Annotated in this window: 40 protein-coding genes and 2 pseudogenes; 31 read left to right on the forward strand and 11 right to left on the reverse strand. The window is 58.9% G+C overall.

The features are described 5' to 3' along the window. The coding region (locus tag MSKU9_RS18875; protein WP_141259404.1) for an IS3 family transposase at positions 1-291 on the reverse strand (291 nt) is incomplete at its 3' end. Between the two features lie 739 nt (positions 292-1,030). On the opposite strand from MSKU9_RS18875, the gene MSKU9_RS00455 reads away from it, so the two are divergent. Then, positions 1,031-1,468, forward strand: a complete 438-nt coding sequence (locus MSKU9_RS00455; protein ID WP_162515693.1) for a MarR family winged helix-turn-helix transcriptional regulator — start codon at positions 1,031-1,033, stop codon at positions 1,466-1,468. Next, the gene (locus tag MSKU9_RS00460) at positions 1,468-1,881 is read left to right on the forward strand and encodes an acyl-CoA thioesterase (RefSeq protein ID WP_162515694.1); all 414 of its coding nucleotides are present in this window, start codon (positions 1,468-1,470) and stop codon (positions 1,879-1,881) included. The genes MSKU9_RS00455 and MSKU9_RS00460 overlap by 1 nt, the downstream gene beginning before the upstream one ends. 48 nt (positions 1,882-1,929) lie before the next feature. On the opposite strand, the gene MSKU9_RS00465 is transcribed toward MSKU9_RS00460, so the two are convergent. From MSKU9_RS00465 to MSKU9_RS00480, 4 genes are all read right to left on the reverse strand, one after another. Beyond that, positions 1,930-2,403, reverse strand: coding sequence for a MarR family winged helix-turn-helix transcriptional regulator (locus MSKU9_RS00465; protein ID WP_162515695.1), 474 nt, complete (start codon positions 2,401-2,403; stop codon positions 1,930-1,932). Between the two features lie 103 nt (positions 2,404-2,506). Further along, a complete protein-coding gene (locus MSKU9_RS00470; protein ID WP_141259408.1) occupies positions 2,507-3,679 on the reverse strand; it encodes a pyridoxal phosphate-dependent aminotransferase in 1,173 nt (390 codons plus the stop codon). An 81-nt stretch (positions 3,680-3,760) separates the two neighbouring features. After that, positions 3,761-5,062 (reverse strand): NAD(P)/FAD-dependent oxidoreductase, encoded by a 1,302-nt coding sequence (locus tag MSKU9_RS00475; protein ID WP_141259409.1) that lies wholly within the window; start codon positions 5,060-5,062, stop codon positions 3,761-3,763. After that, positions 5,062-5,550, reverse strand: coding sequence for a DUF3830 family protein (locus tag MSKU9_RS00480; protein ID WP_141259410.1), 489 nt, complete (start codon positions 5,548-5,550; stop codon positions 5,062-5,064). The genes MSKU9_RS00475 and MSKU9_RS00480 overlap by 1 nt, the downstream gene beginning before the upstream one ends. Positions 5,551-5,925: 375 nt before the next feature. On the opposite strand from MSKU9_RS00480, the gene MSKU9_RS00485 reads away from it, so the two are divergent. The 11 genes from MSKU9_RS00485 (at position 5,926) to MSKU9_RS00535 (ending at position 24,377) form a co-directional block, all read left to right on the forward strand. Further along, on the forward strand, positions 5,926-8,094 hold the full coding sequence (locus MSKU9_RS00485) for an indolepyruvate ferredoxin oxidoreductase subunit alpha (RefSeq protein WP_141259411.1): 2,169 nt from the start codon (positions 5,926-5,928) through the stop codon (positions 8,092-8,094). 48 nt (positions 8,095-8,142) lie between these two features. Beyond that, on the forward strand, positions 8,143-9,699 hold the full coding sequence (locus MSKU9_RS00490) for an indolepyruvate oxidoreductase subunit beta family protein (protein ID WP_141259412.1): 1,557 nt from the start codon (positions 8,143-8,145) through the stop codon (positions 9,697-9,699). A 12-nt stretch (positions 9,700-9,711) separates the two neighbouring features. After that, positions 9,712-10,485 carry a cyclase family protein gene (locus tag MSKU9_RS00495; protein WP_141259413.1) on the forward strand — a complete coding sequence of 258 codons (774 nt, stop codon included), beginning with the start codon at positions 9,712-9,714 and terminating at the stop codon, positions 10,483-10,485. 95 nt (positions 10,486-10,580) lie between these two features. Further along, positions 10,581-12,890 carry an oxidoreductase gene (locus MSKU9_RS00500; RefSeq protein ID WP_141259414.1) on the forward strand — a complete coding sequence of 770 codons (2,310 nt, stop codon included), beginning with the start codon at positions 10,581-10,583 and terminating at the stop codon, positions 12,888-12,890. 134 nt (positions 12,891-13,024) lie between these two features. Continuing rightward, the gene (locus tag MSKU9_RS00505; protein ID WP_141259415.1) at positions 13,025-13,780 is read left to right on the forward strand and encodes an SDR family NAD(P)-dependent oxidoreductase; all 756 of its coding nucleotides are present in this window, start codon (positions 13,025-13,027) and stop codon (positions 13,778-13,780) included. A 58-nt stretch (positions 13,781-13,838) separates the two neighbouring features. Further along, on the forward strand, positions 13,839-14,255 hold the full coding sequence (locus MSKU9_RS00510) for a RidA family protein (protein WP_193557598.1): 417 nt from the start codon (positions 13,839-13,841) through the stop codon (positions 14,253-14,255). A gap of 189 nt (positions 14,256-14,444) precedes the next feature. Continuing rightward, entirely contained in the window at positions 14,445-15,800 is a 1,356-nt protein-coding gene (locus MSKU9_RS00515) for an oxidoreductase (RefSeq protein ID WP_227002282.1), read from the forward strand. A 91-nt stretch (positions 15,801-15,891) separates the two neighbouring features. Then, complete coding sequence (locus MSKU9_RS00520) at positions 15,892-17,193, forward strand: MFS transporter (protein WP_162515696.1); 1,302 nt, start codon at positions 15,892-15,894, stop codon at positions 17,191-17,193. An 82-nt stretch (positions 17,194-17,275) separates the two neighbouring features. Then, entirely contained in the window at positions 17,276-18,352 is a 1,077-nt protein-coding gene (locus MSKU9_RS00525; protein ID WP_227002283.1) for a proline racemase family protein, read from the forward strand. A 721-nt stretch (positions 18,353-19,073) separates the two neighbouring features. Further along, the gene (locus tag MSKU9_RS00530) at positions 19,074-21,410 is read left to right on the forward strand and encodes a TonB-dependent receptor plug domain-containing protein (RefSeq protein ID WP_162515698.1); all 2,337 of its coding nucleotides are present in this window, start codon (positions 19,074-19,076) and stop codon (positions 21,408-21,410) included. A gap of 192 nt (positions 21,411-21,602) precedes the next feature. Beyond that, positions 21,603-24,377 carry a beta-glucosidase gene (locus MSKU9_RS00535; protein ID WP_162515699.1) on the forward strand — a complete coding sequence of 925 codons (2,775 nt, stop codon included), beginning with the start codon at positions 21,603-21,605 and terminating at the stop codon, positions 24,375-24,377. A 235-nt stretch (positions 24,378-24,612) separates the two neighbouring features. Here the strand turns inward: MSKU9_RS00535 and MSKU9_RS00540 are convergent, their stop codons facing one another. Next, a complete protein-coding gene (locus MSKU9_RS00540) occupies positions 24,613-26,103 on the reverse strand; it encodes a carbohydrate porin (RefSeq protein ID WP_141259422.1) in 1,491 nt (496 codons plus the stop codon). A gap of 11 nt (positions 26,104-26,114) precedes the next feature. Next, positions 26,115-27,458 carry a GntT/GntP/DsdX family permease gene (locus tag MSKU9_RS00545; protein WP_141259423.1) on the reverse strand — a complete coding sequence of 448 codons (1,344 nt, stop codon included), beginning with the start codon at positions 27,456-27,458 and terminating at the stop codon, positions 26,115-26,117. 590 nt (positions 27,459-28,048) lie between these two features. On the opposite strand from MSKU9_RS00545, the gene MSKU9_RS00555 reads away from it, so the two are divergent. Further along, complete coding sequence (locus tag MSKU9_RS00555) at positions 28,049-28,855, forward strand: SDR family oxidoreductase (protein WP_141259424.1); 807 nt, start codon at positions 28,049-28,051, stop codon at positions 28,853-28,855. A 63-nt stretch (positions 28,856-28,918) separates the two neighbouring features. Here MSKU9_RS00555 and MSKU9_RS00560 read toward each other — a convergent pair whose 3' ends face one another. Together MSKU9_RS00560 and MSKU9_RS00565 are read right to left on the reverse strand one after the other, a co-directional pair. Then, positions 28,919-30,037 carry an L-idonate 5-dehydrogenase gene (locus MSKU9_RS00560; RefSeq protein WP_141259425.1) on the reverse strand — a complete coding sequence of 373 codons (1,119 nt, stop codon included), beginning with the start codon at positions 30,035-30,037 and terminating at the stop codon, positions 28,919-28,921. 294 nt (positions 30,038-30,331) lie between these two features. Then, entirely contained in the window at positions 30,332-30,547 is a 216-nt protein-coding gene (locus MSKU9_RS00565) for a hypothetical protein (protein ID WP_141259426.1), read from the reverse strand. Between the two features lie 231 nt (positions 30,548-30,778). On the opposite strand from MSKU9_RS00565, the gene MSKU9_RS00570 reads away from it, so the two are divergent. The 11 genes from MSKU9_RS00570 (at position 30,779) to fdhD (ending at position 41,133) form a co-directional block, all read left to right on the forward strand. Next, positions 30,779-31,348 (forward strand): gluconokinase, encoded by a 570-nt coding sequence (locus tag MSKU9_RS00570; protein WP_162853788.1) that lies wholly within the window; start codon positions 30,779-30,781, stop codon positions 31,346-31,348. Between the two features lie 343 nt (positions 31,349-31,691). Further along, on the forward strand, positions 31,692-31,892 hold the full coding sequence (locus MSKU9_RS00580) for a transposase (RefSeq protein ID WP_141259444.1): 201 nt from the start codon (positions 31,692-31,694) through the stop codon (positions 31,890-31,892). Positions 31,893-32,377: 485 nt separating this feature from the next. Further along, positions 32,378-33,811 (forward strand): cytochrome ubiquinol oxidase subunit I, encoded by a 1,434-nt coding sequence (locus MSKU9_RS00585; protein ID WP_141259427.1) that lies wholly within the window; start codon positions 32,378-32,380, stop codon positions 33,809-33,811. A gap of 3 nt (positions 33,812-33,814) precedes the next feature. Further along, entirely contained in the window at positions 33,815-34,834 is a 1,020-nt protein-coding gene (gene cydB / locus MSKU9_RS00590) for a cytochrome d ubiquinol oxidase subunit II (protein ID WP_141259428.1), read from the forward strand. 191 nt (positions 34,835-35,025) lie between these two features. Next, positions 35,026-35,538: a nitrate reductase associated protein gene (locus MSKU9_RS00600; RefSeq protein WP_141259430.1), complete on the forward strand. Its 513-nt coding sequence runs from the start codon at positions 35,026-35,028 to the stop codon at positions 35,536-35,538. 23 nt (positions 35,539-35,561) lie between these two features. Next, on the forward strand, positions 35,562-37,865 hold the full coding sequence (locus MSKU9_RS00605; RefSeq protein WP_141259431.1) for an FdhF/YdeP family oxidoreductase: 2,304 nt from the start codon (positions 35,562-35,564) through the stop codon (positions 37,863-37,865). A gap of 14 nt (positions 37,866-37,879) precedes the next feature. Beyond that, a complete protein-coding gene (gene moaA, locus MSKU9_RS00610; RefSeq protein WP_141259432.1) occupies positions 37,880-38,965 on the forward strand; it encodes a GTP 3',8-cyclase MoaA in 1,086 nt (361 codons plus the stop codon). Positions 38,966-39,010: 45 nt separating this feature from the next. Then, positions 39,011-39,640, forward strand: a complete 630-nt coding sequence (locus tag MSKU9_RS00615) for an NTP transferase domain-containing protein (RefSeq protein ID WP_193557599.1) — start codon at positions 39,011-39,013, stop codon at positions 39,638-39,640. Next, positions 39,628-39,870: a MoaD/ThiS family protein gene (locus MSKU9_RS00620; protein WP_141259434.1), complete on the forward strand. Its 243-nt coding sequence runs from the start codon at positions 39,628-39,630 to the stop codon at positions 39,868-39,870. Before MSKU9_RS00615 ends, MSKU9_RS00620 begins: the two co-directional genes overlap by 13 nt. Continuing rightward, positions 39,867-40,289, forward strand: a complete 423-nt coding sequence (locus MSKU9_RS00625; protein WP_141259435.1) for a molybdenum cofactor biosynthesis protein MoaE — start codon at positions 39,867-39,869, stop codon at positions 40,287-40,289. The genes MSKU9_RS00620 and MSKU9_RS00625 overlap by 4 nt, the downstream gene beginning before the upstream one ends. Positions 40,290-40,329: 40 nt before the next feature. Beyond that, entirely contained in the window at positions 40,330-41,133 is an 804-nt protein-coding gene (fdhD, locus tag MSKU9_RS00630; RefSeq protein WP_141259436.1) for a formate dehydrogenase accessory sulfurtransferase FdhD, read from the forward strand. 404 nt (positions 41,134-41,537) lie between these two features. Here fdhD and MSKU9_RS00640 read toward each other — a convergent pair. Next, positions 41,538-42,520: pseudogene (locus MSKU9_RS00640) on the reverse strand (IS481 family transposase). A gap of 226 nt (positions 42,521-42,746) precedes the next feature. Here MSKU9_RS00640 and MSKU9_RS00645 point away from each other — a divergent pair. The 5 genes from MSKU9_RS00645 (at position 42,747) to MSKU9_RS00660 (ending at position 50,093) form a co-directional block, all read left to right on the forward strand. Next, on the forward strand, positions 42,747-43,796 hold the full coding sequence (locus MSKU9_RS00645) for a PAS domain-containing protein (protein WP_141259437.1): 1,050 nt from the start codon (positions 42,747-42,749) through the stop codon (positions 43,794-43,796). 229 nt (positions 43,797-44,025) lie between these two features. Next, entirely contained in the window at positions 44,026-44,160 is a 135-nt protein-coding gene (locus MSKU9_RS18700) for a hypothetical protein (RefSeq protein ID WP_264371828.1), read from the forward strand. 212 nt (positions 44,161-44,372) lie between these two features. Then, positions 44,373-45,593 carry an efflux RND transporter periplasmic adaptor subunit gene (locus MSKU9_RS00650; protein WP_141259438.1) on the forward strand — a complete coding sequence of 407 codons (1,221 nt, stop codon included), beginning with the start codon at positions 44,373-44,375 and terminating at the stop codon, positions 45,591-45,593. Beyond that, positions 45,571-48,675: an efflux RND transporter permease subunit gene (locus MSKU9_RS00655; RefSeq protein ID WP_141259439.1), complete on the forward strand. Its 3,105-nt coding sequence runs from the start codon at positions 45,571-45,573 to the stop codon at positions 48,673-48,675. Before MSKU9_RS00650 ends, MSKU9_RS00655 begins: the two co-directional genes overlap by 23 nt. Continuing rightward, positions 48,672-50,093 carry an efflux transporter outer membrane subunit gene (locus tag MSKU9_RS00660; protein ID WP_141259440.1) on the forward strand — a complete coding sequence of 474 codons (1,422 nt, stop codon included), beginning with the start codon at positions 48,672-48,674 and terminating at the stop codon, positions 50,091-50,093. The genes MSKU9_RS00655 and MSKU9_RS00660 overlap by 4 nt, the downstream gene beginning before the upstream one ends. A gap of 64 nt (positions 50,094-50,157) precedes the next feature. Here MSKU9_RS00660 and MSKU9_RS00665 read toward each other — a convergent pair whose 3' ends face one another. Continuing rightward, positions 50,158-50,844: a TetR/AcrR family transcriptional regulator gene (locus MSKU9_RS00665; RefSeq protein WP_141259441.1), complete on the reverse strand. Its 687-nt coding sequence runs from the start codon at positions 50,842-50,844 to the stop codon at positions 50,158-50,160. 339 nt (positions 50,845-51,183) lie between these two features. On the opposite strand from MSKU9_RS00665, the pseudogene MSKU9_RS00670 reads away from it, so the two are divergent. Next, positions 51,184-52,483, forward strand: a pseudogene (locus MSKU9_RS00670) (transposase). The last annotated feature ends 229 nt before the right edge of the window (positions 52,484-52,712 follow it).

The raw sequence follows: 52,712 nt of genomic DNA on the forward strand, positions 1-52,712 counted from the left end.
GTGGTGGCTGTCGGTCATGACCTTGTGGCGACGGGTGCGCACGGGCCGGATTCCGTTGTCCTTCATCAGTCGGCCAATGCGCCGTTCCCCGACGTCAAGCCCGGCTTCCCTGAGTTCCAGGGTCATGCGGGGCCGTCCGCAGGAGGCGTTGCTCAGGGCATAATGTTCACGGATATGCGCCATTATCTTCAGATCGGTGCGCTGGCGTTGACAGGCCGGTCGGGATGCCCCGCCGGTAACCGCGTGCCAAGACCCGTAAAACCTGGCAGAGCCTCTCGATTGGCCACTCATGCCGATGCCCCTGTATGAAGGCGAACCTCATGGTTTCCGGTTCGCGAAGAACCGGGTAGCTTCTTTCAGGATTTCCCTCTCCTCCCGCAGAATCCGGTTCTCCAGACGAAGACGTTCATTCTCGCGGGCCAGATCAGCCTGAGGCCCGGATGCCGGCTCGGCCGGACGGTATTCCACGATTCATTTATCCAGATCGGCTGCCATGCGCGTGCGTGACAGCCCACTGCTCAACGCAATCCTCACGGCCTCGCGTTTGAAATCTTCCGTATGCTTCATGGTCTCGTCGGTCTCTTGATACGGGCCTGAAACGCCCAGATGACCGGCACAAAACCGTTACGAGTCCCCCGGCATATGGCGCCAAGGGTGTGAAGATGTGGTCAGATGTCAATGAAGACTGTTATTCTGGTTGGACCGGTTCCTATTGAAAATCAATAATATAAACAGGTAGATGTCTGCGTAATGCATTCAGCGCAACGGGCTGACCAACACAAAGTCGTCAGAAAGCCGCATTTAAAGCGTGATTGCTTGCCAGAGCAATCTTGTCTTTGTAAAAAAGAAAAACATGCCTTAGAAGCTTTGATCTAAAATATTATGATATAACATCGATTTATGATAATCCGCATCATACGGTATGGAACAGACAATGCCTGTGCAATCATCGCTCGCAGCAAACTCCGCCAAGCATAAGGAGGACACGAAACAATCAGTCGACAAGATGGCACTGAGGGTCTGGATCCGGATGTTTGCCTGCACCCAGCTGGTTGAAAAGCGCGTGCGCAAGCTTTTGCGGAAAAAGTATAATACTACCCTGCCGCGCTTTGATGTTCTTGCCCAGCTTGATTCCAGCAACGGAACGCTCTCGATGGGCGATCTGTCCCAGCGCCTGATGGTCACCACGGGCAACGTGACCGGACTGATCGACCTGATGGAACAGGAAGGGCTGGTTGAACGTCACCCTCATCCCACCGACCGGCGCAGCACGCTGGTGCAGATGACCGCGCTGGGTGAACAGCTCTGTTCAACCGCCATGCCTGCTCATCAGGAATGGATACAGGAAATGCTGAAAGGCATGACCGAGGATGAACTGTCCCAGCTTCACCAGTTGCTGGGCAAGACCAAGGCTGCCATTGCGGCAAGGGAAGAGCAATGGGAAAAGAAACGGACAAGAGCAGGATAATGACGGAACAGGTCGCGCAGGCACATAACGAGACACCGGCCAATGAAATGTCGGCGGAACTGGCGCTGCGGGTCATGACCATGCCAGCCGACCTGAACGGGGCGGGCAGCATATTCGGTGGCTGGATCATGGCGCGTCTTGACCAGGCGGCCGGTCTTGCCGGCGGCAGCGCCAGTTCGGGAAACGTGACGACGGTCGCGGTCAAGGAACTGCTGTTCCTCCACCCCGTGTATCCGCATCAGGATGTAAAGGTCTATGCCCGGCTGCTCAGGACGGGGCGTACGTCCATGCATTTCCATCTGGAAATGTGGGCGGCGGATCTGGGCAAGGCGGAAGCTATCCAGTGTGCTACGGCTACATTCGTGATGGTGGCCGTGGATGCAAAGGGAAAGCCTAGGGAAATTTCAAAATAATACAGACGCGGTATATTTATGCATGCCCATTCCTGAACGGGATGGTTTCTACTCTATCCCAAGTCTGTCCAGATTTTTGATGATATGGCGCAGGGTTTTTACAAACGCCTGCAGCTGTTCCTGGTTCAGGCCCTCCATGGCCCGGATGGTCTGACGGGCCACGACGGGCGTCAGCCTGTCAAGCAGCTTACGACCTTCCGGGGTCAGGGTGACAATGGTCACGCGGTTGTCATCAGGGGAAAGGAAGGTCGTCACAAGCTGCATCTGCGCCATGCGCTCGATCAGTCGCCCGACCGTATTGCGCTTGATCAGCGAATGCTGCGCCAAGCCGGAAATACTGATGTTTTCCTGCGCGCGCAGGACAGTCAGTATGCGATAGATACTTTTATTGACGCCGTTTTTTACAAGAACGGTTTCCACATCTTCGTGATACTGAAAATCCGCATGCGCGATCAGATAGAAAGGGGATCCGAACAGGTCGAAGTCATGCGCGGCGGGATCTAGTATGACGTTCTTGTTCACGGGCAGCTCTGTATCGGGTTTATGAGAACAGGCTGAACATAGTCGTTAATGCGGCGCACGTCACGTTCAACCTGTCATGCGGCGAAATGCCGGATCGGCGCTTTCAGCTGGCTAGCGTGTTGAAGAAATGCCGCATGCGTTCCAGCGCCGTGGTCAGGCGGTCAGCGCTTTCCGCGCCAAAGCACACGCGCAGGTGGCCTTCGCCTGCAGGGCCATAGAAACTGCCAGCTTCCACCACCACGCCTTCGCGTTCCAGCAGGGCATCGGCAATATCCTGCGCCCGGCGTCCGGTGCCTGAAATGTCAGGGAATGCATAGATCGCGCCCTGCGGCAGCGGACAGGTGACGCCGGGACACTGGTTCAGCGCATGGACCACCTGGTCACGGCGCCTGCGGTCTTCGGCCAGCATGCCCTGCAGCGGGCCTTTATCACCCGTCACGGCGGCAAGGGCGCCATACTGGATGAAGGTGTTCACATGCGTCACCTCGTTGGACGTGACCGTCAGCAGCCCTGCCATCAGGTCCGTCGGGCCGCATGCATAGCCCAGTCGCCATCCGTCCATGGCATAGGCCTTGGTGAAGGCAAAGAGGGTAATCGTGCGCTCCGCCATGCCGGGCAGTGAGGCAATGCTGGTATGACTGGCATCATCAAACAGGATCTGCTCGTACACTTCATCGGAAATGACCAGCAGGTCATGGCGGATGGCCAGATCGGCCAATGCCGACAGTTCCTCGCGGCTGTAGACGCGGCCGGTTGGATTGCACGGATTAACCAGAATGATCGCTCTGGTGCGCGGCGTAATGTGCGGCGCGATCATGTCGGGATTGATGCTGTAGCCATTCGCCCGGTCCAGTGGTGCGCGCACCACTACGCCACCTGCCAGTTCGATCTTGCCGATATGCTGCGGATAGAAGGGTTCCAGCAGGATGACTTCATCCCCCGGATTGATGGTGGCGAACAGGGCGGCAAAGGAAGCCTGCGTCAGGCCGTTGGTAACCAGCACCTGATCGGGGGTAACATCAATTGCGTTTTCCCGCTGCAGCTTGCTGGCCAGCGCCGTGCGCAGTTCGGCATTGCCCCGCAGATCGCTGTAGTGAACGTGCCCGGCATGCAGGGCATCCACCACCGCTTCCTTGATATGGGTAGGGGTGTCATGAACCGGCTGCCCCAGTTCAAGATGGATCAGATCGCGCGTGCCTGCCATCGCCATCGCCTTGGAAAACATTCCATAATTCTTGGGCGATGATTCGGTAATACGTTTTGCCAGTCGGCTCATGATCAGGTTCCGTCAGAAAGTTCGGAATGCGCGGTACGTTCATCACGTCCCGCGCTGCCAGTTTTGTAAAAATCCGCGCGTCTATGCCGCGGGTCGTTTTATCATCTGCGTGACGCGCGCACGCAGGCGCGCGGCGGTCATGATCAGGCGTGGCACATGGCGCAGCAGCATGAATCCCGGCACCGCCCGGGGGCGACTGGTCGGCAGGCGCGGCAGGTCCCGCCCGGCGGAAAGAATCCAGTTGGCTGCGTCACCACCCGCCAGCGTGTTGATGGCCAGGCCGCGTCCGTTGCACGCCTGAATGGCCAGCAGCCCTTCATCCAGGATCGGCATGCGCGGCACGCAGTCACTGCGCAGCCATGCGGTGCCCGTCCAGGCGAATTCCAGCGGCAGCCGTTCCCAGCCGGGAATGGCCTTTTGCAGCCGGTCGTTAATGCTGTCTTCAATCCGTGCCCAGTCGAAATGCTCGGGCGCGGGTGCTGCCGTAATCAGGTGGCCTTCGGTGTCAAAACGGATGGAAAAGACATCGGTGGCAAGATCGGTCAGGGCGTGGCGCTGGGGCAGAATGACTTTCCGCAGGGCAGGGGAGACGGGCGCGGTGGCCACCTCCAGCACCGGCAGGGGAAGCACCGCATGACGCAGCGCGCGGTGTAGGAACTGGTTGCCGCCATTTGCCGCCAGAATGACGTTGCGCGCCACGAATTCCCCGCCGGGGAAACTTACCAGCCAGCGCGCAGCCCCATGACCCGTATCCCGCGTGACGGAGGTTACGCGGCAACTGTTGAAGACCCGGCCGCCTTCTTCCATAATGCGCCGGGCCAGTTCATCGGCATAGGCCGCAGGGTTCACGCCCCCGCCACTGCGGTCGAGGACGGCCCCGGCATATCCCTGGCATCCGGTCAGTTGTGCTGTCTGTTTCGCATCCAGCAGGGACATGTCCTGCCGCCATGGCTGCCAGTCCGCCACTGTCTGGCGTTCACGTTGGCCATTACCGAAAAACGGCGCGAGAAACCCGTTGGGCATGGCGCCGCAGGCAAGATTCTGCTCCCGGATCAGGGTAAATGTTTCGCGCGGGGAGGCGGCGACCGCTTCCAGCAGGCGGCTGCCGTCCTCCTTGCCCAGACGTTTCATGATGGAAGCGGGCGTATTGCGCACAAGCTGGCCGGTAATGATACCGGCACTGGCGCGCGTGGCCAGCCCCAGGGCCGTTCCCGCGTTGAGAACAGCCACGTCATGCCCGTTGCGGGCCAGATGGAACGCGGTGGACAGACCGGCAATGCCGCCACCGATCACAACGGTTTCAGCCTGCTGGCAGCCACGTCCGTGCGGAATATCCAGTGTGGCGCTGCCCTGCCACAGCGGCCGCTCTGCTGAGGGGGCCATCAGTTCTGGCTCGTGGCTTCAAAGGTCAGGCTGCAACTGCCATTCCTGCGGATGACGCAGCACCCTTCCCGAAGGGCTGCCAGATCTTCCGGCACCACGCGGGCGCAGACGGACCCCATGATCCAGCCCATGGGCATGAGCATTCGCCCGCCCGGACCGTAAAAAATGCCGATATCAAAAAAATCGGCGTCCGGTGCGCCCTTCCATGTACCCTTTGGCGCGAATACCGTAGCGATTTCGCCCATATCGGGAAAACTGGTGGCGTTTTCCGGCGGCAGGTCGAATGCCGCGCCCTGTGGCAGGCTGTCACCCACGACGGGGCATGAAATTTCCGGCCCCGTCCACATGGCATGGATTGCGCCATGGTTACCGCCCTGCTGCGCGATACGCCACAGCATTTCAGCGTGACGGGGTGCTTCCTTGTCCAGTAACTGGAACCGTGCGGCCAGTGCTGATTTTTCTTCTTTAACAGTAATGAAACGGGTCATGTCAGGGCATATCCATTAACCAAGGTTAATATAATATTATAACCAAAATCACATGATGTCGATCGTTTTTTGTGGCATCCGGACGGAAAGACTGGCAGGATCATGAATGGATGCGGCATGCGCAAAACAGACGGGGACAGGTACATGTACCATCATGTCGTTCCCAGGCTTCAGCCGGTTTCTGTCGGGACAGGGAATATAATCGGCACCTGGCAGGCCATGAAATTGTTTTTTTACCGTAACATTTACTGTCGGAAGTGACGGGCGTGCGCCCGGGGGGATGCAAATTCATTGCGATATCGAACAGTAAATGGTTGAAGCAAAAATATCTTATGTGCTAACTATTTTTCATATCTGAATGAGGAGCGGGACATCATGGCAGAGCGGTCGTTTGCGCTTGAAGTGCAGGATCTGCGCATTGGTGCCGGAGAAACCTTCCGGGGTGAGGGGATACTCGCCATAACCAAGGCCCTGTTGCAGTCGGGCGTGGGTTATGTGGCGGGCTACCAGGGCGCGCCCATTTCCCACCTGATGGATGTGCTGTCGGACGCGCAGGACCTGCTGGCGGAACTGGACGTACATTTTGAATCAAGTGCCAGCGAGGCAACGGCCGCAGCCACGCTGGCCGCTTCCGTCATGTATCCCATCCGTGGCGCGGTGACATGGAAATCCACCGCAGGTACGAATGTGGCATCGGATGCGCTTTCCAACCTGTCTTCGGGCGGGGTGAAGGGGGGCGCGCTCATCATCATCGGTGAGGATTATGGTGAGGGCTCCTCGATCATGCAGGAGCGTTCGTATGCTTTCGCCATGAAATCCCAGATGTGGCTTCTCGATCCCCGCCCTTCGCTGCCCTGTATCGTCGATATGGTGGAGAAGGGGTTCGAACTATCCGAAGCCTCCAGCACCCCGGTCATGCTCCAGGTCCGGATCAGAAGCTGCCACCTGCACGGCACATTTGTAGCCAGGGATAACAGGCGGCCCACAATGACGCTGGATGAAGCGACACGCAGCCCCCAGCGTGACCTTTCGCGCATCGTGCTGCCGCCCGCGGCCTACGTCCAGGAAGCCGAAAAGCTGGAACAGCGCTGGCCAGCCGCCGTGCAGTACATCAGGGAGCACAGGCTTAACGAATTTTTTGACCAGCCGGATGCGGATGTCGGGCTGATCCTGCTGGGTGGCCTGTACAACAATACGCTGCGTGCCCTGATGCGGCTGGGTCTGGCCGATCTGTATGGCAAGACTGACATCCCGCTTTACGTCATGAACGTTGCCTATCCGGTCATTGATGACGAGGTCGTGGAATTCTGTCGCGGCAAGAAAAGCGTTCTGGTCATCGAGGAAGGCCAGCCCGACTATATTGAGCAGGCCATCGGCCGGATCCTGCACCGCGCCCGGATCGACTGCACCCTGCATGGCAAGGACATGCTGCCCATGGGGGGCGAATATACCGTGGGCGTGCTGACCGACGGGCTGCGCAACCTGTTCGTGGCGGATGCGCCCGATCTGCTTGACGGTATGGCACGGGCCACCAACCAGCCTCCCATCACCTGCGCCCCGCAGATCGCAGCGCTGAAAGACAGCGTGCCCGCCCGTCCCGCCGGATTTTGCACCGGCTGCCCGGAGCGGCCGATCTTTGCCGCCATGAAACTGGTGGAAAAGGAACTGGGGCCACATCACATCGCGTCTGATATCGGCTGCCATCTTTTTTCCATCCTGCCGCCCTTCAACCTTGGCGCCACGACCATGGGTTACGGACTGGCGCCGGCTTCCGCCTCGGCCTTCAGCGGGGACAGCCGTCGCAAGGGGCGCGAGCGTAAACGCACGATTGCCGTAATGGGCGACGGCGGCTTCTGGCATAACGGGCTGACCAGCGGTATCGGGAACGCGGTTTTCAATAAAAACGATGATGTCACCATCATTGTCGATAATTATTATTCCGCCGCCACGGGTGGCCAGGATATCCCGTCCTCGCGCTCGACCCCCGCCAGTCGTTCCACCCACCATCCGATTTCCAGGGCGATCGAGGGGGTGGGCGTAAAATGGGTGCGGGAAATCGATCATACTTACGATGTCGGCCGGATGCGCGAGGTGCTGAGCGAAGCCCTGACCACGCGCGAAAGCGGGCCGAAGGTGATCGTGGCGTCTTCGGAATGCATGCTCAATCGTCAGCGGCGCGAAAAGCCGCTGAAGCGCAAGGCGCTGAAGGACGGCAAGCGGGTGGTCACCCAGCGTTTTGGCGTGGATGAGGACGTCTGCACTGGCGATCATGAATGCATCAGGCTGTCCGGCTGTCCGTCCCTGTCGGTCAAGCCATCGGGGGACCCGCTGAAAGAGGACCCGGTCGCCAGCATCGACCAGAGCTGTGTCGCCTGCGGCAACTGTGGCGAGGTGGCGGATGCCGCCGTTCTGTGCCCCTCCTTTTATCGTGCGGATGCAGTGGTCAATGCGGCACGGTCGGAGCGGTGGAAACACCGCATCCGTTCGGCACTCATTGCGTCCGTCCAGCAATGGCGCGAAGCGCGCCGTCCGGTATTCAGCTGACGTCCGGCCATCGCCCCATCTGGTAGCTGTACAGGATCAACATTTTTCATGACCGTTCTTTCACGAAAAAACTCCGTGGCCGTTGCGACAAAACCGATTTCAATAGCCGTCTGCGCCATGGGCGGTCAGGGCGGCGGCGTTCTGGTCAGCTGGATTGTCTCCCTCGCGGAACAGTGCGGCTGGATCGCCCAGTCAACATCGGTTCCCGGCGTGGCCCAGCGCACCGGGGCAACCATTTATTACATCGAGATCGCACCGGCCGACCCGGCGGGACGGATGCCCGTTCTGGCCCTGCTGCCCACGCCGGGCGAAGTGGACATCGTTATGGGGGCCGAGCTGATGGAAGGCGGTCGGGCCATGCTGCGCGGCCTGGTCACGCCGGAGCGCACGACCCTGCTCGTTTCCACACACCGCAGCTACGCGGTGGAAGAACGCATCAACCCCGGCGACGGGCGCATAGACCCCGCGCCGGTGTATGACGCCGCGGCCTTTGCCGCAAAAAAAGTCATCGCCTTTGATATGGAGCAGGTGGCGAAGGAGGCGCGCAGCGTCATTTCCGCCGTCATGCTGGGGGCGCTGGCGGCCAGTAATGTCCTTCCATTTCCCCGCAAGGCGTTCGAGGATGCAATCCGCAATGGCGGGATCGGGGTCAAGCCAAGCTTGGCCGCCTTTGACCGTGGCTTTGCGCGCACCACCGGCAATACGCCTGAACCGGCCCGCCCCGTTGCGGTGAAGCAGGCGGTGGCCCCGTTCAGCCCGTCTGGCGTAGCGGATTTCGATGCGCTGCTGCACGCGGCGGCCGGGCTGCCTTCCGGTGCCGCCACCATGCTTGATGCCGGACTGCGGCGCGTGGCGGATTTTCAGGACATTGCGTATGCAGCCGCCTATCTGGCGCTTGTGCGTGAGTTTGCGCTGAAGGAACGCGCGCAGGGCGTGCCCGCGCTGACGATCGAAGCCGCGCGCCATATTGCCAACGCCATGGCCTATGACGACGTGATCCGGGTGGCAGACCTCAAGACCCGCCGGACCCGCTTTTCCCGCATCGCGGCGGAAATGGGTGTAGCCGCCGGTCAGCCGCTTGCCATTACCGAATTCATGCATCCGCGCGTTGAAGAAGTGCTGGGCCTGCTGCCATCCGGCCTTGCCCTGGTGCTGGAAAAAACCGGGTTGGGCAGACTGCTCATGGGGCGGTTCCTGCGCAGGGGCTGGCGGGTGCGGACCGACCGGCTGCGCTGGTTCGTGCTGCTGTCCATTACTGCCGAACTCTATCGCCTGCGCCCTGTTTCGCTGCGCCACAAACGCGAAATGCGCCATCGGGACGAATGGCTCGACCTGACCCGCGCCGCGCTGGAACAGGATTACGATTTCGGTGTCGAGGTGCTGCGCTGCAGGCGCCTGGTCAAGGGCTACAGCGATACCCACGTCCGTGGCCTGTCAAAGTTCGATCGGGTCATGACGGCGGTTGGCGTCATGGTCGACAGGCCGCTGCCGCAGGGCAAGGCGGCGGTATGGACCCGGCTTCTGCGTGAAGCCGCCCTGAAAGACCCGGAAGGCACGGCGCTGGAGGCCGCACTGGCCCGCTTCCAGCGCGGCGCCATGGCATAGGAGAGTACGATCATGTCACTTTTGCCCGAACTGGCTGCCGACCTTGCAAGCGGCAGCATAGAGGTGGTGGATCTTACCCACACGCTGAGCGAGGATTTCCCCACGCTGGTCCTGCCCGAGCCCTTTGGCCAGACACTGCCGTTTTCCAGCGAGGTCATTTCCCGCTACGATGAAAACGGCATTGCGTGGTACTGGCGTAACTTTACCGTCGGGGAACATACCGGCACGCATTTTGACGCCCCGGCCCACTGGATCAGTGGCCGGAACCTGCCGGACAATACCGTCGATACCATGCCTGCCCGCGACTTCGTAGCACCGGTCAATGTCATAGACTGCGCTGCCGCCGCCGCGGAAAATCCCGATTTCCTGCTGACATGCGAACACATCCGTCAGTGGGAGGAAGAACACGGCACGATCGAACCCGGTACCTGGGTTTTCATGCGCACGGACTGGGGCAGGAGAAGCCCGGAGGATTACACCAACCGCAAGGAGGACGGCGCGCATACGCCCGGGCCATCCGCCGAATGCATCCGTTTCCTGATTGAGGAGCGGGACATTTTTGGATTTGGCACGGAAACGATCGGCACCGACTGTGGCCAAGCCCATCTGCTTGAGCCGCAATACCCCGCCCATACCCTGCTGCATGGCGCGGGCAAATATGGGCTGCAATGCCTGACCGGGCTGGACCGGCTTCCTGCGCGTGGTGCGATTGTCATGGCGGCGCCGCTGAAACTGCGTGACGGATCGGGCAGCCCGCTGCGGGTCTTCGCCCTTGTAACGCGATAATATATATTAAAATATCAACTGCATTTCCGAAGTATTGTATAACTGATTTGTGTAATATATAATACTTCGGGCCTGCCAAAAAAAGGAATGTCTGGATGGACATCGTTTCAATCGGTGGCGGGCCTGCCGGTCTGTACGCTGCAATCCTGCTCAAGCGCGATCTCCCACAGGCGCGGGTCAGGGTTTTCGAGCGGAATGCTCCGGCCGACACGTTCGGTTTTGGCGTGGTATTCAGTGACCAGACCCTTGATATCTTCGCGCAGGCTGATCTGCCGTCCTATGAAATGATCCGCCGTGAGTTCTCGTACTGGGATGATCTGGACATAGCGGTCAGGGGGCGGACATTCCGGGTGCCGGGCAATGGCTTCTGCGGCTGTTCGCGCCGCACGCTGCTGCAGCTGCTGTACCGGCGGGCGGAAGAACTGGGCGTCGAACTGGCCTTCCGTACCGAAGTATCGCCCGAGGAATTCCTCGAAGCGGATCTTATCCTGGCGGCCGATGGCATCAACAGCGCGATCCGCGAAAAGAACATCGCCCATTTCCAGCCCGCTATCGACCTGCGTTCCAACCGTTTTGTCTGGCTGGGCAGCACGCGCGCGCTGGACGCCTTCACCTTCTTTTTCCGCGAACATGAGGGCGGCGTATTCGTGGCGCACTGCTACCAGTACGAGCGCGAACGCAGTACCTGGGTCATTGAGGTGGACGAGGAAACCTTTGCCCGGTGCGGGCTGGGAGACATGACCGAGGCCGAATATGTCGCGTATCTGGAAGGCGTCTTTGCCGAGGAACTGGACGGCCACGGGCTGATCGCCAACCGGTCCATATGGCGCCGGTTCCCCGCCATCCGGTGTAAAAACTGGTCAAAGGACAATATCGTCCTGATGGGTGACGCCAAGTCAACGGCCCATTATTCGATCGGTTCGGGCACGAAACTTGCCATGGAGGATGCCATTGCCCTGCATGCCGCCGTCATGGCGACCGGCACTATTGGCGATGCGCTGGCAAAATATGATGCCGAACGGCGTGATGAAGTCGAACGCCTCCAGCATGCGGCGGAAGTCTCGCTGACATGGTTTGAGCACCTTAACCGCTACTGGCCCATGAGCGAGATCCGCTTCGCCTTCTCCCTCATGACGCGTTCAAAAGCCATTACATGGGATAACCTTGCCCTGCGCGCCCCGGATTTCGTGGCGCAGGTGCAGAAGGATTTCGAGACGGACTGCACGGCATCCGGCCATGCCACCAGGGCAGGGGTCGTGCCCGCGTTCCAGCCGTTCCGGCTGCGTGATATGGACATTCCCAACCGCCTGGTGGTGTCGCCCATGTCCACGTACCGCGCCCGTGACGGCGTGCCGGGAGAATGGCATCTGGTGCATTACGGGCAGTTCGCCGCCAGCGGGGCGGGGCTGGTCTACACGGAAATGACCGATGTCTGCCCCGATGGCCGGATCACCCCGGGCTGCACCGGTCTTTATACCGACGCGCAGGAAAGCGCCTGGCGCCGGATTGTCGATTTTGTCCATGCCGAAGGTGACAGCCGGATCTGCCTGCAGCTGGGACATGCGGGCCGCAAGGGCGCGACCCGTGTCATGTGGGAAGGCATGGACCAGCCGCTGGCCGAAGGGGGCTGGGATCTGATTTCCGCGTCACCTCTGCCCTATCATCCACACAGCGCGGTGCCCCGCGCCATGACGCGTGATGACATGGACGCGATTACGGCGGACTACGTTGCCGCGACCCGGCGGGCCGTGAACTGCGGCTTTGACATGATCGAGGTGCATTGTGCCCACGGATACCTGCTGGCCAGTTTTCTTTCGCCCCTGACCAACATCCGGGACGACGAATATGGCGGCAGCATCGAAAACCGCATGCGCTATCCGCTGGAGGTGGTGCGGGCCGTGCGGGCGGCCTGGCCTGCCGAACGTCCCATGGCGGTCCGTATTTCAGCAACTGACTGGCAGGAAGGCGGCATCTCGATGGGCGATGTCGTGACGGCGGCGCGACTGTTCGCGCAGGCGGGTTGTGACCTGATCGATGTGTCCACCGGGCAGACCACGCCTGATGCCCGGCCCGTGTTCGGCCGGATGTTCCAGGTGCCGTTTGCCGAGCAGATCCGGGCGGAAACCAGGTTGCCCGTCATGTGCGTGGGCAATATTTCCACCGTTGACCAGGCCAATACCATCCTTGCAGCCGGTCGTGCGGATCTGGTTGCGCTGGGTCGTCCCATGCTGGTTGATACCGCCCTCATCCTGCGCGCGGCGGCCCGTTATGGCGCACCCATGCCACGTCTGTGCCCCGGCAACCTGCCCGGACTGCATGCGCTGGAACGTAACGAAGGCCGCAATTTTGCCGAGGAGCAGGCGTTGCGTATCCGGGCGCGGCCCCGCCGGCATGCAGTGACCTGATAGGGTCACCAGCCCCGCAGGCAGCTGCCTGCGGGGGAGGCCCATAAAGCGGTTGCAGATATACTTCATATCAATGTATCTTAAATATAAGATAATAATGCGGTCCACCCGACCGACAGGGGAATGAAATCTTGATGCGTGCAAGGCATGTGCTGGTTACAGGCGGTTCAAGGGGCATAGGCCGGGAAATTGCCCGTAAAATGACGCAGGGCGGCGATATCGTGACCGTTCTTGGCCGCTCGGAAGCGCAGCTTGAGGCGGTGGTCGATGCGGGTGATGCACATCATTACGTCGTGTCTGACATTACGTGCGAAAAGGAACTGGATGACGCCTTTCACAGGGCCGTTGCACAAGCGGGGGCGATCAATGTCCTTGTCAACAACGCCGGTGGATCGTCCAGCGCCCGTTTTGCCGATATGGCCATGGATACGTTCGTGCAGGCATTCCGGCTGAACGTGCTGGGGGCGGCGCGGCTGTGTCAGCTTGTGCTGCCATCCATGGTGGAAAGACGGGACGGACGCATCGTCAATGTTGCCTCCACGGCAGCACTGCGCGGGTATGCCTATGTTTCCCCCTATGTCACCGCCAAGCATGCCCTGCTGGGCCTGACCCGTTCGCTGGCGCTTGAATACGCGCGTCACGGCATAACCGTGAATGCCGTCTGTCCGGGCTTTACGGAAAGTGATCTGGTGCGTGACAGCGTGGAGCGCATCGTCAGGAAGAGTGGTCGCCCGGCGGAGGACATCCGCACTGAATTCGCCCGTTTTAATCCCCGTGGCTGCCTGAACAGCGTGGAGGAAGTGGCCGTGGCGGCTGCCTTCCTGTGCGGGCGCGAAGCAGGTGCCATCAACGGCATTGCACTGCCCGTGGCCGGGGGAGAGGTGGGGTAGGCCCGTTCCCGACCGTTCCGGCCAGGACTTTTTCTATTTCATGCAGGTGGAAACAAACATGGATTCATGTCTTACAAAAAAAACGGATCACAGGATACTGCTGCCGGACGGCTGGCCCGCGCCACGCGGGTATTCCCATGCCATTGCCGCCTCCGGGCGGCTGCTGGTGCTGGGTGGCCAGATCGGAATAACCCCGCAGGGCGACATGCGCGACGGGTTCGTGGCACAGTGCGAACAGGCGCTGCAGAACATCTGCTGCCTGCTGGAAACGGCAGGGGCCATGCCAGAACATCTGGTGCGCATGACATGGTTCGTTACGGACATAGCCGTCTACAATGCCAGCCTGCGTCCGCTGGGGGCTGTGTACCGGCAGACGATGGGACGGCATTACCCGGTCATGAGTCTGGTGCAGGTTGGTCGTCTGGTTGAGCCCGGGGCCATTGTGGAAATCGAGGCGACTGCCGTCATTCCGTAACAGGGAACAGGTCATGGCAACGGGCACGTCTACGCAAATTGTTACGAACACGACATTATAACGAATGTTGAGGTTCTTCGGGCATGAATGGGATCAGGAAAGACAGAGGGCAGGATGTGGAAACCATCGGACCGAATTCAGTGGCAGTCCCATGCGCCGGCTGCTTCCGCCGGCGCGGCGGATTCCCCATTGTTCAGACCTGTTACGGTCAACAGGTTCGCCCTGAAAACCAGAAGCTGGTACCCCGCCGTCGTAAGCTGGCGGGCCAGTGAGGACGGTCATGTCACCCCATCCACCCTTGCATGGTACAGGCGCATCGCCATGGGCCGTCCCGGCGCGATCGTGGTGGAAGCAGCAGGGATCAGGGATATTCCCAGTGGCCCGCTTCTTCGCCTGTCGCATGACAGATACGTGGCGGGCATGGCGGAACTGGTTGCGACCATTCGGCAGGCCAGCAGGGGCGAGACAAAGGTTTTCGTCCAGCTTATCGATTTCCTGAACATACGCCGCAGGCCGGAGCCAGATCGTTTCCTGACGCGTTTTCTGGTCATAACCGACCGCCACCGGACACTGCTGGGCGAGACGGACGACGCGATCATCCGCGACCGCCTGAAAAACATGAGCCGCGCCGAGCTGGAGACCATTCTTGACCCACGTGAACGCGAAGCCCTGGATTACGGGGCGCGGGAGCGGATAACGGATGTGCATCTACCGTGGATAAAGGATCTGCCCGATGTCCTGCCCGACCTGTTCGCCAACGCGGCCCTGCGGGCGCGTGATGCCGGTTTTGACGGGGTGGAACTGCATTATGCCCATGCCTATACCATGGCCTCGTTCCTGTCGGCGCTGAACACGCGTGGAGACGGGTGGGGCCAGACGCGCGAAGGGCGCGTAAGGCTGGCGGAAGCCGTACTGGACAGCGTGCGCGGCAGGGTCGCTCCGGACTATACGGTCGGCTGCCGCCTGCTGGCCGAAGAATGCATTGCGGGTGGCGGCACGGTAGAAGATGCCGCCTGGTTTTCAGGACGGCTGGCGGCGCGCGGGCTTGATTTTCTCTCGCTCTCCCGTGGGGGGAAGTTTGAAGACGCGCTCCAGCCGCGGGTAGGTGAGGCGGCCTATCCCTATACCGGCCCAAGCGGATATGAATGCATTCCACACGCGATTTCAGATTCCTTCGGGCCGTTTGGCCGTAATGCAAAGGCATCGCGCTTCATCCGCGCGCAGCTCCGTGGCGCCGGTTTCGACACGCCCGTCATCTGTGCCGGCGGGGTTCATACCGTGGATATGGCGGAAACGATGCTGGCAGACGGCACATGCGATGTGGTTGCAAGCGCGCGGCAGTTCATGGCGGACCCGGACTGGTTGCTCAAGGCGCGAGAGGGGCGTGCTGACAGCATGCGCGTCTGTAAATACACCAATTACTGTGAAGGACTGGACCAGAAGCACAAGGCCGTGACCTGCCGGTTATGGGACCGCACCGCCCTGGATAGCCTGGACACGCGGCTTTGCGCTGATGGGAGGCGGCGGCTTGAGGCACCTGCATGACCCGATAAGCAGCACTGCAGCCTGTCATCCCGTCTTGTTCCTGACGGGTTTCTTCCCGGATATAACTGCCCTCATACCTGGAGTATTCAGTGTGGAACGTGGACTGTTGCGGCACTTCAAGGTCATTTTGCCAATACTGGCGTCATCTATTGGCAATGCGCTGCAATTTTATGATTTCTTTTTGTACGGGCTGGCGTCCGCGCTGGTCTTTGGTCCGTCCTTTTTCCCCCTGAGCAACCCCATACTCAGCACCAGCGGTGCCTTTGTGGGCTATGCAGTGGGCTTTGTGTCACGGCCTCTGGGCGGAATCGTGTTCGGTTCGGTCGGAGACCGGTATGGCCGCAAGACCACGCTGACATGGACGCTGTCACTGATGGGGGGGGCGACATTCCTGATCGGTCTGCTGCCAACCTACCAGCAGGCGGGCATCATCGCCCCCATTGCCCTGATTACGTTACGCCTGATCCAGGGATTTGCCGCCGGAGGGGAATGGAGTGGCGGGATCCTTATGGCGACTGAAAACGCTCCCCCGAAGCAGCAGGGGTTTTATGGCGCGTGGAGCCAGGCAGGGGTCGGGGTAGGGTTCATACTCTCGTCGGGGCTGTTTTTCCTTTTCCGCGCCATCAGCGGTGATCAGTTCCTGACCTGGGGATGGCGCCTGCCATTTCTGGTCAGCATCGTGGTTGTCGTGCTGGGTGTCGTGATCCGGCTGAAGGTGGGCGATACGGCCGAATTTGCCCGGGTTGCCGAAAAAAACGGCGTCCAGACCCCCATGACGGAAGTGATCCGCAGTTACAAGACGTCGGTTCTGGCTGCGTCCACCCTGATCCTGTCCGAGATGATCTATGTCCTCATGACCACAACCGTCTCGCTCTCTTATGGCGCGTGGCTGCATGTGAATGAAAGTATCCTGATTGCGTCGGTTTTTGTCTCTATGACTGCTGATACGGTCATGATGGTCATATTCGGGCGGCTGGCCGACCTGCTGGGCGCACCGGTTGTTTACGGGCTTGGCATCCTGTGTTCTGCCATTTCCATATACCCGTTTTTCATGTCGGTCGGTACTGGCAACCCCTATGTCATCATGGCGGCCTTTGTCATTACAAACGGCATTTTCCATGCCGCCATGATTGGTACCCAGCCCGGCCTGCTGACGGCGCTGTTTCCGGTTCAGGTACGCTCTTCCGGTCTGGCGCTGGGGCAGTCCATCGCGTCGGTTATCGTGGGGTTCATTCCCCTGATCTCTACGGCCATCCTGTACAGGACCGGCTCCTTTAATGGCGTGATTGTCATATTTTATGCCGTGTCCATCATCTCGTTCTGCGGGCTGGTTCTGACATGCCGAAAAATGTCCACCTTTTCCGTGGGAACGGTGAAGCAGACTTCCTGCTGACGAAGCCGCGCGCTTTTTGTGACCCCGGTGAATATTTCCTTTTCCTCTCTTCTGCCCAGATAGGTAAAACATGAGTAATAACATGCAAGAATACAGTGCGCGCCTTATTCATCCCAACGGGTCATATGACGGCGCAAGGACCCTGCATGTTGTGGATTCCCATACCTGTGGCCAGACAACACGCGTGATTATGGACAGCGGCGAAAACCTTGCCGGCCTTTCCCCCACATCGGCCCGGGATCATTTCAGAACTCAGGCCGACTGGGTCCGGCGGATGGCGGTACTGGAACCGCGCGGGCACCGGTCAATGTTTGCCGCCGCGCTGATTGCGCCCCGCGCAGCCGGTGAGCCCTTCGGGATCGTATTCATGGATGCCAACGGCTATCCGGATATGTGCGGACACGCCACGATCGGTGTTGTGACAACGCTGTGCGAACTGGCGCTGATCCCCTCGATTGACCTGGGGACGGACGGGCATTTTCAACTTCCACTCCTGACGCCCGTGGGTAACCTGGAGATAGAAGTGGAAATAAAGGACGGCCGATGCCAGGCGGTTTCCTTCCAGATTCCCCAAGCATATTATATTGGCTCTGTTGAAGTCGATACCGGACACGGTAAAAAGACAACCGTGGAAATAGCCTATGGCGGCCAGTATTATGGATTTGTCGAATCAGCCAGTGTCGGTCTGTCGGTTCAGCCGGACCTGATAGATACCTTGATTGAAAAAGCGAAATTCATCCGTCAGGAACTGGGCCGGACATCCACCTTATCCGATCCCCTGACCGGTGTCGTGCCATCGGTGGGCAATATCGTCTGGACCGATGAACCACGGGCGGAAGGGGCCGATGGGCTGAATGTTCCAGTTTCCGGTGCCCACTCCTTTGACCGCTCGCCCTGCGGCACAGCCACATGTGCCAGGATGGCGGTCAGGGTGGCAAAGGGTCTGTTAAAGGTAGGCGATGATTTCGTTAACGAAAGCATCATGGGAACACATTATCGGGGCAGAATTGTAAAGGAAGAGCGGAAAGACGGCAGCACCTATCTTGTGCCGCGCGTAACCGGTTCCGCCTGGATCACCGCACTGTCCCAGCTGATGGTCTCGAAATATGATCCGCTGGGCAATGGTTTTCTTATCGGCGGCGGCAAGGCTGTAGTGTAACGCGTCACGACGGCGCATCCAGCCCCACGGCTTCGCCCGGGCATGGGGATCTGGATATTATTTCAGAACAATACGTTTATATAAATAACAGACGGTCCTGTGTGCCACCTTTTTTTCATGAAGGTGGCATTTTTCTATAGTTTCTGAACAAAAATCTTCCGCGGGAAAATCCATTTCATTTTTGTAATGTTTTTTGGCTGGATTTTAAACCTGACACGCTATCCAATCGGATGGACCAGAACAAAACCAAATTGATATTACATATCGGTGCAGTAATATTTTGCCAAAATCCAGATGGTCTTGATCCCGCCAGCTATTCTGGCATTTTTGCAACATAACCTGATGCAAATTTTCGATATCGCAACGTTTTTCGTTGGTACGTTGGTCTAATATACTGAAATAAAATGCTTTTATTTTAAATGTACAGAAATGCCCCGCTGGCATTTTTAGTGGGAAACGTTCTTAGTTCGTATTGACTTAGACATAAGCTTTTCATACTATATGTCCATATTCACGTGAAGAAATACCTTACTTTCTCTGCTCCACGTCACTCCCGGTCGGTACGGCGCGACCAAGCCTTTTACACGCAACCGGGCAATCCCTTTTTCGAAGTCACGGCATCTGCGTGCTTCTCATAACAGTAATCAGGATGGAGAATTGGATGCGTAACAGGAAGCTGCCGTTTCTTCTGTTCCTTTTGACAGGAATATCCACCGTCCCCATGCCGGGGTACGCTGCGGCAACGGCTGAAACACAGACCAAAGACAAGAAAACCACCCGTAATTCGGGTGAGGCGGAACAGCTTATCGTAACGGGCACCCGTACCACCAACCGCAAGCTTTACCAGAGCATGAGCCCGGTTGATGTGACCTCCAGGCAGCAGATCCTGCGCACGGGCCAGACGAACCTGCGTGATGCGCTGATCGTGACATCGCCGTCGGTCACGACGCCGGCATTCGGCACCGGGGCAGGTGGTCTGACCGATGCCATATCGCTGCGCGGCCTGAACCCGGACGAGACGCTTATCCTGATCAACGGGAAAAGACGTCACCCGACGGCCAATATCTATGCGTCTCCTGGTTCACAGCAGGGATCGACCCCAACCGATCTTGATATGATTCCGATGTCCATGATCGATCATATCGAGATACTGCGTGATGGCGCGGCCGCCCAGTACGGGTCTGACGCTGTTGCCGGTGTGGTCAACATCATCCTGAAATCACAGGATCATGGCATTTCCGCCCAGAGCCTTGTTGGCAATTACGGGAACAATCAGGGCTTTACCGCGGGCGGCATGTTCAATGAGGGATTCAGGATCGGCCATGGCGGTTCCCTGCAGCTCAGCTTTGATTACCGTCACCAGGACCCAACCCATCATGACGGCACGGATACACGCTATAACGCCAAGGTTGACCGGCTGTTCGGCATTCCGGCCAGTGACCGCGAGGCGCTGGGCGTCAACTTCAACCTGCCGCTTACGGAACACGTAACTTTTTACGGTAACGCAACCTATGCCCACAGGGATGCGAAGGCCTGGGCATTTTACCGCACCATGCCAAGCGGCTATCCTGGAATCTATCCCAACGGTTACAGCCCGATCCAGACATCGGACGAAAACGACATGGGTGTGACCGCAGGGTTCAAGGGGGACAACTTCTTTGGTTTCTCGTGGGATGTCAGCAGCACGTACGGGTCTGACTGGTTCCATAGTGGTCTGGATCAGTCGATCAACCTGGATCTGTTGCAGGCCACGGGCACGTCCCCCAACAGTTTCTCGATCGGCAATTACCGTAATGCGCAGTGGGTCAATAACGTCGATTTGCGCCGTTCGATCGCGGCGCCGTTCTTCGCTGCGCCTGTAGCGGTGGCGCTCGGGTTTGAAAACCGTAACGAGCAGTACGAGATGGGAGCGGGTGATGCCGCGTCGCTTTACGGCAATGGTTCACAGGCATTGCCTGGCCTGCCCGACGTCGCATCCGGCGTACATGGGCGCCATATCTATGCAGGCTATGTGGATGTAAACTTCAAGCCGCTCAATGGTTGGGAAGTCGATCTGGCAGGCCGTCTGGAACATTATTCCGACGTGGGCAATGCGATCAGCGGCAAGGTGTCCACCCGTTATGAGATCAATAAATGGGTTGCGATCCGTGGCACGATCAGCAACGGCTTCCGCGCCCCGACACTGGCGGAGGAAAACTTCACCAACCTGAATGTCAGTCCCGAAGCCGCCAGTGGCGTGCTGGCCGTCAATTCGGCAGCGGCGCGGTCACTGGGCGCCAAGGCGCTCAAGCCGGAACGCTCTACCAACCTTAGCGGCGGTATTGTTATCAATCCGCTGAAAAAACTGCATATTGCTGCTGATGTCTATCAGATCAATATCCGTGATCGTATTGTGGAAGGGGGGTACGCCTCTGGGGCGGAAGCGCTGAACGCCATCGACCTGTCCGGTATTCCAGTGCCGACCAGCCTCGATCCCTCGGCCGTTTCGGTCAACTACTTCACTAATGGGGCAAGCACGCGTACGCAGGGGCTGGACATTACCGCGACCTATCTGACCGATTTCAAGAAGTATGGGCGTGTTGACTGGTCACTTGGCCTGAATCTGAACAGGACACGTGTATCGCACATGTCCTATAACAGTAACGGTACCCCCGTACTGAATGCCCAGCAGGTTGCGTTCCTGACAACGACAACGCCGCGCAGCAAGATCATCATGTCCGGACACTGGTCACTGGGTCGATTTGACGCAACGCTGCGTGAAACACGCTGGGGTTCCGTTACCGACGAAATGCAATATACAACGGGTCCGAATGCATGGTCGGTCAATACGTTCTTCCCGTTTGAAGCAAAACCACGGTGGGTGACAGATCTGGAATTCGGTTACGCGGCAACGCGCAACCTGCATCTGGCCATTGGCGGGAACAACATCTTCAATACCCACCCGACCGAAGTGCCGGCACAGGGGCGTGCCTATGGCGTGACCAAGTATGATTATTATGCGTCGCAGCTGGCCTTCAACGGTGGCTTCTATTACTTCCGCGCAGATATGAAGTTCTAAAAACACCATATCCATCAGCAATACAGTCCGTGTCCTGCTGAAGATCCTGCCGCCATGGGGCACAGCCTGCGCCGGACCGGACTTCTGTCCCCCTGCAGTAGCAGATCCTTCGGGACGGTATCATGCGCCTGGTCGGGAAAACCCGGTCAGGCGCAGGTATGTATAATATTAAAAAGGGACAGGTACATGGTCATGCCAACCCGGATTCTTGCCGCCCTCACGTCGTGCTGGCCAGACAGGCCAGTACATGGACTGGCCCGGATCCTGAAAAAACGCAGCACAATACTTCTGTATGGGAGTGCCTGCTGTCTGGCCCTGTCGGTCTGCAATCCCTTCCACTCCGCGCAGGCAGCCGACCAGGAGGATGCGGACGCCAGGGCGACCCGTATAGCATCCAGCCTGCTGAAGCAGATGACCCTTCAGGAAAAGCTGAACCTTATCCGGGGAACGGAAGAACCCGCTGCGCACAATGATGGGGAGGCAGGCTACCTGCCAGGCGTAAAACGGCTGAATGTGCCAGCGTTGCGCATGGCGGACGGACCGCCGGGACTGCTGCTGAGCAAACCGTCGGTCGCTGAAGTCGCGACAATGGGGGTTGCGGCCACATTCGACCCGAAGCTTGCATTTGATAATGGCGTTCTGATTGCGGATGAAGCCAATCGACTGAATATTGACGTCGTCCTGCAGCCTTTCATCAATATAGATCGGGATATCACCTATTCCCGGGCCTATAATACTTTTGGCGAGGACCCGACCCTGACGTCCACGATCGGTGCTGCTGAGATACGCGGCATCCAGTCACGCAATGTCATGGCGGATGCCAAGCATTTCATCGGCTACGATACTGACGGCCAACATGTCTTTATTGACGAACAGCCGCTGCACGAAATCTATCTGGCCCCGTTCGAAGCCGCCATCAACGCCCATGTCGCATCGATCATGTGTGCGTATAATATGATCAATGGACCTTACGCCTGCGCAAACAGGGCGCTTATGGACCATGTGCTGCGTGATGAGCTGGGTTTCAAAGGGTTTGTCGTATCGGACTGGGGCGCGGTGCATGACAATCTGGGCCTGATGGCGGGTCTGGACATGGAAATGCCGGGGCATCTCAATCCAGCCAATCCCTTTGCGGGCATTATTCCCGCTTATTATGACAATACGCCGCCACCCCACCATGTTCCGCCACCCGACTTTGATGCCATGCATCGTATCTTTGAAGGGACCATTCCCGAAGAACCGCAACCCGAGCCGGTAAAGTGGGATGTCCTGTTTCCCGTCAATCACCAGTTCAGAAACCTGTATGATGCCCTGCGCGACGGGGCGGTGACACAGGTCGAAATCGACCGTGCGGCGGGGCGGGTCCTGTTTGAAATGGCACTGTTCGGTCGGTTGCCGGGCACGACGGGTCAGGGGACGGGCGCGCGCCTTACGCCCGGGCAGGTTGACGACATCAATGAACGCACTAGTGCTGCATCTGCCGTCCTGCTCAGGAATGTCCATCATGCGCTGCCGCTCACACCTGATGACCTGACAGATCTGGCGGTTATCGGGCCGGGGGGCTCACAGGTTATTGCGGTTGGCAAACCCAATGAACGTTCACTGGGTGAACTGGATCATCAAATCAGCCCCGTTACCGCGCTGCGCCAGATCGGGGGAGGGAAGGCCCATATCCAGGCCGCCGTTGCGGATGACATGGATGGCCACGTCATCGCCGCGGACCATGTTATCAGCACCATGCCACAGGACATGGGGCATAAGGCAGGGCAGGCGCCTCTTTCCGTCCTGACCGCAGCTACGGGCGCCACCGCGCCCGCAGGCAGCACGATGGACTGGAGCGGTGACCTCCAGACTGATGAAGAAGGGGAATACTGGCTGTGCCTGCATGTACTGGGTGCGCGGGCCGACATTATCGTGGATGGCACGCGCATCGGCGGCACCCATGCCCTGAAAGGCGGCCTGCACGGGGATATTGTCGAACCCAATCAGGATAACCTGCTACCGGGCACGGACGGACTGGACAACGTGCGTGTGCCGGTCAGGCTGACCGCCGGCAGGCATAAGGTTGTGATCCATGCCGTACCTGATGATTCCGGCACCCCCGAAAGGCTGAGGCTGGCATGGGCAACGCCGGCAACACGCCGGGCGGACCGGGATCATGCGGTTGATGTCGCCCGGCATGCACGTAAGGTTATCCTTTTCCTGTGGAGCCGGGGCCAGCCGCCATTCCAGCTGCCGGGTGGGCAGAATGAACTGGCGGAGGCCGTTCTGGCCGTTAATCCCAATACGGTCATCATGCTCAATACAAGCCAGCCCGTGGCGCTGCCCTGGCTTGATAAGGCCGCGGCCGTGATGGAAATGTGGTGGTCAGGCGATCGGGGTGGCGTTGCCGCCGCCAGGGTCCTGACGGGACAGGTCAATCCTGCTGGCCGTCTGCCCGTTACATGGGGCAGACAACTAAGCGATTATCCGGCAACCGACCCGATGCACAAGGAGCGCTCCGGCACGGGACAGGACGGAAAGACCATGTTCTCGGAAGGGGTGAATATTGGCTATCGCGCCTTCCTTAAATCCGGTCGCAAGCCCCTGTTCCCGTTTGGGCATGGCCTGTCCTACAGCCGTTTCGCCTATTCGCGGCTGCATGTTGATGCCAGTAATGCAGGTGGCCTGGACGTCCGGTTCAGGATCAGGAACAGCGGCGGGGCCGCAGGTGATGAAGTGCCTCAGGTCTATATCGACGCCCCAGGGGCGCCTGTGCCCGGTGCCGATCTTGCCGTAAGAAGCCTTGTCGCTTTTGACAGGGTGCATCTTGATGTCGGGGAAAGCCGGGATATTACGCTGCATGTAGCCCCCCGTGCCCTGCAGTACTGGTCCACGCATGACCATGCATGGCGCAAGGTGCCAGGGACACGTCCGGTCCTGGTCGGTGCTTCGTCAGGCGACATCCGGCTGAAGGGCAGGATCTGACCTGACCGCAACCCCGCGTTCCATCGGAACGCGGGGGCCGATAATGGCCACGGCACAGGATACGGACAGAACCAGCAGGAGAGGACTGACGCAGGGACCGACGGAACATACAGTCTGGTTTGCCATTCAAGATCACGCCATACTGGTCACGATTTAGAAGAACATATCAGGCCAAAGCTTATATATCTCTCTCATCAAAACAGAACTGTAGTGCTAGTGTGTAATCTATTCAGCTTTACATCAACTGGATGTGGCTTTTGAATCCCAACAAGGCTGCATCACGCAGGTTGGATTGGGCATTGGGGTGAATATAGTATTCGAACAGTGGGGTGAAGATAACGCCCGGCATGACATGTATCGCGTAATTCGCTTCCATGACGACCGTATCACGCTGCACGCCGGTCGCATGGTTGGGCAGGCTGCTTCTGTTGCCGGTGTCGATCATGTCCTGTTCTGTCATCGTTACGCCATCGGCAATCCGTGTATAGGTCAGGGCAAAGCCCATCGTGTCATACGGACGTGCGCGGAAGTAACCGCGATTGATCAGCGCCGCATATACAAGGTATTTGCGCAGCGACGTGCGCGGGTCGTTATATATCGCGCCAGACAGCGCGGTCAGGCCGGAATCCTTGTCATGGTAATGCAGCAGGCGCTGGTCGAACATGACCCATGTGGACCATGACGCGCCATGCTTTCTCTGCTTGCGGCCCGTCAGTGCGTAGGGCGCGCCGGCTACGTCAAGGTAATTGTCGTTCTGCGGCGTGCTGAACAGCTGTGCGCCGAATTTGTAATGCCCCGGCAGGGTGCCATGGCGGAACACGGGTTCCCACGCGGTTTCGATCGGCGCGGCATAACCGATGATGTTTGCGCCATTGAACTTGAAACCGGTGCGGTGCTGGTACACCTGGTAAATCCCGTCTTCAATCGGGTACAGGCCGGTCTGCACGTAAACCGACCGGGCAGGACGACCACGCACGCGGAACCCCCATGTCCCCGCGGGGTAGCCCGCGTCGTAATTGGTGTCGGTAATGCCCTTGGGCCGTCCGCAGAAACTGCCGTTCTGGAAGTTGCAGAACAGGGGGCTGGCCGCAAAATCCGATATTTCGGCCATGCGCCCGGCGGCAATCGCCAGCCGTCCGCCCAGAAGCGTTTCCTCCCCATAGGCATAGACAAGATGGACCACCACGTTGCCGCCGCCGCCGTAATCTTCGGATGCATGGTTCAGCCAGTCGCCGAACATGCGGTTGGCGGTCGTGCCGTATCGGCCCACGGTTATCATATGGGTGGCGAACCCGTGCCAGCCCACCAGCTTGTCCCAGTCCACGTCCAGCTGCATGGCGTACTGCCCGGCATTGCTGGCCCCCTGCTTGTAATTGCTGAACCCCGGCGTGCTGCCCCGCGTGGGCGGCGTGATCGCACCTGCGAATTCATTGGTATTGTCCACAAGGAAGTTGATGCCGCGACGGCGCAGCCATTTTGACACGGGGTTGGAAGCTACCGCTTCGGGTTGGGAAAACGGCGGCACCCATGTCTTGTGCGAGTCATGCTTTGGCAGCGGGCGCGACACCAGCAGGCTGGGGGCCGATCCGATGTCGCGATCCATGACCTGTGCCCCTGCGGGCATGGCCCCGTACAGCAGGCAGCCCAGCGCAAGGGTGACCGTCTGCAGCGCCGTCTGCGCGATGTTGCGCGCATGCACGGGCATTGCGGTATCTGGAAACAGCATGATCCGTCCCTTCAATGCACGAAAATGGAAGCGATCAGACAGAAGACCAGCCCGCATACAGCAATCAGCGTTTCCAGGACCGACCATGTCTTGATGGTCTGCGGTACGGTCAGGCCCAGATATTCCTTGATCTGCCAGAAACCGGCATCATTCATCGGGCCGAAGGCAACCGATCCCGCCCCGGTCACCAGCACCATAAGTTCGGGTGAAACCCCGGTGCTATGTTCCAGGATGGGGGCGACAATGCCGGACGCCGTCGCCATCGCCACGGTGGATGATCCGCACGCCACACGTACGATGGCCGCCAGAACCCATGCCAGCACCAGCAGCGGCATATGGGCGCCAAGGGCCGCATCGGTAATGGCGCGCGATACCCCGCTGTCAATCAGCACCCGGCCAAAGCCGCCGCCCGCGCCGATCAGCAGCATGATAAGCGCCGTAGGACCAAGGCATTCGTTGGTAAAGCGCAGGATGGTGGTAGCCGAAAATCCCTGCGCCACCCCCAGCACGTAAAAGGACAGCAGCGTTGCCAGCGCAAGTGCTATGTCCGTATTGCCCACGAAATGCAGCACGGTATTGGCCGTACCCTGTACCGTCGTGATCCGGTCGGCCATCGACCCGACCAGCATCAGGACAACTGGCGAAAGGATGGTAAAAACCGTCAGGAAAAAGCTCGGCATATTGGCCGTCGGTTCGTGTTTAACGAACTGTTCCGCCAGCGGGTTTACCCCGGTCAGCGACACGCGGGCAGAGGCAAAGCGGCCAAAGACCGGCCCGGCAATCACTGCGATGGGTGTGCCGATTATGATACCCAGCATGATCGTATGGCCGATATTGGCGTGATACGCGCTAAGGGCCAGCAACGCTGCCGGATGCGGCGGAATAAGCGCATGCGTGACCGACAGCGCTGCTCCCATGGGCAGCGCCACCCGCAGCAGGGGCATATTGGTGCGGTCAGCCAGCACGAATACCAGTGGAATGAGCAGGACGAAGCCCACCTCAAAAAACACCGGCAGGCCAATCAGCAGGCCAATCACCATCATGGCCCAGTCCACCCGTTCGCGCCCCGCGAACCCGGAGATGGTCAGTGCAATACGGTCCGCCCCGCCGGATTCCGCCAGCATCTTGCCCAGCATGGTGCCAAGCGCGATGACGGTGCCAACATGGCCGAGCACATGGCCCGCGCCATTTTCAAAGGACGCAACGACATGATCTGCCGGCATGCCCGCAAAAAGGGCAAGGGCTATGGATACGATGAAAAGAACAATGAAAGGGTTCAGACGGAACCGGGCAATCAGAACAATAACGGCCAGAATTGCCGTTACCGCAAGAGAGATGGCAAATGCCGCGCTCATCCCATCAATACTCCCATGGTTTGACACAATGCCTAACGCCTGCGGTTGACGGGAAGGTCAGGGCATAAAGAAAATGTTATGAAAACATCTTTTGTACTATAATTGTTCTGATGCCTGCGGCAGGATATGAAATAAAAATAAACATCGAAACTGAAGATATACATGCCTTTTACAGCCAGATTTTTTATAAATTGTGCAATGCACAATGTCTGGTACAGGCCAAAAGGATGAGGAACTGCTGAATGGTGTCGTGCTGGCTGGTTTGAGGCTCCCAGGGGCGTTAATCGATAGTGCTGTCTGGCGTTCCTCAATCTACTTTTTAAGTAGGGTGAATATTTCTCCCCTTCAGGCTATCAAGCGGCTGCGCTGATTCATTCGAGGAACAGGACGCATCGCATATTACAGACGATATTGGCCATCCCGATCCTGATGGTGGCCCGCGTGATCCCGACAGATCGCATGGAACAGCCCATCGGGGTGATAAGTTACCCGTCGTGATCGCGTAGCTTTCCATACAGGGCAACGGGCCTGCGGCACGATTGTCCAGCCGCACGCGCAGACGTGTAAGGGTATTGGCGCGCGGTCCTGCTATGATCAGAGTCCTGATAACACAGACGGACATTCTCATGCGGGATGATACCCTTTTTTCACTTGCCGGAAGGCGGGCGCTTGTGACCGGAGCCTCCCGTGGCATTGGCCTGACCCTCGCGCGTGGCCTTGGTCGGTATGGGGCAGAAATTGTGCTGAATGGCCGCCACCCCGAACCACTGGAGGCCGCCCGCGCCATGCTGGAACGCGAAGGGGTGGATGCCGCGATCGCACCCTTTGACGTGACTGATCAGGATGCCGTCATTGCAGGGGTTGAAAAGATAGAGAGCGAATACGGGCCAATTGACATCCTGATCAACAATGCGGGTATCCAGCGCCGTGCGCCGCTGGACCAGTTCAGCCGGGCAGACTGGGATGCCCTGATCGCGACGAACCTTAACGCGGTTTTCTTTGTGGGGCAGGCCGTAGCAAAGCATATGTTGCCGCGTGGGCGAGGGAAGATCGTCAATATCTGTTCGGTACAGAGCGAACTGGCACGCCCAGGAATCGCGCCCTATACCGCCACCAAGGGGGCGGTCAAAAACCTGACCAGAGGGATGGCAACGGACTGGGCCCGTCACGGCCTGCAGGTCAACGGGCTTGCGCCGGGTTATTTTAAAACGGAAATGAATGAAAAGCTCGTGGCGGATCAGGCATTCACACAGTGGCTGTGCCAGCGCACGCCTGCCGGTCGGTGGGGGAATGTGGAGGAACTTGTCGGGGCGGCTGTCTTTCTGTCTTCCGATGCTTCAAGCTTTGTCAACGGGCATGTGCTCATGGTTGACGGGGGCATAACCGTTTCCGTGTAAATGGAAGCCGGACTTCTTGCCCATTCCTGTCGATAAGGTCGGACAGAAATGGGCAGCGTTCCTTCAACTGCTCAGGGACAGCAGGATCTTGGCTGCCTGCCTGCGGTCTGGCGCCAGGGCGAAGGCTGCGGCAAATTCACTCAGGGGAAACTGCTGGGTGACCAGAATATCAGCAATTTCGGGCCGTTCGGCCAGTAGGGCAAGGGCTGCATCGAATTCCGTGTCAAAACGGAAGGTGCCCCTGAAATCGAGTTCACGGTTGATGATCTGGGCAATCGGCACGGGTATGTCCCCTGGCGGGAACATGCCAACCTGTACCATCATGCCACCCCGCCGTGTGCGGGCTATGGCTGCAGGCAGGGCGGCTGGCACGCCTGTGGCCTCAAACAGGATATCGAATTCTTCCTCCACTGCGGCATGGCGGGTGTTGTAGCACCTGCTTGCGCCCAGCCGGGTTGCGCGCTGGAGTGGAAAATCTTCCAGGTCGGTTGCAACAATCCGTTTTGCCCCGTGATGCACCAGCCCCGCTACGATTAACAGCCCGATTGGTCCTGCACCCTGCACCATCACGCTACGACCGTGTACATCGCCCGCGCGCGCAATGGCATGCAGGGCCACGGATAAAGGTTCGGCAAGACAGGCGTGGCGGAGAGTCAGGCCGGGGGGAAGGGAATGGAGCTGTGCCGCCTTGACTGTCATCGCCCGGCGAAAGCCGCCATCGGTATGGGGATCACGTGCGGCACTTCCCAGAAAATGCATGTTGCGACACAGGTTGCGCTGTTCGCGCATACATTCGGGGCAGTGGCCACAGGGCCGCGCCGGGTGAATGGCCACGGCCTCGCCTACGGAAAAGCCTTTCACATCGCGGCCCAGCGCGTCAATGGTGCCCGAGACTTCATGCCCCAGAACCATGGGGGCGTGCAGTACGGATGCACCGACACCCCCATGAGAAAAATAATGCAGGTCCGAACCACATATGCCGCCCCAGGCCATATTTACCCGCACTTCATCAGGGCCGGGTTGGGGCAGGGGCGCTGGGTCCAGCCTCAGGTCATGCGGTGCATGGATAACAAGTGCTTCGGTCAGGCAGGAACCAATATTTTCATGACTCGCTTCAGTATACACGTTCAGAATGCTCCCCGCCTGTAACAGGGCCGCCGCTTCGTAGGGAGGGCAGGCCATTTTTCTGTTTTTTTGAGACGACATGACAGCGTTGGATAGTGCATGGCAAAAAAGATAAGGCCGCGCTCGCTCTAACGAGACAGCAGACGGTCTGGTTTCCAGCATGACAAGGACAATGTCAGTCATCGTTTCAATCGCCGGTGGAGGATGTGCGGACAACTCCTCAGGCCGCTGGTGGACGGATCAGTTACATGGCGGCATGGGAGAGGCACGACCTGAGGTTGAGATCGGCTTGCCTGTGTTATGCCATGATGGTCCAGAAGATGGTGGGAAAGCTGTTCCTGCGGGTTTCCATTAATCCAGTCGTATCATCTCGAACTGCTGTTTTGTCGCACGGTCGGCCTCATCAAAATAGTCACGCAGAAACTGCATCCGATCGAAAGCGTTGTTCTGTCTGGCACGAGATGGCGCAGTCGCGCTGACTGGTGGCGCTGCGATATGTTCCTGCCATAGCAGACAGGCGCGATAGAGCCGGACAAACCGTGCGCGTAGATCCAGTGCTGTGCGCATGGTAGCCTGAATATTGTCCAGCCTGAAGCGTCTGTATCGATTACGGGACCGGTCAGTATTTCATGAATGTCTGTACGCTACTATTTTACTGGATTTATTTATCCCGTTTCTGTCAGGGTGGGACGGCCTTGAACGTCAACTGGCTGAGAAACGATTACTTGCCTCTCTGTTTTCTGTTCAGAAAGACGAAAGCTGACCATTTTCTCATGATGATATTCGGTAGGATGCGCAATGTATGATACTGGGCAGAAGACGGTATCACTCTCACGTAGATTTGGTGAAGCAGGACGACCGTGTGTGCTGATTGTTATGGGCGTGTCAGGTTGTGGCAAAAGTACACTTGCCCAACTGATGGCTGAACGGATGGCCTGGCCCCTTATCGAAGGGGACGACCTGCATCCACCCGCCAATATTGCCCGAATGAGCAACGGTATTCCGTTGACCGATACGGATCGTACGCCATGGCTTGATCTTATTGCTGGCCGGATACAGTCATGGCGGGATGCAGGCCAGTGTGGCATTGTGACGTGTTCATCACTCAAGCGTAGTTACCGTAGACAGATTGGCAGCGACAGCGCGGATGTCTGTTTTGTCTATCTCAAGGGCAGCAGGGAGGACATCATGCCCCGCCTGTACCAGCGCACCGGCCATTTCATGCCGGTTGCCATGCTGGACAGCCAGTTCGCCACGCTGGAGGAACCCGACATGCATGAGGAAGTGGTCATGGTTCTTGATGTCAACGCCCCGCAGGAACATCTGGCTGAACGGGCCTGTGCACATCTGACTCAGTTTTCTCTGTAAAAAACACGGTGTGCCATGACCAGTATTCCCTCAATATCTGATACCGAAATTCCTGAAGCCCTGGCGTGGCCTGTCTGCCCTTTTTGGTGACTGGAAGAATGTTCACAGACGACTGGGCCGCTGGTGCGCAAGTGGCGTGATCGAACGGATTTTCCGGCATCTGCCCGCCGATCGCGATAATGCATACATGCTGACTGACAGCATGATTGTCCGTGCACATCAGCACAGCGCAGTTGCCCGTAAAAAGTGGGCGTAGATCAGGCCATCGGACGATCCCGGAACCTTCATCGCCGACAAGGTTTATGATGCCGTTCCGCTCATTGAAAAGCTTGAATAGCGGCAGATCACACCGTTATCGCGTCAAAGGAAAAACCGACGCAATTCCCGGAAAATTATGCTCTTGCTTTATAAAAAACAAAACATCATTGAACGCTTCTTCGCCAGACTGAAGCAGTTCAGAGGCATTGCAACACGCTATGATAAGCTGCAATCAATCTTCATCGCAGCAGTGCAACTTGTCCCCGCTATCATTGGAATCAACTGACGACATGCCCTAACTTTTCAAGGGGGGCAGATCGGAACAAAACAGCCAGATTATGTTTGACGCTATCAAACAGGCTTTCGTATTCAATTTTATATGATCAGGGATGCAGACACAACAGACCTTCGGACCAGGTCTGGCTAGCCCACATTATGTCTGGAATGCATGAGCAGGTTATACGGGGAAATCATCCTCTGCTTAAAAACAGGGGATATCCGCCAAATATTCTGTGATTGATTATTAATATTTTTCGATTGTCTATATTCATCTATAACTATACAAAACCTTCCAATGCTACGATTATAAACGCCGCTTATGATCTTATGTATAATCTCTCTTGGACGTCATACGTCTGATTGATCTACTATCATTTCCAAGACACCGAAGCATGTATCCGTCTTTCAGGCCGGTCCATTGCTTGCGGGGCCACTATGCCGAGAAGTTCTTTATAATTTTTATTCCTCTCGCCATAAGTTTTGGAAGTATCGATGCAGTACGCACATGACCCGGCGCTTCTTCTGGCGCGCTTTCAGTTCGCCTTTACCGTAGGCGTCCATATCATCTTTCCAGCCTTTTCAATCGGGCTGGCGGCCTATCTGGCGGTGCTGGAAGGGCTGTGGCTCAGGACCGGACGCCCCGTATTCCTTGATCTTTACCGATACTGGATCAAGGTGTTCTCCATTGTCTTTGGCATGGGCGTCGTCTCGGGACTGGTCATGTCGTATGAATTCGGCACCAACTGGTCGATCTTTTCCAAAAAGGCCGGGCCGATTACGGGCGTGCTTCTGTCCTATGAAGTCATGACCGCCTTCTTTCTGGAGGCAGGATTCCTTGGCGTCATGCTGTTTGGCATGAACAAGGTGGGGCGCAAACTGCATTTTGCCGCCACGTGCTGCGTATCGGTCGGCACCCTGATTTCCATGACGTGGATCCTGTCATCCAATTCATGGATGCAGACCCCGCGCGGTTACACCATCGACCCGGCTACCGGGCGGTTCATGCCCGCCGACTGGCTGGCCATCATCTTCAATCCGTCCTTTCCGTTCCGTCTGGTGCATATGGGGCTGGCGGCGTTCCTGTCCGTCGCCTTCATCGTGGGGGCGACGGGGGCATGGCACATGCTGAAGGCCCGCAAAGCAGGAAAGATCTCCAGCGAGCCGGTGCGGGTCATGTTCTCCATGGCCATGTGGATGGCTGCAATTGTCGCCCCTCTGCAGATCCTGGCGGGCGATGCGCATGGCCTGAACACGCTCAAATATCAGCCGGTGAAGATTGCGGCGATGGAAGGGGACTGGGTATCGGAAGATCATGCGCCCGAACTGCTGTTCGGCATTCCCAACATGAAGACCGAACATACGGATTATGCCATCAGACTGCCACTGGCCGGGTCGCTGATCCTGACACACAGCCTGAATGGCAAGGTGCCCGGCATGAAGGATTTTCCCCGTGACCAGCGGCCGCCTTCACCGGTCATCTTCTTCTCTTTCCGCATCATGGTCGCCCTGGGCATGCTGATGATGCTGGTCGGATTATGGTCGCTGTGGCTGCGGCGGAACAGCACGCTGTTCACCAACCCGGTTTTCCACCGTGTCGCGCTATGCATGGCGCCCGCAGGATTCCTCGCGCTGCTGTGTGGCTGGGTTACGACGGAAGTAGGGCGCCAGCCATGGACGGTCTACGGCCTGCTGCGCACGTCTGACAGCGTATCACCGGTTGCCCTGTCCTCCATGGCGTTTTCGATGACAGCGTTCGTGGTGGTCTACGTGCTCGTGTTCGGATCAGGTCTGGGCATTCTGGTCCGCATGCTGAGGCGGGCGCCGCAGGAAGGCGAGCATGATACCCCGCCCGGGCACGCTACCGAGATTCTGGCAGCCCGCATGCATCCGGGTGTGATTGATCCTTCTACTGGCAAAGGAGCCTGAGGCATGATGGACTTCGCATACTGGCTCCCCATCGTGTGGGCCGTCATACTGGTCGCCGCCATTTCGATCTATGTCGTCCTTGACGGCTTTGACCTTGGCATCGGGATGCTCTTCGCGCTCGAACGCCATCCAGACCGCCGGGATGTGATGGTCAACACCATCGCCCCCGTCTGGGATGGGAACGAGACGTGGATGGTGCTGGGTGGGGCGGTGCTTTACGGGGTTTTCCCCGGTGCCTATGCCACCCTGCTGCCAGCTTTCTACCTGCCGATCGTATTGATGCTGCTTGCGCTGATCTTCCGCGGCGTGGCGTTTGAGTTCCGTGTCATGACGCGCGGCACGGGACGGGAAGGCATGTGGAATGCCGGGTTCATGGCAGGCTCCGCTATCGCCGCCTTCTGTCAGGGCGCGATCCTCGGTGGCGTGGTGCAGGGGATCAAAGTTGTTGATGGCGCCTTTGCCGGTGGCCCGCTCGACTGGCTGACGCCGTTCAGCATCCTGTGTGGCCTGTCCGTCATGTGCGGTTACGCCCTGCTGGGGGCAACGTGGCTGATCTGGCGCACAACCGGCGTGCTGGAGGAATCCTGCCGCCGCTGGGCCGCCCGGCTGGCTGTGGGCCTGTTCATCGGCATTGTGGCGGTCAGCCTGTGGACGCCGCTGCTGCATGCACCGTACCTGCGCCGCTGGACTGACTGGCCGAATATTGCGTTTGTTGCTCCCGTGCCGGTTCTGGTTGTCGTACTGGGTGCCCTGTTTGTCATGGGGCTGCGCAGGGGGCACTCCAGGGGGCCGTTCCTGTGCGCCTTGGGGTGGTTCTTCCTGTGCCTGTCCGGGCTGGGGATTACGGTATGGCCTTATGCCGTGCCGCCGGGCCTGACGCTGTGGGATGTGTCGTCCCCGCCATCCAGCCAGTTCTTCCAGTTAATCGGCACCGCCATCCTGCTGCCGATCATCCTGACCTACACGATCTATTCCTACCACGTCTTTCGCGGAAAGGTGACGGAAACCGATGGGTATCACTGAAATTGTCCGCGGGAACGGAGATGATGCACCACCGCGCACCGGTGTACGGATCGCATGGTTTGTTGCGATCTGGTCGCTGAGCACCACGGTGTTTTTCGGGGCAGCGTCCCTGCTTCACCTGATCGTTCCCAGGTAAACCGGGCGGCATGGCCGCCCGACATTCCCCTCTCTCCAATAAGGGATCTGGTCCAATGCTTTTTGACTTTGAACGTGATTTTGCAGGGTCTCTGCGGTGCATTCCGATGATCGCCCGCCAGAAGCTTGACATCGTCGGCATCAAACTGAGCCTGCGCCAGTGGAGCCGGTTTACACGCGAAGAAAGGGGCCAGCTGGCCGACCTGCCGTGCGAAATCGTGTCCGAACAGGCCACCTATCGCGCACTGGTGGCCCACCTGATCGCAACCCGCAGTGACGAGCCGTTGCGCCAGCTTGCAACCCGTGGGCTGGAGGCCTGGCGTGACGCGGGCAGGATGCCGGATGCGGTAAAGACCCAGGCGCTGGCTGATGGCATAGCGCCGCCTACGGCCGCGCAATGGGCAACCCTGCTGCCGCTCCAGCGATTTGCCCTGGTGAAGCTTGCCCGCTCGAAGCATGAAAACGAAAACTTCGTGCCGGCAATGCGGGAGTTCGGCCTGCTGCATGATGCGGGTGCTTTCTCCAGTCCGACAGCCGTATCGCGTGCCCACACACGCCTGCCCAACTGAATACAGCCAATGGGGTCGAGATCATGAGCAACGAGAAAACGCCTGAATACAAACCCTATCATCATCCGGCAGGGGGATGGGGTGCGGCAGGGGCGACCGCGAAAGTGCTGATGGAACAGAGCGTGTTGGTCAAGGGATCACGCGGGCTGCTGTCCATGAATCAGCCGGGTGGCTTCAAATGTCCCAGTTGCGCCTTCCCTGATCCCGACCATCGCAAAACGCTGGAGTTCTGTGAAAACGGGGCCAAGGCGCTGGCGCATGAGGCAACAAAGGGACGTGTGACGCGGGAATTCTTCGAAAAATACACCGTCACCGAACTGATGCAGAAAAGCGATTACTGGTTGGAAATGCAGGGCCGCCTGACCGAGCCGATGCGCTATGATGCACAAAGCGACCGCTACGTGCCGGTGGCGTGGGATGACGCATTTGCCCTGATCGGCCAGCACCTGCGCGCCCTCGACAGCCCGCATCAGGCTGAGTTTTATACATCGGGCCGCACGGCGAACGAGACCGCGTTCCTGTATTCAATATTCGTGCGCGAATTCGGCACCAATAATTTCCCCGACTGTTCGAACATGTGCCACGAGCCGACCAGCCGTGGCCTGCCGCCCGCCATCGGTATTGGCAAGGGCACGATCGTCATGAGCGATTTCGAGCATGCCGAAGCGATCTTCGTCATAGGGCAGAATACGGGCACCAATTCCCCCCGTATGATGACCAATCTGGTCGAAGCCCGCAAACGCGGCGTGCCGATTGTCCTGATCAACCCCATGCCGGAGCGCGCGCTGATCCGCTTTACGGAACCGCAGGATGTGCTGCAGATGGGCACGTTTGGTTCGACCCCGATTTCCAGTGAATTCATCCATGTGCGCATCGGCGGCGATCTGGCCATCTTCAAGGGCATGATGAGAGCACTTTTTGAAGCGGAAGCACGTGGCGAGAAGGTACTGGATCTCGACTTCATCCATGAACACACGGCGGGCATGGAAGCCCTGCGTGCTGATGTCATGGGGTGTAGCTGGGAAGATATTACCCGGATCTCGGGCATAGCCGAGGACCAGATCCGCAGGATTGCGGATATCTACATGAAATCCAACGCCACGATCATCTGTTACGGCATGGGGCTTACACAGCATCAGGAAGGATCGCGCCTGCTGCAGCAGGTGGCGAACCTGCTTCTGTTGCGCGGCAATTTCGGCAAACCCGGCGCCGGGATCGCACCGATCCGTGGACATTCCAACGTGCAGGGCGACCGCACGGTTGGCATTGATGAAAAACCGACCGATGCTTACCTGGACCGCGTGCGTGATGCCTTCGGGTTTGAACCGCCGCGTGAACATGGTCACCATGTGCTGGAAGCGATCGAAGCCATGGAAGCAGGCACCGCTAGGGTGTTTTTTGGCATGGGGGGCAATTTCATCCGCGCCGTACCGGATACGGACCGTTCCTATGCGGCCATGCGCAACCTCAACCTGACGGTTGGGGTGGCGACCAAGCTGAACCGGGGACATCTGGTGCATGGCAGGGATGCGCTCATCCTGCCGGTTGTCGCCCGCTCGGAAATCATCCGCACGGAAGCAGGCGAGCAGTTTGTAACCATTGAGGACGCCATGGCGAATGTCACGGCATCGCGCGGTGTGTTCGAACCCGTGACCGAACATGTGCGGCCGGAAACGGAGATCGTCTGCCGCATGGCCATGGCGACGCTACCCAACTCCCGCACGCCGTGGGCGGATTATATGGTTGATTACACCCTGATCCGGGACAAGATCGCCGAGGTCTATCCTGAAATCTATGCGGATTTTTCCGAAAGGATCAAAAATCCGCATGGTCTGCACCTCGATATTCCTCCCCGTCGCCGCGTATGGCAGACGCCCAATGGCAAGGCGAATTTCCTTGTGCTGCCGGGGCTGGAAGTCAACGTTCCGGTCAAGGATGCGGCCATGTTACGTCTGGCAACCATTCGTTCGCACGATCAGTACAACACGACCATCTACAGCAATAGTGACCGGTATCGCGGCGTGTACAATACCCGTCTCGTCATCTTCATGAACAGGGATGACATGGCGGAGCGCGGTCTGGTGAACGGGGACGTGATCGGGCTGGAGACCTATAGCGATGACGGGATCAGGCGGTATGTCGATGGCCTGAACGTGCTGGATTACCCGATGCCACGTGGTGCGATTGCCGGATACTACCCGGAACTGAATCCGCTGCTGCCGCTGGATTACTTTGACGGGATCAGTGGAACGCCCGCGGCGAAATCCATTCCGGTAAAGGTTGTGGAAAGTGTTGCATCCGCACCGCCAATCCGGATTGCAGGCTGACAGGGCTGGCGGCCATGGATGACGATAACAGCAGCCGGTCGGTCAGCCCTGTGCAGCCTGTCGACAGGCTTGGCCGCCCGCTGCGCGATCTGCGCATTTCGGTTATGGACCGGTGTAACTTCCGGTGTCCCTACTGCATGCCGGAAGCCACCTATCACGAGGCCTTCCGGTTTCTTGGTCCCAGGGAACGGCTGGATTTTGACGAAATCGAACGGGTTGCGCGCATGGCGGCCGAACTGGGCGTTACCAAAATACGGCTGACGGGTGGCGAGCCCCTCCTGCGGCCCGGCCTGCCCGATCTGGTCAGTCGCCTGAGCGCCCTGCCGGGCATTGAGGATGTCGCCCTGACAACCAATGGCGTCCTGCTGCCCCGTTTTGCGCCAGCATTACGGCGGGCGGGACTGCGGCGCGTGACGGTCAGTCTCGACAGCCTTGATCCAGCCGTGTTCGCTTATATGAGCGGCGGCAGGGGGGACCTGTCTACCGTAATGGAGGGCGTCAACGCCGCGTGTGCCGCCGGGTTTGAAGGTGGCGTCAAGATCAATACCGTGGTCCAGCGGGGCGTGAATGACGCGGGCGTTCCGGATATTCTGGCGCGCTTTCGGAATACCGGTGTGACAGTACGTCTTATTGAATACATGGACGTGGGTAATCGTAACGGGTGGGGCCGTGCCGACGTCGTCCCGTCGCGCGAACTGCGCGCCCGTATTGCAGCCCTCTGGCCCCTTGAACCGCTTCCGCCACGGTATCGCGGCGAAGTGGCCCGACGTTATCGCTACGTCGATGGTGCGGGAGAAATCGGGTTTGTCTCATCAGTAAGCGAGCCGTTCTGTGGAACATGTTCCCGTGCGCGCCTGTCTTCCGATGGGAAGCTTTATGCCTGTCTTTTTGCGACAACTGGCACGGATCTGCGCGGACTGCTGCGCCAGAGTGCCTGCAATGCCGACGTTGATGAACGGCTGCGCACAACCCTGTCACGGATCTGGCACCACCGGACGGATCGCTATAGTGAGGAGCGCACGCACCGGCCCGCATTATGGGCCGATGGAAAAAAGACGTTTTCCCAGGAAAAAATCGAAATGCATTATATCGGGGGATGACGTGAATTTCATGTGCAGACCCCAATGTTTACAGGGGCGCAAGCCATGACAGCATTACTGTACGGGCTGGTCCTTGCTGGTGGTGAAAGTCGCCGCATGGGGCAGGACAAGGCAGCACTGCCTTACGGTGGCCGCCCGCAGCTTGCCCGCGTTTTTGACCTGCTGGACCATCATGTCAGACGCTGTTTCGTCTCGATACGTCCTGACCAGGGCCATGATCCACTCCGGGCGTCCTATCCATGTATTGTGGACAGGCGGGAGATAAAGGAAATGCTGGGTGGCGGCCCGATGCTTGGCGTGCTGTCGGCCCACACGGCGTACCCGGATGTGGCATGGCTGGTCGTGGCCTGCGATCTGCCCATGCTGGATGACAGAACGCTTGCCATCCTTGTTGATGAACGGAACGCGGATCTGGATGCCACGGCCTATCTGAGTGAAAGTGACGGACTGCCTGAGCCGCTCTGCACGATATGGGAGCCCGCGATGCTGGCAGAACTGGCAAAGCGTAAGGCAGACCAGACAATACGGCTGCGTCAGATGCTTGGCGGCCCTGCTATCCGCCTTCTTGAAGTGAAAAAAACAGGTGCGCTGGAAAACGTAAACGCGCCTGATGAACGCGCCCGGGTGCTGGAACGCCTTGGATCTTCTGAACAGGAAGTAAAATGCTCAATATAGAGTTACAGTATTTCGCACAGCTTCAGGATGAGGCAGGACGGGCGCACGAAATACGACAGACCCAGGCCCTTACGGCAACTGCACTATATGACGAACTCCGTAATGCATACGGCTTTGCCCTGGAACCCGCATGTATGCGTGTTGCGATCAATGCTGCGTTCGCTCCATGGGAACAGTCTCTGGCCGAAGGGGACCACGTTGCCTGCATACCGCCGGCGACAGGCGGATGAGCGACTTCATCATGGCGGATGCGCCTGTGGATATCAGTGCACTGCGCAGGATGCTCCTTCTCCCTGAAGCGGGAGGGGTCTGCTCCTTTGAGGGGCGGGTAAGGCAGACGAACGAAGGTCGCGCCATTTCTGGCATTGATTACAGTGCTTTCGGGCCACTGGCGCTGACGGAAGGGCAGGTGATCCTGATGGATGCGAAACAGCATTTTGCCATCCGTCATGCAACCGCCACGCACCGGACTGGCTACCTGCCGGTCGGTGAAACAGCGGTATGGATTGGTGTATCCGCAGCACACCGCGATGCCGCTTTTAATGCCTGTCGTTACATCACTGATGAAATCAGACAGCATGTTCCGGTCTGGAAAAACGAGCATTACGCGAACGGTGTAACCGGCTGGGTGCCGTGCCACACCCTCTGACCATTGAACAGTGCCTGTCTGGATGCATGAGGATGCCGTGATGTCCGCTCTTTTTTATCCGTTAGATGTCAGCGCCCTGTCCCGTCCAGATGAGAAATTCAGCCTGAATGTGGCAGAGGAAGTGCCGGTCGGTCTCATGTTCAACGGGATTTTTCCGTATGGCACGATGATGATGACACCAGCGGATCTGAAAGATTTCGCTTATGGATACTGTATAACAGAACAGGTTGTCAGTTCAGTTGCAGATATCCGTTCGGTGAATGTTGTAGAGGCAGAAGACGGCCTGACCCTTGATATTTTTATAAAAGGCAGGGCACTGACGCAACTCATGCGCCGTAATGTCCGCATGCAGACGGGTCATTCAAGCTGCGGCATATGCGGGAGCGAGACGGTACCGGCATATGATGCTGTGGCCGCAACTCCGCTTGGGGATGGTCCCTGCCTGTCGGTGGCGGCAATACGCAGGGCATTGCATGAACTGCGCAGGTGGCAGACGCTGAATGCGGCGACACGCATGGTCCATGCGGCGGCATGGGCGGATAATAACGGCAGTATTCACACGATCCGGGAAGATGTGGGACGGCATAATGCGCTGGATAAGCTGATCGGCGCGCGGGCCTGTGACCTGGACGTTTTTCACGAAGGCTTCTGCCTGCTGACAAGCCGTTATTCATTTGAGATGGCACTCAAGACCGTGCGGGCAGGTATTGCCGTTGTGGTCGCGATTTCGGCCCCAACATATCGTGCCTTCCTTACTGCGGAAAAGATGAACCAGACCCTGGTCGCCATTGCGCGTCAGGATGAGCAGACACTGTTCTGTGGTGGAAAGCGCCTTACTGGATAGTATTTCACGTTCCCAACAAATAAAGACGCTCCCCTGTTCCGATCATGTCGGAATGGTGGGCGATATGACATCCATAGGAAAATGAACCGGTCCGCTGGCTGCTGGTCAGTCAGTATTCGTGGAGTATGACATGTTTCTCAAGCAGCTGTACTATCTCCGGGAGATAGATAAGTTCAGGAGCTTTTCGAAGGTAGCAGTTGCATGCAACGTATCGTAGCCTTCTCTCTCGCGCGCCATACGCGTCATGGAGGAAGAGCTTGGCGTTATTCCAACATCTGTTCACATCATCCCCCTTCTTATGGATGCGGTAAAGGAGCATATCGGGGATTTTGTATGTGACGTTCTGGTTCTGTCCAACACAGAGATCGTTGGAAAGCTGAATATAAAGCAGCTGGACATTGGCATCACGTATTGCGCGGAGTGCCCTGGTTGTTTGGTCCCGGGGTTTGATGGGTTGGATTGATGATGAATCTTTCTGGCTCTGAAGTCCAGATCCTGCAGATGTATTCATAGGGCGTGAGGCCTTTGAGTGTCTTGAGCCTTCGTCCAAAATTATAGGCGGCTATGAAATCATTGAGGTGAGTCCTCAACTGCTCATGGCTGTCGTAATGGAAGTGTTTGACAGTTGCTTCCCTGATCGTGCGACACGTCCGCTCGACCTGGCCATTGGTCCCGGGGTGATTGGGCTTTGTCAGGCGCTGCTCGATCCCGTTGGCCTCGCAGATCATGTCGAAACGCATGGAACGTGACCATGCCATACCGCGGTTACGAGGCCGCTCGGCGAACTGGATGCCATTGTCGGTCAGGATGGTATGAATCCGGTAGGGCCCGACACGCAGAAGATGTTCGAGAAACGCCCGGGCTGTTCTTCTGTTGGCCTTGTCCGCGAGTTGCACCACCGCAAACCTGCCTGTCCGGTCTATGGCGACGAAAAGATGCTGCTTGCCTTAAGCGGTCTGGACCCCGGCGATGTCGAGGTGGAAGAACCCGATCGGGTAGCGTTTGAAGCGCTGACGCTTCGGTTTGTCCCCTTCACTGTCAGGCAGGCGTGAAATCCCGTGACGCTGAAGACAGCGATGCAGGGCCGAGCGTGTCAGATACGGGATGGTGGCCTGCAATGCATAAAGGCAATCGTCTAGCGGCAGTAAAGCATGCCGACGAAAAGCCACGACCATCGCTTCGTCCGTCCCGGACAGGACCGTTGAGCGCGGCTCTCTGGGGTCGGTCTTCTGATCCCCACCAGTCGGACGCTTCCGCCACTTCGCCACCGTTTTTGGATTGATCCCGAACGCCTCGCTTGGCGCCGAGAGCGCGAAGCCTGCGATCGCTGTATTGCTGCTCGCACCGCGTGCGTGGTCGTGGCGCTGCCATGACGTATCTGTCCCATAATGCTTCCTTCCACTCGCGTGAAAATGCCACACCATCAAACCCCGGGACTAAACAATCAGGCCGCGCGCGTTCTAACAGACAGCCCGGATATTCATCAAAGGTTAATATGCGCGCCGATCGGGAGTTATTTTTGAGTGCGGATTGACAGATACCGCAATGGAGGCGAAATCGTAATACGGTAGTGCCACGAAGTTGGTAGCGTTCCAATCAGGGGAGTCAGGGACATGGAAGCCGCTGCCAAAATCTATACGAGTATTGTTTTTCCGAATATTCTTTCCGGGACCGACCCGCATTTATTCGACCTGCAGAAGACGATGCTTGATGCCACGCTTGATTGCATCAAGGTCCTGTCTGTTGACGGCAGGCTCCTGACCATGAACCGGGCAGGCTGTCTTGCGCTGAATGTACCTCAGGATTCAGCATTTGGGATGCCGTGGCTCTCCTTGCTGCCGGAAGACGTTCATCAACTCGGCAAGGAAGCACTTCAGAAGGCTGCAGAAGGACATAGCGCGCGCTTCCAGGGAAGGAGTGAATCTCCTGACGGGCTCATGTACTGGGACAACCTGCTGACCCCCCTGGTCGATGCGTCCGGTCGTGTGCTCTCGATCCTGTGTGTCTCACGAGACGTGACCACGAAAACGAAGCTGGAAAAGGAACTGGAAGAGTCAATCAATCGGGAGAAGCTGCTTTCCAACGAGATGCAGCATCGCATCAAGAACCTTTTTTCTGTGGTGGCGGGCCTCATTTCCATTGCCGAGAAGGAAGCCGTCAGGAGCAATACGCAGGATACCGCAACACAAATCCTTCGTGAGAAGCTGGGCGCTCTTTCCCGGGCTTCCGATGCAGTCTTTTCGGGAATCGATAGTGGAGTCTGTGATGCGGGCCAGCCTGACCTTGAAACGCTCGTCCGTTCGGTCTTGCAACCCTACGGGGATCGATGCCTGATTGGCGGCCGACAGGCATCCATACCCCGCAAGATTATGACGACTTTTGCTCTCTTTCTCCATGAACTTGCAACCAACTCGGTAAAATACGGGGCACTCAGTACCGACGGTGGCGATGTTACAATCCGGTGGAAGGCAGACGGTGATATGCTTGATCTGACCTGGAGCGAAACCGGCGGCCCGAAAATCGCGGCCTCGCCTGAGAGACGAGGTTTTGGTAGCGCGATGGTGGACCGTATCGTTCAGGCTGCCGGCGGCCGGATCGATAGAATTTGGCGGGCGGAAGGGCTCGTCGCTGATCTACATTTGCCAATTCCAGCTCAGGATTAGGATCTCTCGTTTCCAGAAGGCACATCATCGAGAGGAAGGCGATATTTTTATCTTGCCGCGCCCATGCTGATGGGCACGGACCTTCTGCCATCGGGATTATGTGGAGAGGCGCGACCATCTGCGCCTCAAGCTTGACGGACCGAGCTTTAACGCCCTGATCCTCGTCAACTTCTTCGGCGATGCGGGCTCACCCTGACCACTTCACGGATGTCGGTCATCGCATACGGTCGTGACCAATGATATGCTGTTCCACACTCATGACCGTCGCGGCCTGATGCAGGACGTGGTGACGTGCATCCGCAACCACACTACCATCGACGATGGCCGGGTCTGTGCGTGGTCGTCATGCCGACCGCTACTTTAAGCCGTCCGGGGAAATGGCCCGGCTGGACACCCACCAGATGGTATCGTCTCGCAATGTAAAAGGATCATTGTCTGTTCCTGTTGCCAGCACATCTGCCGCCAGGGGAATAGCGCCTCAACTTCATTGCAATACGATACGGTCTCGTCTATGTGGACCATAACGGCTGCGTTCTGCCGCCGGGTTCCGGAAATGACTGAGGGTGGTCGGTATCCATGCAAACCAGACATACTGGCAGTGAGGTCAGGGGCTATGTGAACCCCCCCTTCTTCCTGACCACCATTTTTCATCTGGTCCTGCACAGGGAAGACAATGCTCCGCCGGGCCCGCACTCCATGCCCGCCGTGAAAAAACCGGGTAGCGCTCCGGGCCTGATCCTGTTCTGCCTGCTGCTGTTGCTCTCCGCATGCCATAAAAAGGTGGCGGTGGAGGAAGTCCGGCCCGTCCGCTCCGTTATTGTCGAACCTGCTCCCGATGCAAATGGGGAGGTCGTGACAGGCCAGGTCGCTGCCCATCAGTCCATCAATCTCGCCTTCCGTCTGCCCGGCAAGGTGGCGGAACGCACGGTTTCTGCAGGCAGCATCGTGCATGCGGGGGATGTGCTGGCGCGGCTGGATGATACGGTGCCGCAGCAGACCCTGCGCACCGCGCTGGCGGAAAACGCCACGGCAAGAGCGGCGCTGGAACAGGCTGCCCCCCTGAAGCAGCGCGCCGCGGCCCTGCTGCCGGTGCAGGCGATTTCGCGCAATGATTATGATGATGCGGTTCGCCGGTACAAAACCGCGCAGGATCAGGTGCAGGCCACGCAGGCACAGGTACGCGTGGCGCAGGAACAGCTTGGCTATGCCCGCCTTGTGGCCCCGGAGGACGGCATCGTAACCGACCGGCTGATGGAAGCGGGGGAGGTGGTGGCGGCAGGCCAGCCGGTGCTGCGCATGGCGGCCAATGACGGGCTGGACGCACAGTTCGACATGCCCGAAGCCCTGGCGCAGTCCCGTCTGGCCGTGGGCATGACCATGAAGGTATGTCTGGACGCGGCCCCTGCGGTATGCGCGCCCGCCGCGATCTATGAAATCGCACCCGATACCGATCCGCTGACCCGTACCTATCATACCAGGGCGCTGCTGCGCGCCACGCGGGACACGATGCCGCTGGGGGCGGTGGTGACGGGGCATCTGTCCATGCCATCGGCGCCAGCCGTCCATCTGCCTCCCGCGGCCCTGACCATGCAGGATGGCAGACCTGCCGTATGGATCATCGCCCCCGACAGGCTGCGTGTATCCCAACGCCCCGTCACCATCGCACGCTATGGCACCGATGATGTGGTGATCGCATCTGGCCTGAACGCCGGGGACAGGGTGGTGACAGCGGGCGTGCAGGCGCTGTATCCGCAAGAAAAGGTCAGCCTGCTGGATGAAGCCGATGTCCGCCCCTGAGCCACGCGCGCCGGGGGGCATAAACCTGTCCGACTGGTCCATCCGCCATCGCGCGCTGGTCCTGTTCTTCATGATCCTGATCGGTGTTGCGGGCATCCAGTCCTACTTCAGACTGGGCCGGAATGAAGACCCGCCCTTTACCGTCAAGACCATGGTGGTGGAAGCGTTCCTGCCCGGTGCCTCGGTGGAGGAAACCACCCATCAGCTGACCGAGCGCATCGAGAAGAAGCTGCAGGAAACACCCGACCTCGATTACATCAAAAGCTATACGCTGGCGGGCAAGACCACGATTTTCGTCAACCTGCTGTCGGGTGCGCCCAAGGCGGAAGTGCCCGATATCTGGTACCAGGTGCGCAAGAAGGTGGGCGATATCAGGGCCCAGTTGCCGCAGGGCACGGTCGGCCCGTTCTTTGATGACGAGTTCGGTGATACCTACGGAATCATCTACGGCTTTACCGCCGACGGGTTTTCCCATCGTGACCTGCGTGACTATGTCGAGACGGTGCGCGACGCGCTGCTGCATGTGCCTGATGTCGCCAAGATCGACACGCTGGGCGCGCAGGATGAGAAGATCTATGTCGATTTTTCTACCCACCACCTGGCCCGGCTGGGCATAAACGGGGCGACGATCGCCGCCGCCCTGCTGGCGCAGAACGCCACGGTGCCATCCGGCGTGATCGATACCGGGCGCGAGCAGATACAGGTCCAGCCTACCGGGCAGTTCGGATCGGTCGCGGATATTGCCAATGTCACGGTCTATGCAGGCAACCGCAAGGTCCGGCTGGGTGACATTGCCACCATCACCCGCACCTATTCCGATCCACCACAGACCATGTTCCGCGTGGGCGGGCATGACGCGATCGGCCTGGCCCTGTCCATGCGCAGCGGTGGCAACGTGCTGGAACTGGAAAAGAACATCACGGCGAAAATGGCCGAACTGCATGCCCGCATGCCCATCGGGATCGAGGCGCATCTGGTCGCCAACCAGCCCAGGGTCGTGCATGACGCGGTGGGCGATTTTACCGAAGCCCTGTTCGAGGCCATCGCCATCGTGCTGGGCATAAGCTTTCTCAGCCTCGGTGGCCGCGCGGGCACGGTGGTCGCGTTCTGCATTCCCTTCGTGCTGGCGGTGGTATTCGTGTGCATGAAGCTGTTCGGCATCGACCTGCAGCGCGTCTCGCTCGGCGCGCTGATCATCGCCCTCGGCCTGCTGGTCGATGACGCCATGATTACGGTGGAGAGCATGGTCAGCAAGCTGGAGGAAGGCTGGACCCTGACGCGGGCTGCGACTTACGCTTATGTCTCGACCGCGTTCCCCATGTTGACCGGAACCCTTGTAACCGTGGCGGGATTCATCCCGGTCGGGTTCGCGAAAAGTGTGGCAGGGGAATACACGTTCTCCCTGTTCGCCGTGGTGGGCATGGCGCTGATCGCGTCATGGTTCGTGGCCGTGCTGGTGGCCCCGCTGGTGGGTGTGACCATTCTCAGGCAGCGCCCGGCAGCAGCGCCCCATGCCCCGCCGGAAGGGCGGCTACTGCGCGTGTTCAGCCGCGTGTTGCTGTTCACCATGCGTCGACCGCGTGCGACCGTGCTGGCCAGCCTTGCGGCGCTGGTCGTGGCCATTGCGCTCTCGCCGCTGGTGCCGCGACAGTTCTTCCCGTCATCCGACCGGCCGGAACTGCTGGTTGACCTTTCGCTGCGGCAGGGTGCGTCGATCAGGGCGACGGCGGATGTGTCGCGCCGTCTGGACGGCATCCTGCGCAATGATCCCGATATTGACCACTGGAGTTCCTATGTCGGGCGCGGGGCCGTGCGCTTTTACCTGTCGCTTAATGAGCAGTTGCCCAATGTTTTCTTTACCCAGACCGTCATTGTTGCAAAAAGTGCCATGGCGCGCGACCGGCTGCGCAGGCGACTGGACGTGGCGTTAAGCCGCGACATGCCCGATGTGGTGCATGGACTGTTCCCGCTGGAACTGGGGCCGCCGGTGGGCTGGCCGGTGCAGTACCGCGTGACGGGCCGCGATCCGGACCGGGTGTGGCATTACGCGCATGACGTGGCGAAGATCATGGCCGACAGCAACCAGTTGCACATGGTCAATTTCGACTGGGGCGACCCCGCGCGCAAGCTGAAGATCGACGTGCGGCAGGATGAAGCGCACCGTCTGGGCCTGTCATCGGGAGCGATTGCGCTGGCCATCAATTCGGCGGTGACCGGGCTTACGGCGACACAGGTGCGCGACAGCATCTATCTGGTCGATGTCGTGCTGCGCGCCAACCATGCCCAGCGTCTGTCGATCGAGGACCTGCGCAACCTCGACATCCGCCTGCCCAATGACCAGACGGTGCCATTGTCCACCGTGGCCAGCGTCTCCTACGTCGAGGATTATCCCCTGATCTGGCGGCGTGACCGGCTGCCGACCCTGACCATACAGGCGCAGCTCCGTGACGGGGTGCAGGCGGATACGGCCGTTGCCACGCTGGCCCGGAAAATCGCGGCGTTCAACGCGGGTCTGCCATCAGGCTACCATGTCGCGGTGGGTGGCACGGTAGAGGAAAGTGCCAGATCCCAGAAATCCGTCATTGCCGTCGTGCCACTCATGGTCCTGGTCATGCTGGGCGTGCTGATGATCCAGTTGCAGGACTTCAGGCGTCTGGCGCTGGTCATCAGTGTTGCGCCCTTCGGCCTGATCGGGGTGGTCGGCGCGCTGTTCCTGACCCAGCGTCCGATGGGGTTCATCGCCATGCTGGGACTGGTGGCGCTGATTGGCATGATCATCCGTAACTCGGTCATTCTGGTGCATCAGATCCAGATCGAGAAGGATCTGGGACAATCGGAATGGGATGCGGTGATGAATGCCGCCAGGATCCGCTTCCGCCCCATCATGCTGACGGCTGTCGCGGCCATCCTTGGCATGCTGCCGATTGCATCGAGCGTGTTCTGGGGGCCAATGGCCGATGTCATCATGGGCGGGCTTGCCGTAGCGACAGTGCTGACGCTGATCTTCCTGCCTTCGCTATACGTGCTGTGGTTCCGGGTGAAGGAAACACCATCGCCGCAGCTTGGGGAGGCCACCCGATGAAACGCACCGCGATCCTCCTGCTACCCGTGCTGCTGGCGGGCTGCGCATGGCTGGCGCCGGCCTATCACCGGCCACGGATGCCCATGCCCGATAAATGGGGCACGCAGCAGGCCGCTACCGTGCCAGATGGCGGCGAATGGTGGCGCAGCTATGGAGACCCGGTTCTGGACGCGCTGGTGGCGGAAGCGCTGAAGAACAATGATGACCTTGCGCTGGCCGGATCAAAGCTGCAGCAGGCGCGGGCACAGTATAAATATGCTTTCGCCAACCAGTTGCCTTCCATTTCGGTTGCGGGGTCAGACGCCTATGGTCGCCTGCACCTGAAGGATGACCTGCCTGTTGCGCACAAGATGAGCAACCTTGGCTTCGTCGGCGGCATGCTGAATTATGAAGCGGATTTCTGGGGCAAGAATGCCAGTCTGAGCAAGGCGGCGAAAGCGGGCGTTAAGGCGGCGGGTTATGGGCACGAGGCCGCCCGGCTGTCCATCGCTGCCGCAACCGCAAAGCTGTATTTCAGCCTGCGCGCGCTGGATCGGCAACGCGAGATTCTGCAACAGACCATCCAGACCCGGACGGCACTCCTGGCGCTTGTGCAGCGCCAGCATGAGGTGGGCGCGGTGGACGCGCTGGTGGTGCAGAATGTAACCGAGCAGCGTGACGCCGCCCAGGCTGCCCTGCCGGATGTGGAGGATCAGCGCGGCAAGGCGGAAAGCGCGCTGGCCGTCATGCTGGGCCGCTCGCCCCAGCAGATCATCGGGCAGGCAATGGAGCGGGGCAGGGACATAGACGCGTTGACAATCCCCATCCCGACGCCGCCGGAAATTCCGTCCACCCTGCTGGAACGCAGGCCCGACATCGCCATGCATGAACAGACGCTGATCGCGAGCAACTTCAACATCGGCTTTGCGCGCGCGGCCTATTTTCCCACCATTTCGCTGGCCAGTCTGGCAGGGGTGAACAACATCGACATCGACAACCTGTATCGCGCCACCACGCGGTCATGGACGCTGGCGGCCTCCATGGCGGCGCCGGTGATGGATTTTGGCCGCACGGCAAGCGGCGTCAAACTGGCGAAAGCCGAGAAGAACGAGCAGATCATCCTGTATAAGCAGAGTATCCGCGCGGCCTTCAAGGAAGTGCATGACGCCCTGCTGGAACAGAACAATGCCCATGAGCGCGAACAGGGCGACGGAGACAGGGAGACAGCCGCCGAAAAAACCGTGGAACTGACGCAGCTGCGGCTGGAACACGGCTATTCCAGCAGGCTGGATGTGCTTTCCGCACAGGTACTCGCGCAGCAGGCGGAACTGGCGCATACGACAGCACTGCTGTCCAGCCTTGATGCGTCGGTTGACATGTACCGGGCGATCGGAGGCGGATTTGACACCAGCGCCCCGCAGGACAGGAAGCAGAAATAACGGTGGGGCAGAGGGCCTGCGTCCCGGCTATGGGTGCATGCCAGAAGAAACCAGACCGTGTCTTTTACCGGCTCCGTTTGCCGGACGGACTGAAAGCGGGGGCCGCCAGTATGCCCGTCATGAAGGCACGCCAGGCGTGGTCGAGGTAGGCGTCGCGCTCCTCTGCCGTTGTCAGGATCCTGCGTCCAAACAGCATCTGCTGGTGGGGACCGCCAAGGCAGAGCGTGGCAAGCATCTGGCTGGTTTCTTCAAGGTCACAACCCACCTTCAGAAGACCCGCCCTGGAGACAGCGGTCAGGAGCTTGCACGTCAGTTTTTCAAGCGGCTCAAAGATATGGGCACCGGCATGGTTCACCAGATCCGGAAAACGCCACCCTTCCGCGATGAAGGTGCGGCTTAGCGAAAGTGTTTCGGGGCTGAGAATCAGATCAAGCAGCATCCGCATGGTTTTGTACAGCGCCTGTAGCGGATCGCTGGAAACCATTTCATCTGACGGGGAAGCGGCGAGCAGGAAGCTGTTTCCCAGTTCGGAAATGACCGTCTTGAACAGGTTTTCCTTGGAAGGATGCCGCCGGTAGATGGTCTGCTTGCCGACCTTGGCCACGGCCGCGATCTGTTCGACGGATGTGGCCGCGTAGCCCTGCTCCCCAAACAGTCGGGTGGCGGTTTTCAGGATAAGGGCGTCCAGTTCTTCCGACATGCGACTGTCGGGCCGACCTGAAAATTTCTTCTTTCTGTCCTGATCCGCCATTCGACCTCCTGTCCGCAGTCCCATCCGATTATAGGGGACGAAATCCTCCCGCAAGGGCTTTCGACAGGACCGACATCCCGTTTGGCGCAGAAAGAAGACATTATCCTGTTCGCCTGCATTCCATGAATAACGCATCCAGATGACGGTCATGGGAGCTTAACAACCTGTCTGAAAATCAGGGCGTATCGCTGTCTTTGCCCGATGCATATTCCTTCCGCTATAAGGTGATCAGTTTACTGGTTCGGAGGCTGTCGGGTTGGGGTAACGGCCTGTGGATATCTGCGGTAAGTTTTCAGGATGAGCAGTTTCATCCTGTTTGACCGGTTGTAACCGTATCTTCTGCCGCCGGATCTGAAGTCCTGGCTGCCTGCAGACGATGTAGCGCATTTTATCGTGGCGGCGGTGGAGCGGATGCCGCCAGGGACATTTTCAGTGCCACGGCGGACTGGCGGCAAGGCGCAGTATCATCCGCGCCTGATGCTGGCGCTGCTGATCTACGCCTATGCGAACGGCGTATTCTCATCGCGTCGGACCGAACGGGCGACGTATCGTGATATCGGCATGCGCTTTGTGGCGGCGAACCTGCATCCTGACCATGACACGATCGCGACGTTCCGGCGCGGCAACCGCGTGGCGATCGAGGCGGCATTCATGCATGTGCTGGAACTGGCACGCGAGACGGGGTTGGTGCGGCTGGGCACGGTGTCGATCGACGGCACGAAGATCGATGCCAATGCTTCGAAATACCGTTCCATCCGTTATGACCGCGCGAAAGAACTACGCGAGAAACTGGCCACCGACATCGCCACCCTGATGGAGCGGGCAGAGGCAGCAGATGCGACCGAAACGGATCATCAGGCCTTGCCGGACGAACTGGCCGCCGCGAGGTTCTGAAGGCAAAACTGGATGAAGCCTGCGCGCGGCTGGAAGCGGTGCCCGCAAGCAGGGCGAGGCCGCCAGGCCCGAGTATGAACGTAGGAAAGCGGCCTTTGATGCGAAGCGGGGACGGCGCGGCCGCCTGCCGAAAGAGCCGGACGATAAACCGCCGCCAGACCGGCAGATCAACCTGACCGATCCGGACAGCAAACTGATGCGTCGCTCTGACGCGCATGAATACCGTCAAGCCTACAACGCCCAGGCCGTGGTTTGCGCCGAGAGTGGCCAGTTGATCGTGGGTTATGGGGTCGTCACGACCACGGCGGACGCGCCCGGCTTCGCCGCCACCATCCTGGGCATGGAGAAAAGGATCGGCCTGCCACGAACCGTCCTCACCGACACGGGTTTCGCCAGCGGCAAAGCCATCGGAACGTTGCAGGCCAGCGGCGTGGATCCGCTGGTCGCCATCGGACGCCCTGTGGATTGGCGCCCTTATGACTTCCGGCCAGAACCGCCACCCAGGGCGTCGCGCCGGATCACCGAACCCTGGCGCCTGGACATGAAGGCCAGGCTGCAACAGAACCCGGCAAAGGCCCTTTACGCCTTACGCAAGCAGACCGTCGAACCGGTCTTCAGCATCATCAAGAGCGCCATGGGCTTCACCCGCTTCCATCTCCGCGGCCTCGCCAACGTCGCAACCGAATGGACGCTCGTCGCCCTCGCATACAATTGCCGCAGGATCACGCGACTGATGGCCGCATAAACCCCGTTGCCTCTTCCCCTCACTCACCATGACAGCAGAGGCCTATCCGACAGCCTGCCAGGGGCTATTCAGGTCATTTTTGGCTGCCTGTCCCCCCCCGTCGTCCGGATGAGGCACGTTTCCATGCGGCTTAACAGCCCGCAAACGTGTCGGCACCCGGGAAACCATTGTACAGGTTATCAAAGGAGCGGTTTTCGGCAAAGATTACGACAACGGTCTGGATCTGGTC

The organism is Komagataeibacter diospyri (assembly GCF_006538165.1).
Taxonomy (GTDB): Bacteria; Pseudomonadota; Alphaproteobacteria; order Acetobacterales; family Acetobacteraceae; genus Komagataeibacter; species Komagataeibacter diospyri.

Excerpts from the sequence above, each read along its gene's own strand:
- MSKU9_RS00660 (WP_141259440.1), top strand. The coding sequence starts at position 48,672 with ATGAAACGCACCGCGATCCTCCTGCTACCCGTGCTGCTGGCGGGCTGC.
- MSKU9_RS00495 (WP_141259413.1), top strand. The coding sequence starts at position 9,712 with ATGTCACTTTTGCCCGAACTGGCTGCCGACCTTGCAAGCGGCAGCATA.
- MSKU9_RS00470 (WP_141259408.1), bottom strand. The coding sequence starts at position 3,679 with ATGAGCCGACTGGCAAAACGTATTACCGAATCATCGCCCAAGAATTAT.
- MSKU9_RS00490 (WP_141259412.1), top strand. The coding sequence starts at position 8,143 with ATGACCGTTCTTTCACGAAAAAACTCCGTGGCCGTTGCGACAAAACCG.
- MSKU9_RS00480 (WP_141259410.1), bottom strand. The coding sequence starts at position 5,550 with ATGACCCGTTTCATTACTGTTAAAGAAGAAAAATCAGCACTGGCCGCA.
- MSKU9_RS00485 (WP_141259411.1), top strand. The coding sequence starts at position 5,926 with ATGGCAGAGCGGTCGTTTGCGCTTGAAGTGCAGGATCTGCGCATTGGT.
- MSKU9_RS00565 (WP_141259426.1), bottom strand. The coding sequence starts at position 30,547 with ATGCGCACAGCACTGGATCTACGCGCACGGTTTGTCCGGCTCTATCGC.
- MSKU9_RS00530 (WP_162515698.1), top strand. The coding sequence starts at position 19,074 with ATGCCGGGGTACGCTGCGGCAACGGCTGAAACACAGACCAAAGACAAG.
- MSKU9_RS00560 (WP_141259425.1), bottom strand. The coding sequence starts at position 30,037 with ATGGCCTGCCCTCCCTACGAAGCGGCGGCCCTGTTACAGGCGGGGAGC.
- MSKU9_RS00645 (WP_141259437.1), top strand. The coding sequence starts at position 42,747 with ATGGAAGCCGCTGCCAAAATCTATACGAGTATTGTTTTTCCGAATATT.
- MSKU9_RS00570 (WP_162853788.1), top strand. The coding sequence starts at position 30,779 with ATGTATGATACTGGGCAGAAGACGGTATCACTCTCACGTAGATTTGGT.
- MSKU9_RS00545 (WP_141259423.1), bottom strand. The coding sequence starts at position 27,458 with ATGAGCGCGGCATTTGCCATCTCTCTTGCGGTAACGGCAATTCTGGCC.
- MSKU9_RS00650 (WP_141259438.1), top strand. The coding sequence starts at position 44,373 with ATGCAAACCAGACATACTGGCAGTGAGGTCAGGGGCTATGTGAACCCC.
- MSKU9_RS00525 (WP_227002283.1), top strand. The coding sequence starts at position 17,276 with ATGCAAGAATACAGTGCGCGCCTTATTCATCCCAACGGGTCATATGAC.
- MSKU9_RS00605 (WP_141259431.1), top strand. The coding sequence starts at position 35,562 with ATGAGCAACGAGAAAACGCCTGAATACAAACCCTATCATCATCCGGCA.
- MSKU9_RS00665 (WP_141259441.1), bottom strand. The coding sequence starts at position 50,844 with ATGGCGGATCAGGACAGAAAGAAGAAATTTTCAGGTCGGCCCGACAGT.
- MSKU9_RS00555 (WP_141259424.1), top strand. The coding sequence starts at position 28,049 with ATGATCAGAGTCCTGATAACACAGACGGACATTCTCATGCGGGATGAT.
- MSKU9_RS00625 (WP_141259435.1), top strand. The coding sequence starts at position 39,867 with ATGAGCGACTTCATCATGGCGGATGCGCCTGTGGATATCAGTGCACTG.
- MSKU9_RS00585 (WP_141259427.1), top strand. The coding sequence starts at position 32,378 with ATGCAGTACGCACATGACCCGGCGCTTCTTCTGGCGCGCTTTCAGTTC.
- fdhD (WP_141259436.1), top strand. The coding sequence starts at position 40,330 with ATGTCCGCTCTTTTTTATCCGTTAGATGTCAGCGCCCTGTCCCGTCCA.
- MSKU9_RS00500 (WP_141259414.1), top strand. The coding sequence starts at position 10,581 with ATGGACATCGTTTCAATCGGTGGCGGGCCTGCCGGTCTGTACGCTGCA.
- MSKU9_RS00655 (WP_141259439.1), top strand. The coding sequence starts at position 45,571 with ATGAAGCCGATGTCCGCCCCTGAGCCACGCGCGCCGGGGGGCATAAAC.
- MSKU9_RS00505 (WP_141259415.1), top strand. The coding sequence starts at position 13,025 with ATGCGTGCAAGGCATGTGCTGGTTACAGGCGGTTCAAGGGGCATAGGC.
- MSKU9_RS00535 (WP_162515699.1), top strand. The coding sequence starts at position 21,603 with ATGCCAACCCGGATTCTTGCCGCCCTCACGTCGTGCTGGCCAGACAGG.
- cydB (WP_141259428.1), top strand. The coding sequence starts at position 33,815 with ATGATGGACTTCGCATACTGGCTCCCCATCGTGTGGGCCGTCATACTG.
- moaA (WP_141259432.1), top strand. The coding sequence starts at position 37,880 with ATGGATGACGATAACAGCAGCCGGTCGGTCAGCCCTGTGCAGCCTGTC.
- MSKU9_RS00510 (WP_193557598.1), top strand. The coding sequence starts at position 13,839 with ATGGATTCATGTCTTACAAAAAAAACGGATCACAGGATACTGCTGCCG.
- MSKU9_RS00475 (WP_141259409.1), bottom strand. The coding sequence starts at position 5,062 with ATGGCCCCCTCAGCAGAGCGGCCGCTGTGGCAGGGCAGCGCCACACTG.
- MSKU9_RS00620 (WP_141259434.1), top strand. The coding sequence starts at position 39,628 with ATGCTCAATATAGAGTTACAGTATTTCGCACAGCTTCAGGATGAGGCA.
- MSKU9_RS00460 (WP_162515694.1), top strand. The coding sequence starts at position 1,468 with ATGACGGAACAGGTCGCGCAGGCACATAACGAGACACCGGCCAATGAA.
- MSKU9_RS00455 (WP_162515693.1), top strand. The coding sequence starts at position 1,031 with ATGTTTGCCTGCACCCAGCTGGTTGAAAAGCGCGTGCGCAAGCTTTTG.
- MSKU9_RS00540 (WP_141259422.1), bottom strand. The coding sequence starts at position 26,103 with ATGCTGTTTCCAGATACCGCAATGCCCGTGCATGCGCGCAACATCGCG.
- MSKU9_RS00615 (WP_193557599.1), top strand. The coding sequence starts at position 39,011 with ATGACAGCATTACTGTACGGGCTGGTCCTTGCTGGTGGTGAAAGTCGC.
- MSKU9_RS00600 (WP_141259430.1), top strand. The coding sequence starts at position 35,026 with ATGCTTTTTGACTTTGAACGTGATTTTGCAGGGTCTCTGCGGTGCATT.